53 protein-coding genes and 5 pseudogenes (2 of these 58 only partly in view) are annotated in these 55778 nt (G+C 69.8%); 29 read left to right on the top strand and 29 right to left on the bottom strand.

What is annotated here, in order from left to right; translation table 11 throughout:
- A protein-coding gene (locus ACQEXA_RS14690; RefSeq protein ID WP_433130270.1) for a hypothetical protein crosses the window boundary here: on the bottom strand, nt 1-122 show its start. The gene continues 571 nt to the left of window position 1, outside the view; only the first 122 of its 693 coding nucleotides appear in the window; the start codon lies at nt 120-122; the stop codon falls past the left edge of the window.
- A gap of 413 nt (nt 123-535) precedes the next feature.
- Nucleotides 536-808 carry a DUF6480 family protein gene (locus ACQEXA_RS14685; protein WP_359398203.1) on the bottom strand — a complete coding sequence of 91 codons (273 nt, stop codon included), beginning with the start codon at nt 806-808 and terminating at the stop codon, nt 536-538.
- A 128-nt stretch (nt 809-936) separates the two neighbouring features.
- Between ACQEXA_RS14685 and ACQEXA_RS14680 the strand changes: the two genes are divergently transcribed.
- From ACQEXA_RS14680 to ACQEXA_RS14655, 6 genes are all read left to right on the top strand, one after another.
- Complete coding sequence (locus ACQEXA_RS14680) at nt 937-2763, top strand: gamma-glutamyltransferase family protein (RefSeq protein ID WP_433130268.1); 1827 nt, start codon at nt 937-939, stop codon at nt 2761-2763.
- Nucleotides 2764-2951: 188 nt separating this feature from the next.
- The gene (locus tag ACQEXA_RS14675) at nt 2952-3797 is read left to right on the top strand and encodes an inositol monophosphatase family protein (RefSeq protein ID WP_433130266.1); all 846 of its coding nucleotides are present in this window, start codon (nt 2952-2954) and stop codon (nt 3795-3797) included.
- Nucleotides 3798-3951: 154 nt separating this feature from the next.
- Complete coding sequence (locus tag ACQEXA_RS14670; RefSeq protein ID WP_433134561.1) at nt 3952-5361, top strand: phytoene desaturase family protein; 1410 nt, start codon at nt 3952-3954, stop codon at nt 5359-5361.
- Nucleotides 5358-5867, top strand: a complete 510-nt coding sequence (locus ACQEXA_RS14665) for an O-acetyl-ADP-ribose deacetylase (RefSeq protein ID WP_432934392.1) — start codon at nt 5358-5360, stop codon at nt 5865-5867. The genes ACQEXA_RS14670 and ACQEXA_RS14665 overlap by 4 nt, the downstream gene beginning before the upstream one ends.
- 144 nt (nt 5868-6011) lie before the next feature.
- Nucleotides 6012-7478 (top strand): AlkA N-terminal domain-containing protein, encoded by a 1467-nt coding sequence (locus ACQEXA_RS14660; protein ID WP_361824478.1) that lies wholly within the window; start codon nt 6012-6014, stop codon nt 7476-7478.
- Between the two features lie 9 nt (nt 7479-7487).
- Nucleotides 7488-7970 (top strand): methylated-DNA--[protein]-cysteine S-methyltransferase, encoded by a 483-nt coding sequence (locus ACQEXA_RS14655; RefSeq protein ID WP_432934394.1) that lies wholly within the window; start codon nt 7488-7490, stop codon nt 7968-7970.
- Between the two features lie 66 nt (nt 7971-8036).
- Here the strand turns inward: ACQEXA_RS14655 and ACQEXA_RS14650 are convergent, their stop codons facing one another.
- Nucleotides 8037-8999, bottom strand: coding sequence for an SDR family NAD(P)-dependent oxidoreductase (locus tag ACQEXA_RS14650; protein ID WP_433130264.1), 963 nt, complete (start codon nt 8997-8999; stop codon nt 8037-8039).
- Between the two features lie 116 nt (nt 9000-9115).
- Here ACQEXA_RS14650 and ACQEXA_RS14645 point away from each other — a divergent pair, with 116 nt between their 5' ends.
- A complete protein-coding gene (locus ACQEXA_RS14645) occupies nt 9116-10069 on the top strand; it encodes an AraC family transcriptional regulator (RefSeq protein WP_433130262.1) in 954 nt (317 codons plus the stop codon).
- A gap of 170 nt (nt 10070-10239) precedes the next feature.
- On the opposite strand, the gene ACQEXA_RS14640 is transcribed toward ACQEXA_RS14645, so the two are convergent.
- Nucleotides 10240-10941 (bottom strand): SIR2 family NAD-dependent protein deacylase, encoded by a 702-nt coding sequence (locus tag ACQEXA_RS14640; protein WP_433130260.1) that lies wholly within the window; start codon nt 10939-10941, stop codon nt 10240-10242.
- Nucleotides 10942-11538: 597 nt separating this feature from the next.
- Here ACQEXA_RS14640 and ACQEXA_RS14635 point away from each other — a divergent pair.
- On the top strand, nt 11539-12369 hold the full coding sequence (locus ACQEXA_RS14635; RefSeq protein ID WP_433130258.1) for an IS1380 family transposase: 831 nt from the start codon (nt 11539-11541) through the stop codon (nt 12367-12369).
- Between the two features lie 150 nt (nt 12370-12519).
- On the opposite strand, the pseudogene ACQEXA_RS14630 reads toward ACQEXA_RS14635, so the two are convergent.
- Nucleotides 12520-12731: pseudogene (locus ACQEXA_RS14630) on the bottom strand (transposase); the annotation flags it as partial.
- Nucleotides 12732-12784: 53 nt separating this feature from the next.
- Nucleotides 12785-12886 (bottom strand): annotated as a pseudogene (locus tag ACQEXA_RS14625) (IS481 family transposase); the annotation flags it as partial.
- Between the two features lie 583 nt (nt 12887-13469).
- Here ACQEXA_RS14625 and ACQEXA_RS14620 point away from each other — a divergent pair.
- The 5 genes from ACQEXA_RS14620 (at nt 13470) to ACQEXA_RS14600 (ending at nt 19924) form a co-directional block, all read left to right on the top strand.
- Nucleotides 13470-14699: a glycosyltransferase gene (locus ACQEXA_RS14620; protein ID WP_433130256.1), complete on the top strand. Its 1230-nt coding sequence runs from the start codon at nt 13470-13472 to the stop codon at nt 14697-14699.
- Nucleotides 14696-16504: a right-handed parallel beta-helix repeat-containing protein gene (locus tag ACQEXA_RS14615; protein WP_433130254.1), complete on the top strand. Its 1809-nt coding sequence runs from the start codon at nt 14696-14698 to the stop codon at nt 16502-16504. Before ACQEXA_RS14620 ends, ACQEXA_RS14615 begins: the two co-directional genes overlap by 4 nt.
- A 264-nt stretch (nt 16505-16768) precedes the next feature.
- Nucleotides 16769-18883: a right-handed parallel beta-helix repeat-containing protein gene (locus tag ACQEXA_RS14610; RefSeq protein WP_433130252.1), complete on the top strand. Its 2115-nt coding sequence runs from the start codon at nt 16769-16771 to the stop codon at nt 18881-18883.
- On the top strand, nt 18876-19748 hold the full coding sequence (locus tag ACQEXA_RS14605) for a polysaccharide lyase (RefSeq protein ID WP_433130250.1): 873 nt from the start codon (nt 18876-18878) through the stop codon (nt 19746-19748). Before ACQEXA_RS14610 ends, ACQEXA_RS14605 begins: the two co-directional genes overlap by 8 nt.
- A gap of 26 nt (nt 19749-19774) precedes the next feature.
- On the top strand, nt 19775-19924 hold the full coding sequence (locus tag ACQEXA_RS14600; RefSeq protein ID WP_433130248.1) for a hypothetical protein: 150 nt from the start codon (nt 19775-19777) through the stop codon (nt 19922-19924).
- 111 nt (nt 19925-20035) lie between these two features.
- Here the strand turns inward: ACQEXA_RS14600 and ACQEXA_RS14595 are convergent, their stop codons facing one another.
- From ACQEXA_RS14595 to ACQEXA_RS14580, 4 genes are all read right to left on the bottom strand, one after another.
- The gene (locus ACQEXA_RS14595) at nt 20036-21433 is read right to left on the bottom strand and encodes an IS1380 family transposase (protein ID WP_433130246.1); all 1398 of its coding nucleotides are present in this window, start codon (nt 21431-21433) and stop codon (nt 20036-20038) included.
- Between the two features lie 122 nt (nt 21434-21555).
- Complete coding sequence (locus tag ACQEXA_RS14590) at nt 21556-22290, bottom strand: SIR2 family NAD-dependent protein deacylase (protein WP_433130244.1); 735 nt, start codon at nt 22288-22290, stop codon at nt 21556-21558.
- Nucleotides 22291-22360: 70 nt separating this feature from the next.
- Complete coding sequence (locus tag ACQEXA_RS14585) at nt 22361-22852, bottom strand: NUDIX domain-containing protein (RefSeq protein WP_432934446.1); 492 nt, start codon at nt 22850-22852, stop codon at nt 22361-22363.
- Nucleotides 22853-22910: 58 nt separating this feature from the next.
- Entirely contained in the window at nt 22911-23981 is a 1071-nt protein-coding gene (locus tag ACQEXA_RS14580; protein ID WP_432934448.1) for an ADP-ribosylglycohydrolase family protein, read from the bottom strand.
- 140 nt (nt 23982-24121) lie between these two features.
- Here ACQEXA_RS14580 and ACQEXA_RS14575 point away from each other — a divergent pair, with 140 nt between their 5' ends.
- On the top strand, nt 24122-25288 hold the full coding sequence (locus ACQEXA_RS14575) for a glycerate kinase (protein ID WP_432934450.1): 1167 nt from the start codon (nt 24122-24124) through the stop codon (nt 25286-25288).
- Nucleotides 25289-25405: 117 nt separating this feature from the next.
- Here ACQEXA_RS14575 and pssA read toward each other — a convergent pair whose 3' ends face one another.
- The 9 genes from pssA to ACQEXA_RS14530 form a co-directional block, all read right to left on the bottom strand.
- Nucleotides 25406-26227 (bottom strand): CDP-diacylglycerol--serine O-phosphatidyltransferase, encoded by an 822-nt coding sequence (gene pssA, locus ACQEXA_RS14570; protein WP_433134559.1) that lies wholly within the window; start codon nt 26225-26227, stop codon nt 25406-25408.
- Nucleotides 26228-26249: 22 nt separating this feature from the next.
- On the bottom strand, nt 26250-26906 hold the full coding sequence (locus ACQEXA_RS14565) for a phosphatidylserine decarboxylase (RefSeq protein WP_432939673.1): 657 nt from the start codon (nt 26904-26906) through the stop codon (nt 26250-26252).
- A 170-nt stretch (nt 26907-27076) separates the two neighbouring features.
- Nucleotides 27077-28282, bottom strand: a complete 1206-nt coding sequence (locus ACQEXA_RS14560) for an acyl-CoA dehydrogenase family protein (RefSeq protein WP_359398179.1) — start codon at nt 28280-28282, stop codon at nt 27077-27079.
- Nucleotides 28282-28794: a MaoC family dehydratase gene (locus ACQEXA_RS14555; protein WP_359398178.1), complete on the bottom strand. Its 513-nt coding sequence runs from the start codon at nt 28792-28794 to the stop codon at nt 28282-28284. The genes ACQEXA_RS14560 and ACQEXA_RS14555 overlap by 1 nt, the downstream gene beginning before the upstream one ends.
- 5 nt (nt 28795-28799) lie before the next feature.
- Nucleotides 28800-29765: an HpcH/HpaI aldolase/citrate lyase family protein gene (locus tag ACQEXA_RS14550; RefSeq protein ID WP_359398176.1), complete on the bottom strand. Its 966-nt coding sequence runs from the start codon at nt 29763-29765 to the stop codon at nt 28800-28802.
- The gene (locus tag ACQEXA_RS14545; RefSeq protein ID WP_433130242.1) at nt 29762-31846 is read right to left on the bottom strand and encodes a protein meaA; all 2085 of its coding nucleotides are present in this window, start codon (nt 31844-31846) and stop codon (nt 29762-29764) included. Before ACQEXA_RS14545 ends, ACQEXA_RS14550 begins: the two co-directional genes overlap by 4 nt.
- An 18-nt stretch (nt 31847-31864) precedes the next feature.
- On the bottom strand, nt 31865-33202 hold the full coding sequence (ccrA, locus tag ACQEXA_RS14540; protein ID WP_433130240.1) for a crotonyl-CoA carboxylase/reductase: 1338 nt from the start codon (nt 33200-33202) through the stop codon (nt 31865-31867).
- Nucleotides 33203-33635: 433 nt separating this feature from the next.
- On the bottom strand, nt 33636-34466 hold the full coding sequence (locus ACQEXA_RS14535; protein ID WP_432934455.1) for a TetR family transcriptional regulator: 831 nt from the start codon (nt 34464-34466) through the stop codon (nt 33636-33638).
- 118 nt (nt 34467-34584) lie between these two features.
- Nucleotides 34585-36390 (bottom strand): 3-hydroxyacyl-CoA dehydrogenase family protein, encoded by a 1806-nt coding sequence (locus ACQEXA_RS14530; RefSeq protein WP_433130238.1) that lies wholly within the window; start codon nt 36388-36390, stop codon nt 34585-34587.
- A gap of 356 nt (nt 36391-36746) precedes the next feature.
- Here ACQEXA_RS14530 and ACQEXA_RS14525 point away from each other — a divergent pair, with 356 nt between their 5' ends.
- Entirely contained in the window at nt 36747-37322 is a 576-nt protein-coding gene (locus tag ACQEXA_RS14525; protein WP_433130235.1) for an adenylosuccinate lyase, read from the top strand.
- A 4-nt stretch (nt 37323-37326) separates the two neighbouring features.
- On the opposite strand, the gene ACQEXA_RS14520 is transcribed toward ACQEXA_RS14525, so the two are convergent.
- The 5 genes and pseudogenes from ACQEXA_RS14520 to ACQEXA_RS14500 form a co-directional block, all read right to left on the bottom strand.
- Nucleotides 37327-37857, bottom strand: a complete 531-nt coding sequence (locus tag ACQEXA_RS14520; protein ID WP_433130233.1) for an N-acetyltransferase family protein — start codon at nt 37855-37857, stop codon at nt 37327-37329.
- A 46-nt stretch (nt 37858-37903) separates the two neighbouring features.
- Nucleotides 37904-38299 carry a RidA family protein gene (locus tag ACQEXA_RS14515; RefSeq protein ID WP_433130231.1) on the bottom strand — a complete coding sequence of 132 codons (396 nt, stop codon included), beginning with the start codon at nt 38297-38299 and terminating at the stop codon, nt 37904-37906.
- A gap of 55 nt (nt 38300-38354) precedes the next feature.
- A complete protein-coding gene (locus ACQEXA_RS14510; protein WP_433130229.1) occupies nt 38355-39932 on the bottom strand; it encodes an alpha/beta hydrolase in 1578 nt (525 codons plus the stop codon).
- A gap of 404 nt (nt 39933-40336) precedes the next feature.
- Entirely contained in the window at nt 40337-41167 is an 831-nt protein-coding gene (locus ACQEXA_RS14505; RefSeq protein ID WP_433130227.1) for a tetratricopeptide repeat protein, read from the bottom strand.
- Between the two features lie 159 nt (nt 41168-41326).
- A pseudogene (locus tag ACQEXA_RS14500) lies at nt 41327-42045 on the bottom strand (Rv2578c family radical SAM protein); the annotation flags it as partial.
- Between the two features lie 41 nt (nt 42046-42086).
- Here ACQEXA_RS14500 and ACQEXA_RS14495 point away from each other — a divergent pair.
- The 8 genes from ACQEXA_RS14495 to ACQEXA_RS14460 all read left to right on the top strand — a co-directional run bounded on the left by ACQEXA_RS14495 (nt 42087) and on the right by ACQEXA_RS14460 (nt 47573).
- Nucleotides 42087-42389 (top strand): group I intron-associated PD-(D/E)XK endonuclease, encoded by a 303-nt coding sequence (locus ACQEXA_RS14495; RefSeq protein ID WP_433130225.1) that lies wholly within the window; start codon nt 42087-42089, stop codon nt 42387-42389.
- Nucleotides 42390-42567: 178 nt separating this feature from the next.
- Nucleotides 42568-42945, top strand: coding sequence for an HTH domain-containing protein (locus ACQEXA_RS14490; RefSeq protein ID WP_433130223.1), 378 nt, complete (start codon nt 42568-42570; stop codon nt 42943-42945).
- Nucleotides 42946-43137: 192 nt separating this feature from the next.
- The gene (locus ACQEXA_RS14485) at nt 43138-45111 is read left to right on the top strand and encodes a pentapeptide repeat-containing protein (protein WP_433130221.1); all 1974 of its coding nucleotides are present in this window, start codon (nt 43138-43140) and stop codon (nt 45109-45111) included.
- A gap of 320 nt (nt 45112-45431) precedes the next feature.
- Nucleotides 45432-45650: a hypothetical protein gene (locus tag ACQEXA_RS14480; protein ID WP_433130219.1), complete on the top strand. Its 219-nt coding sequence runs from the start codon at nt 45432-45434 to the stop codon at nt 45648-45650.
- A complete protein-coding gene (locus ACQEXA_RS14475) occupies nt 45643-46023 on the top strand; it encodes a DUF6221 family protein (protein WP_433130217.1) in 381 nt (126 codons plus the stop codon). The genes ACQEXA_RS14480 and ACQEXA_RS14475 overlap by 8 nt, the downstream gene beginning before the upstream one ends.
- Complete coding sequence (locus ACQEXA_RS14470; RefSeq protein ID WP_433130215.1) at nt 46020-46232, top strand: hypothetical protein; 213 nt, start codon at nt 46020-46022, stop codon at nt 46230-46232. The genes ACQEXA_RS14475 and ACQEXA_RS14470 overlap by 4 nt, the downstream gene beginning before the upstream one ends.
- Nucleotides 46229-46837: a DUF6221 family protein gene (locus ACQEXA_RS14465; protein ID WP_433130213.1), complete on the top strand. Its 609-nt coding sequence runs from the start codon at nt 46229-46231 to the stop codon at nt 46835-46837. The genes ACQEXA_RS14470 and ACQEXA_RS14465 overlap by 4 nt, the downstream gene beginning before the upstream one ends.
- Before the next feature lie 241 nt (nt 46838-47078).
- Nucleotides 47079-47573, top strand: a complete 495-nt coding sequence (locus ACQEXA_RS14460) for an N-acetyltransferase family protein (RefSeq protein WP_432921384.1) — start codon at nt 47079-47081, stop codon at nt 47571-47573.
- 33 nt (nt 47574-47606) lie between these two features.
- Here the strand turns inward: ACQEXA_RS14460 and ACQEXA_RS14455 are convergent, their stop codons facing one another.
- Together ACQEXA_RS14455 and ACQEXA_RS14450 are read right to left on the bottom strand one after the other, a co-directional pair.
- On the bottom strand, nt 47607-48740 hold the full coding sequence (locus tag ACQEXA_RS14455) for an IS630 family transposase (RefSeq protein ID WP_433130211.1): 1134 nt from the start codon (nt 48738-48740) through the stop codon (nt 47607-47609).
- 88 nt (nt 48741-48828) lie between these two features.
- A pseudogene (locus ACQEXA_RS14450) lies at nt 48829-50267 on the bottom strand (IS701 family transposase).
- 169 nt (nt 50268-50436) lie between these two features.
- On the opposite strand from ACQEXA_RS14450, the gene ACQEXA_RS14445 reads away from it, so the two are divergent.
- Nucleotides 50437-50907 carry a helix-turn-helix domain-containing protein gene (locus tag ACQEXA_RS14445; RefSeq protein ID WP_433128436.1) on the top strand — a complete coding sequence of 157 codons (471 nt, stop codon included), beginning with the start codon at nt 50437-50439 and terminating at the stop codon, nt 50905-50907.
- The gene (locus tag ACQEXA_RS14440; RefSeq protein ID WP_433129699.1) at nt 50796-51578 is read left to right on the top strand and encodes an IS630 family transposase; all 783 of its coding nucleotides are present in this window, start codon (nt 50796-50798) and stop codon (nt 51576-51578) included. The genes ACQEXA_RS14445 and ACQEXA_RS14440 overlap by 112 nt, the downstream gene beginning before the upstream one ends.
- 13 nt (nt 51579-51591) lie before the next feature.
- On the opposite strand, the gene ACQEXA_RS14435 is transcribed toward ACQEXA_RS14440, so the two are convergent.
- Together ACQEXA_RS14435 and ACQEXA_RS14430 are read right to left on the bottom strand one after the other, a co-directional pair.
- Nucleotides 51592-52239, bottom strand: coding sequence for a hypothetical protein (locus ACQEXA_RS14435; protein WP_433130209.1), 648 nt, complete (start codon nt 52237-52239; stop codon nt 51592-51594).
- 281 nt (nt 52240-52520) lie between these two features.
- On the bottom strand, nt 52521-52838 hold the full coding sequence (locus ACQEXA_RS14430; protein WP_433130207.1) for a PadR family transcriptional regulator: 318 nt from the start codon (nt 52836-52838) through the stop codon (nt 52521-52523).
- On the opposite strand from ACQEXA_RS14430, the gene ACQEXA_RS14425 reads away from it, so the two are divergent.
- Complete coding sequence (locus ACQEXA_RS14425; protein WP_433130205.1) at nt 52837-52992, top strand: hypothetical protein; 156 nt, start codon at nt 52837-52839, stop codon at nt 52990-52992. The two genes, ACQEXA_RS14430 and ACQEXA_RS14425, sit on opposite strands and share 2 nt — an antisense overlap.
- A gap of 408 nt (nt 52993-53400) precedes the next feature.
- On the opposite strand, the gene ACQEXA_RS14420 is transcribed toward ACQEXA_RS14425, so the two are convergent.
- The gene (locus tag ACQEXA_RS14420; RefSeq protein ID WP_433130203.1) at nt 53401-53664 is read right to left on the bottom strand and encodes a hypothetical protein; all 264 of its coding nucleotides are present in this window, start codon (nt 53662-53664) and stop codon (nt 53401-53403) included.
- Between the two features lie 99 nt (nt 53665-53763).
- On the opposite strand from ACQEXA_RS14420, the gene ACQEXA_RS14415 reads away from it, so the two are divergent.
- The 3 genes and pseudogenes from ACQEXA_RS14415 to ACQEXA_RS14405 all read left to right on the top strand — a co-directional run.
- Nucleotides 53764-53982 carry a hypothetical protein gene (locus ACQEXA_RS14415; RefSeq protein WP_433130201.1) on the top strand — a complete coding sequence of 73 codons (219 nt, stop codon included), beginning with the start codon at nt 53764-53766 and terminating at the stop codon, nt 53980-53982.
- Entirely contained in the window at nt 53951-54391 is a 441-nt protein-coding gene (locus ACQEXA_RS14410) for a hypothetical protein (protein WP_433130199.1), read from the top strand. The genes ACQEXA_RS14415 and ACQEXA_RS14410 overlap by 32 nt, the downstream gene beginning before the upstream one ends.
- A 207-nt stretch (nt 54392-54598) precedes the next feature.
- Nucleotides 54599-55778 (top strand): annotated as a pseudogene (locus ACQEXA_RS14405) (IS3 family transposase) (it continues 292 nt past the right edge of the window).

Raw genomic sequence — 55778 nt, 5'->3', positions numbered from 1 at the left:
TTCTGGTCGGTGGCCGGGGCGGCGGCGAGCGGCCCGGACGACAGGGACCAGCCCGCCGCGGCGAGGACGGCGACCGGCAGCAGGCGTGCGGTCAGGGCGAGCGGCAGAGGAAGAGACTGCACGGGCGCTCTCGTGGGGGACGGTGCGGAGTGGGGGTCCACACTGCGGACGGGACGCCAGTCTCACATGACTGCCCGTGAGGCGGAAGTGCGAACTCGCTCCGTGCCTGCTCGGTGACAGCGGACGGCTGTTGACGGGCCGTGAGGTCTGTACGTCCTTGCTGTGGTGTGCCGTTTTTGTCCTCGCCGTCAGGACCTGGACGGGCTCTGTGTGCCGCGCAGTCGCGGAGAGGGTTCGGGGTCCGCGGGGCATGGCTCCGGTCCGTCGTACGTGTCTTAAGCCTGGCCTCGTACGCGGATCATCGCCTCGGCCGTCGTGCGGGGGCATCGCCTCGCCGTCGGGCGCACGTCATCGCCCCGGCTCGTCGTCCCCTTCTGCGAGTCGGGTTCGTCGGCGGCGCAGGGGGCGGTGCCGCTCACACCATCAGCGAGATGGCGTACGCCAGGAAGAACCCGGCCACCAGCACGGTCACGATCATGATCGCGATCAGTGGCCCCATGGCCCAGCCTCGTTGCCGCTGGTACTCCAGTTGTGGAACGGCCTCTTCGATGCTGCTCTCGCCCGGTGGGGTCTCGCCCGGCGGAACCCCGCCCTGCTCCACCCTCGGCCTCCATGACGATGCGGCGGGGGCTCCGTAGCGGTCGTCCCAGGCGCCGCTCATTCCGCTGTTCCGATGCATCTGGTTCATGTCTTCCGAATACCCCGGCCACCTGCGGTCAAGCAGGCATATCGGGATGAAAAGGATAGGTGCTGCCTTGGCTGCACCGGGGGTGCGTACGATCGCCGCACCGGACGGCGAGCAGTGAGGAGTTTCCGATGTTCACCACCCGCCCCACGCTCCAGGGCACCTTCGGCATGGTCTCCTCCACCCACTGGCTGGCCTCGCAGTCGGCCATGGCGGTGCTGGAGGACGGCGGCAACGCCTTCGACGCCGCAGTGGCCGGAGCGTTCGTGCTGCACGTGGTGGAGCCGCATCTGAACGGACCCGCCGGGGAGGTCCCGATCCTGCTCGCCCCCGCAGGCGGTGAGGTACGGGTGCTGTGCGGTCAGGGCGTCGCACCCGCGGGGGCCACGATCGCCCATTACCGGGGACTCGGTCTGGATCTCGTGCCCGGCACCGGACCCCTCGCCGCGGCCGTCCCCGGCGCTTTCGACGCCTGGATGCTTCTGCTGCGCGACCACGGTACGAAGCCCCTCGCCGACGTCCTGAAGTACGCCATCGGCTATGCCGAGCACGGGCACGCACCAGTGGAACGCGTCGGCGAGACCGTCGAAAGCGTCCGCGAGCTGTTCGAGACGGAGTGGACCTCCTCGGCCGAGGTGTACCTCCCGAACGGGAAGGCACCCGTCCCCGGTGAGCTGCTGCGCAATCCCGCGCTGGCCGCCACCTGGAAGCGGCTGCTTGCCGAGGTCTCCGGGGCGGGGGACCGGGAGGCGCAGATCGAGGCCGCCCGGCGAGTGTGGCGGTCGGGCTTCATCGCGGAGGCGCTCGTGCGGCAGGCGCGGCGGCCCACCAAGGACACCAGCGGCGAGCGCCACAGCGGCACCCTGGCCGCCGATGACCTGGCCTCCTGGTCCGCCTCCTACGAGAGGCCCGCCACCTACGACTGGAACGGCTGGACCGTGTGCAAGGCAGGCCCCTGGAGCCAGGGCCCGGCCCTGCTCCAGCAGCTCGCCCTGCTCCCGCCCGAGCTGCCCCGCTACGGCTCCGCGGACTATGTCCACCTGCTGATCGAGGGCTGCAAGCTCGCCATGGCCGACCGCGAGGCCTGGTACGGCGACGCGGCCGAGGTGCCGCTGGACGACCTGCTCTCGGACGCCTACAACGCCGGGCGGCGCGACCTCGTCGGCGACAAGGCCTCCTACGAGCTGCGCCCCGGCGCACCCGGGGGCCGCGCTCCCCGCCTGAGCGAGTACGCGTGCGTGGTGGCCGCCGACGACCCCGGCTTCGACCCCATGGGGGCTGGCGAACCGACGGTCGCCAAGAGCCCGGCCTCCCCGGTGCCCGGCGAACCGGACGTCGCCGCCGACGGGACCACCCGCGGCGACACCTGCCACCTGGACGTCGTCGACCGCTGGGGCAACATGGTCGCGGCCATGCCCAGCGGTGGCTGGCTGCAGTCCAACCCGGTCGTGCCCGAGCTGGGCTTCCCGCTGGGCACCCGCCTCCAGATGAGCTGGCTGGACGAGGGTCTGCCCAACTCCCTCACCCCGGGCCGACGCCCCCGGACCACCCTCACCCCCACGATGGCGCTGCGCGACGGTGTGCCGGTGCTCGCGTTCGGCACGCCCGGCGGCGACCAGCAGGACCAGTGGCAGATGCACTTCTTCCTGGCGGCCGCCCTGCTCCCGGCGGTCCGCGGCGGGCTGGACCTGCAGGGCGCCATCGACGCCCCGAACTGGCACAACGACAGCTTCCCCGGCTCCTTCTACCCGCGCGGTATGCGCCCCGGCAGCGTCACCGTGGAGTCCCGCATGGACTCCGCGGTGGTCGAGGAGCTGCGCCGGCGCGGCCATGACGTGACCGTCGGCGGCGCCTGGTCCGAGGGGCGGTTGTGCGCGGTGGCCCGGGATCCGCGGACGGGGGTGCTGTCCGCCGCGGCGAATCCGCGCGGGATGCAGGGGTACGCGGTCGGCCGCTAGGCGGGAGCGGCGGGCCGCCGAGGTCGCGTTGCCGGGCCGGGGTGGCGCGGCCGGGCCGGTTACCTCGGTGGCGACAAGCGATCGAGCGTGCCCGCGTCCCGATCAACGAAGTCCCCAATTCATCCGGATTCCACCGGTGGTACACCGGGCCGGGGGGGATTGTCAGCGTCGCGTGCTCTCATGGACGCATGATCGAAGGCTTTGAAACCATCGACGAGTTTCTCGCTCATCGCACGTCAGACGTGGAGGAGGCCGTCCGCACGGCGGCCGCCACCGAGATCATGCCGCGCTTCCGCCGGCTCGCCGCAGACGAGATCGACGAGAAGAGCGGCCCGTACGACCTGGTCACCGACGCCGACCGCAAGGCCGAGGCCTACCTCGCCGAGGCGCTCGTCAAGCTGCTGCCCGGCTCGGTCGTGGTGGGCGAGGAGGCGGTCCACGCCAATCCGGCGACGTACGAGGCGGTGCGGGGCAGCGAGCCCGTCTGGATCGTCGATCCGGTCGACGGCACCCGTCAGTTCGTCCACGGCGACCTCGGATTCTGCACGCTGGTCGCCCTCGCGCAGGACGGCGTCCTGCTGGCCTCGTGGACGTACGCACCGGCCCAGGACAAGCTCGCCACGGCCGTACGGGGACAGGGCGCCTTCCTCGACGGCGTACGCCTGCGCTCCGGCTCACCCGCCCCGGGCCGTGACCTGGAGGTGGCCACCTCGCACCCGTACTACACGACGGACGAGCAGAAGCGCGCGCTCCTCGGCCTGCAGACCGAGGGAATACGCCCGCGCTCGTGCGGGTCCGCGGGCCTCGAGTACCTGAAGATCGCCCAGGGCCTGCTGGACGCTACTGCCTTCTCCTGGGAAGCGGCATGGGACCACGCGGCGGGCATCCTCCTGGTCGAGGAGGCGGGCGGCGCACACCTCACGCTCACGGGTGAGCCGTTCCGTATCACCGGCGGCAACACCTTGCCGTTCACCGCCGCCAGGGACGAGGCCACGGCCCGGCGGGTGGTGGGACTGCTGTCGGGCGGCGTCTGAACCCGGTAGCGCCCGCAACGCCCTTGCGTCCGGGCCGACATCGCCGTCACCGCCGGATCCGGCGGCCGCCACCCGCACCTCCGCACTGTCAGTGGCCCGGCATATCCTGAATGCCTGTGGGCGTCGGCTGACGAAGGAGTCCGAGGTGCCGTCGATGCACGATGCGGTCGTGGTGGGAGCGGGGCCCAACGGACTGACGGCTGCCGTGGAGCTGGCTCGCCGGGGGTTCTCCGTGGCCATCTTCGAGGCCCGCGACACCGTCGGCGGAGGCGCGCGGACGGAGGAGCTGACGCTGCCCGGGTTCCGGCACGACCCGTGCTCGGCGGCCCACCCTCTCGGTATCAACTCGCCGGCCTTCCGGGCACTGCCCCTGGAGCGCTACGGCCTCGAATGGCTGCACGCCGAGCTGCCCATGGCGCACCCCTTCCCCGACGGCAGCGCCGCGGTGCTCTCCCGTTCCGTCGCCGAGACGGCCGCCTCGTTCGGGCCGCACGACGCGGGGGCCTACCGCAGGCTGGTCGAGCCCTTCCTCGGCCGCTGGGACACCCTGGCCCGTGACTTCATGTCCCTGCCGCTCACCGCGCTCCCTCGTGACCCGGTCACCCTGGCCCGGTTCGGCCTCGTGGGGCTGCCCCCGTCGACCTGGCTGATGCGCCGCTTCCGCGACGAGCGGGCGAAAGCCCTGTTCGCCGGTCTCGTCGCCCATGTGATCGCCCCGCTCGACGGCTTCGCCACCGGCGCGATCGGCCTGGTCTTCGCGCTGGCCGCGCACGCCCGCGGCTGGCCGGTGGCCCGCGGCGGCTCCCAGTCCGTCTCGGACGCCCTCGCCGCCTACCTCAAGGACCTCGGCGGCACCGTCCACACCGACTACGAGGTCAAGCGCCTCGATGACCTGCCCCCGGCGCGCGCCTATATCTTCGACACCTCGCCCACCGCCCTGGCCCGCATCGCAGGCCTCGGCCGGTACTACGACGGCTTCCGGTACGGCCCCGGCATCTTCAAGATCGACTACGCCCTGGACGGCCCCGTGCCCTGGACCGCGAAGGAACCGCGTGTCGCGACCACCGTCCAGATCGGCGCCGACAAGGCCGAGATCGGCCATGCCCTGCGCGCCGCGTCCCGGGAGGGCCGCGCCCCCGACAAACCCTTCCTGATCACCGTGCAGCCCAGCGTCGCCGACCCCACCCGGGCGCCGGAGGGCAAGCACGTCTTCTGGGCGTACGGCCATGTGCCGAACGGCTGGACGGGAGACCTCACCGATGCCATAGAACGCCAACTGGAGCGCTTCGCGCCGGGCTTCCGTGACCGCGTCCTCGCCCGCGCCACCGCGGGCCCGCCCGAACTGGCCGCCCGCAACGCCAACTACGTCGGCGGCGACATCGCCTCCGGCGCGGTGTCCGGTTTGCAGCTCCTGCTGCGCCCCAAACCGTCCCTGTTCCCGTACAACACCCCCCACCCGGCCGTCTTCATCTGCTCCTCGGCCACCCCGCCGGGCCCCGGAGTGCACGGCATGTCGGGGCACAACGCGGCGAAGGCCGTCTGGAGGAGGCTGAGAGCGACATGACCGGTCTCACCCTGGTGCTGGGCGACATCACCCGGCAGAGCGCCGACGCGATCGTCAACGCGGCCAACTCCTCGCTGCTCGGCGGTGGAGGCGTGGACGGCGCGATCCACCGGCGCGGCGGGCCCGCGATCCTCGAGGAGTGCCGCGCACTGCGTGCCTCCCACTACGGCAAGGGACTGCCCACCGGCCAGGCGGTCGCCACGACCGCGGGCGAACTGGACGCACAGTGGGTGATCCACACCGTCGGCCCGGTCTGGTCCGCCACCGAGGACCGCTCCGAGCTGCTGGCCTCCTGCTACCGGGAGTCCCTCAGGGTCGCCGACACACTGGGCGCCCGGACGGTCGCGTTCCCGGCCGTCTCCACGGGTGTCTACGGCTGGCCGCTGGACGACGGAGCCCGTATCGCGGTCGAGACCGTGCGGAGCGTGGCGACCGAGGTCGTGGAGGTACGGTTCGTCCTCTTCGACGAGCGGGCCTACGAGGCGTTCGCCGCCCACGTCGACTGACGCGGGCACCCTCGGCCGGGACGCACCGCGGCCCGTTCCGGCGCCGCTGGTGATCGGGACAGTGCCAGGTAGGCTCACCTACATGTCGGATTTCCGCCAGCCCGGCCGCCGGTCATGACCCATGCTGGACGCATGCGGAACGGGATGCACACCGACAGGGAGCGCTGCGTGCGCGCGGTGCAGTCGAAGGACGCACGCTTCGACGGCTGGTTCTTCACCGCCGTCCTGACCACGCGGATCTACTGCCGGCCCAGCTGCCCGGTCGTGCCGCCCAAGCCGGAGAACATGACGTTCTACCCGAGCGCGGCCGCCTGCCAGCAGGCCGGATTCCGGGCCTGCAAGCGGTGCCGCCCGGACACCAGCCCCGGCTCGCCCGCCTGGAACCAGCGGGCCGACCTGGTCGCCCGCGCCATGCGGCTGATCGCCGACGGCGTCGTCGACCGGGAGGGCGTGCCCGGGCTGGCCGCGCGCCTCGGCTACAGCACCCGCCAGATCGAGCGCCAGCTCCTCGCCGAGCTGGGTGCGGGACCCCTCGCGCTCGCCCGGGCGCAGCGCGCCCAGACGGCCCGGCTCCTCATCGAGACGACCGCGCTGCCGATGGCGGAGATCGCGTTCGCGGCCGGCTTCTCCTCGATCCGCTCCTTCAACGACACCGTCCGCGAGGTCTTCGCGCTGGCCCCGGGCGAACTGCGCGCCCGCCTGCCGAAGACGACGGCGATCGCACCGGGCGTCCTGACCCTGCGGCTGCCCTTCCGGGCCCCGCTCAACCCGGACAACCTCTTCGGCCACCTCGCCGCGACCGCCGTACCCGGCGTCGAGGAATGGCGCGACGGCGCCTACCGGCGCACCCTCCGGCTGCCGTACGGCCACGGGATCGTGGCGCTGACACCGCGGCCCGACCACATCGGCTGCCGTCTGACCCTGAGCGATCTGCGCGACCTGCCCGTGGCGATCAGCCGCTGCCGCCGGATGCTCGACCTGGACGCCGATCCCGTCGCGGTGGACGACCAGCTGCGCGCCGATCCGCTGCTGGCACCGCTGGTCGACAAGGCCCCGGGCCGCAGGGTCCCGCGCACCGTGGACGAGGACGAGTTCGCCGTACGGGCCGTCCTCGGCCAGCAGGTGTCCACGGCCGCCGCCCGCACCCACGCGGCCCGTCTGGTCACGGCGCACGGCGAGGCGGTCGAGGACCCAGAAGGCGGCCTCACCCACCTCTTCCCGGCACCCGACGCGCTCGCCGCGCTCGACCCCGAGTCGCTCGCGATGCCCCGCACCCGCCGCACCACGTTCACCACCCTCGTCCGCCGGCTCGCGGACAAGGAGATCCACTTGGGCGTGGAGAGCGACTGGGAGGAGACCCGGGCCCGCCTGCTCGCGCTACCCGGCTTCGGCCCCTGGACCGTCGATGTGATCGCGATGCGCGCCCTCGGCGACCCCGACGCCTTCCTGCCCACCGACCTCGGCATCCGGCGCGCGGCCCAGGGGCTGGGCCTGCCGTCCACCCCGGCCGCGCTCACGGCCCGGGCGGCGGCCTGGCGGCCCTGGCGGGCGTACGCGGTCCAGTACCTCTGGGCGACCGACGGCCACCCCATCAATTTCCTGCCTGTGTGAGGACGTTCCATGAAGCAGTACACGGTCATCGACAGCCCCTACGGTCCGCTCACCCTCGTCGCCGACGACGGCGTCCTGTGCGGCCTGTACATGGTCGGCCAGCGCCACCGCCCACCCGAGGAGAGCTTCGGCGAGCCGGACGACACCCCATTCGGGGAGGCGATCGATCAGCTGCGGGCCTACTTCGCGGGCGAGTTGAAGGAGTTCACCCTCGAACTGCGCCTGCACGGCACGCCGTTCCAGCGCAGCGTCTGGGAGCAGCTGTCCCGGATCCCCTACGGCGAGACCCGCTCGTACGGCCAACTGGCCGACGCCCTGGGCAATCCCGGCGCCTCACGCGCCGTCGGCCTCGCCAACGGCAAGAACCCCGTCGGCATCATCGTCCCCTGCCACCGTGTGATCGGCGCGGGCGGCGGCCTGACGGGCTACGGCGGCGGCCTCGACCGCAAGAGGCGCCTGCTGGACTTCGAACAGGGAGCGGGCCTGTTCTGAAGGCGGCGGTCCGGCGCACGCGTCCCGCACCGCCGCCTCACCGGCTCCGCTCCCCCCGGGCGGACGTCAGCGGCGTACGGCGTCGGCGGCCTGGTCCCACAGCCGGTCCGCCGCCTGCTGATCGAGGGCGTGAGCGGCCACCCGGCCGGCCCGGTTGTCGCCGTCCGATACGACCGGTGCCTCCTGGTTGTCCTCGAAGTAGCGGCCGGTCACACCCTTGACCAGCGGCGATGCGGCCAGCAGCACGGATGTCGCGGCGCCCTGGGCCGGGGTCTTGTAGTACGGCAGCGGAGTCAGGTTCCCCTCGTCGTCCATCACGCCGAACGAGCGCATGGTGTCGTCGTCCAGGTGGCGCTGGAGGTTGGTGAGGATGTAGCCGGGGGCGACCGCATTGGCCGTGATGCCGTCGTCCGCCCACCGGCGGGCACCCACGGCGAGGAGCACATCGGCCGTCTTGGACTGCCCGTAGGCCACCCAGGGGTCGTACGGACGCCGCTCGAAGTGCGGGTCGTCGAAGTCGAAGGGCGAGTTCAGGTGGGCCCCGGAGCTGACGACCACGACGCGAGCCGAGCCCGACGCGCGCAGCGCGGGGTGGAGGGCGTCGGCCAGGGCGAAGTGACCGAGGAAGTTGGTGGCGAGCTGCAGCTCCCAGCCCTCTGCGCTGAGCTGTCGCGTGGGAAGCGCCATGATCCCGGCGTTGGCCACGAGGATGTCCAGCGGGCCGCGCCACACCCGCGCGAAGGCCAGGGCGGAGTCGATGTCCGCCAGGTCGAGCGCCTCGGCCCGCACGGATCCGGCACCAGGGGCTGCGGCGAGTTCACGGACCAGCGGCTCGGCGGTCTCCGGACGACGGGTGGCCACGGTGACCTCCGCGCCGGCGAGGGCGAGGGCCCGGACCGTCTCGGTACCGATACCGGAGGCGCCGCCGGTGACCACGGCGCGGCGTCCGGTGAGGTCCACGCCGTCGATCACCTCGGCGGCCGTGGCGTGGGAGTGGAAGGGGGTGGTGAGTGGGGATTCGGCGTTCACGGGCAGTCTTTCCTGAGGTGCGACGTCACGTACGCCACTCACCGTAGGACCGCGCCGCTGGACGATGTATAACTTGTCGTCCGGACTTCTTCAGCCATCGTCCAGAGGAGGTGCTCGTGGATCCACTGGAGGACGTGCTGGCCCTACTGAAGACGCGCAGCCATCTGTCGACCGCCCTGGCGGCGGGAGGGCGCTGGGCCGTGCGGTTCGCCCCACCCTCCGGCGTCAAGTTCAACGCCGTCAGACGCGGACGGTGCCGGCTGGAGGTCGACGGGCTCCCGGAACCGATCGAGCTGGCGGCCGGCGACTGCTACCTGCTCACTCGCCCGCTGCGCTTCACCCTGAGCAGTGACCCCGAGGCCACCGCGGTGGACGCGGGCCCCGTCTTCGCGAGGGCGACGGGCGGCGTCGCGCGGGTCGGTACCGGTGACGATGTATACCTGATCGGCGGGCGCTTCTCCTTCGGCGAGCGGGCGCAGGAGCTGCTGCTGGACGGGCTGCCCCCGGTCGTCCACGTGCCCGCGGGGACCGAGCAGGCGGATGCCGTGGAGTGGGCGCTGACCGCCATCGAACAGGAACTGCACCACAGGCCGCCGGCCTCGACGCTGGTCGCCGAGCACCTCGCCGTCATCATGCTCATCCACGTTCTTCGGCTGCACCTCGCCCGTCAGCCGCACGCGGTGTCGGGGTGGCTGTCCGGCCTCGCCGACCCCGTGGTGGCCACGGCCCTGGCGTCGATGCACGAAGACCCCGCGCGTTCCTGGACCGTGGCCGAACTGGCGCAAGCGAGCGCCGTGTCGCGGTCCACGCTGGCGGCGCGCTTCAAGGAGACGGTCGGGCAGGGACCGCTGGAGTACCTGACCCGCTGGCGGATCGAACTCGCCTCCCGGCAGCTGCGAGCGAGCACCGACACGGTCGCCCTCATCGCGCACTCGGTCGGATACGGGTCGGAGAGCGCACTCAGCGTGGCCTTCAAGCGCGTCACGGGAATGTCGCCGGGCGCGTACCGCAAGCAGGCGGGCGCGTTCTCGGACCCCGGCGCCGTGCTGGTCGGCGCGGACGGCGCATGAGCGGACTGACACGGGGTGACCCGGCGCGCCCCAGAGCGAGCCACCCCATGCCGGCCTGCGACGTCTCCGGCCCACCCCGGGGCTCCGCACAGGAGAGACCCCGCCCCCTGGGCAGCGGCGACGGGGCACGGTCGACGCGCTCGGCGACCACGGACGGCTCGGGGCCGCGGTCAGCCCTGGCCGCTCGAGGCGGTCAGGCCGCGCAGTAGTTCGGGCAGCGCGGTGCCGATCGGCTCGCGGACGATCTCGTCGGCGCGGTCGTCGTACGGTGTCGGCTCGGCGTTGACGATGATCAGGCGGGCTCCGTGGTCGGTCGCCACGCCCGCGAGTCCGGCGGCGGGTTGCACCTGCAGGCTGCTGCCGACGGCGATGAACACCTGGCAGGCCTTGGTGATGGCGACGGCCTCGCCGAGCACGACCGGGTCGAGTCGTTCACCGAACATCACGGTGGCCGATTTGAGGATGCCGCCGCAGTTCAGGCAGGGCGGGTCCTCCTCGCCGGCTTCGACGCGGGCGATGGCGTCCTCCATGGGGCCGCGGGCATGACAGTTCGTGCACACGAAGCTGCGGGCGCTGCCATGCAGTTCCAGGACCTTGCGGGCGGGCATCCCGGCGAGCTGGTGGAGCCCGTCGACGTTCTGCGTGATCACCCGCACGGGCACCCCGGAGTGCTCCAGTTCGGCCACGGCACGGTGCGCGGCGTTGGGCTCGGCCTTGAGCGTGCGGTTCTTGCGCCGCATCTGCCAGGAGCGCCGCCGGATCTCGGGATCGCCCATGTAGTACTCGTACGTCACGAGCTTCTCGGCTTCGGGGTCCTTCCGCCACAGGCCGTTGGGCCCGCGGTAGTCGGGGATCCCGGAATCGCAAGGCATCAGCAGATGTAACACGACGCTAGAACGGGAGCGTCTGGAACAGCCGTGGAACGGGGCCATCTGGGGGCAGGTGGGCTCAGCGGTGGCAGGCTCAAGGCCCGTCACCCAGCGCACCGATGCGACCACTCCAAGCAATAGAGCTGGCCTATCGGCTTCGGCTACGCACCTTTTTCAAGTTCGTTCGCAACCCTCATGCTCATCACAAGATTGCGCTCATGCAGTCACATGCCTGTGCGCTGGTGGCCCGGGGTGTCGGCCTTGTGCCGACATCCAGCAGTTCGGTCGGGAGCAGCAGCAGGAGCACCAATAGGGTGAAGGCCGCCCTTGACGCACCGCCCTGGACCAACAGCGCCACAACCTAACCGGGCACTCTTAGCCTCGATCCACCGCGTGGTGATCGGCCTGTGGACGGAGAAATAGGAAGAGGTGCCTGCTGACCTGCGATGATGGGAGTTCCGACGCTTCCACCACGCACGATCGGCAAGGCACCTCTGAAGTGAAAGTCTCCCGCAGGCTCGCGGAGCTGTTCGCCGTGTTCGACGACGCCGACCTGATCGCACATGCCGGGCTCATCCCGACGATCCGGTTGGCCGAGCGGTGCCGAGGCTGGGCAAAGGCTCGGCAGGCTCCGGCAAGGGCGCCGCGAGTCTGCTGCGCGAGGCGCTGGCCACAGTGCGGGCGATGGGCATCACCGCGCAGATCATCGTCCGCGCCGACTCTGCGTACTTCTCCCACAAGGCCGTCGAGGTCTGCCGCAAAGCCGGCGCACGGTTCTCGCTCGCGGTCGCGGTCAAGAAGAAGATCCGCGAGGCCATCGCGGGCATCGCCGAGGGCGCCTGGACGCCGATCAAGTACGCCAGCGCCGTCTGGGATGCCGAGGAGGAACGCTGGATCTCCGACGCCGAGATCGCCGAGGTCCCCTTCACCGCGTTCACCAGCAAGAAGAAGGCGTTTCACACCACCGCCCGGCTGATTGTGCGCCGGGTGAAGCGGCTCAACCCGAAGAGCGTGCCCGAGGGGCAGGCCGAGCTGTTCGGCGTCTGGCGCCACCACGTCATCTTCACCGACAACCCGTTCGTCCTGACCCAGGCCGAACCCATGCACCGCGAACACGCCGTCGTGGAACAGGTCTTCGCCGACCTGGAAGACTCCGCACTCGCCCACCTGCCCTCGGGCAAGTTCACCGCGAACGCCGCCTGGCTCACCCTCGCCGCCACCGCCTACAACCTCACCCGCGCCGCAGGCCACCTCGCCTCCGCCTTCCACGCCAAGGCACGGACCGGCACCATCCGCCGCCACCTGATCAACATCCCCGCCCGGATCGCCACCGGAGCCCGCCGCCTCACACTCCACCTGCCCGAACACTGGCGCTGGGAAGCCGACTTCACCGACCTGTGGACAGCGACCGGACAACGCATGCTCACCTGAGCCACGCGACCGCCCTGCCTGCCCACGACTCGAAAGACCTTGGAGACTCCTCGCCGGACGGCCACCCGACGATCGCCGCTGCCCACACCCCGAAAGATCACCCTGAACCCGCCCGAAGGTGATGATCAGAATTCACGCGGTGGATCGAGGGTCAGCCGACCATCGTCGGTGCTGCCGTGCACCGTTTTCCACTTCCCGAACCGGGCCGGCAAATCCCGCCGCGGTATGCCGGTTCGCTGCCGGAAGAGAATGCCGTTGATCACTCTGAGGTGGTTCTGCCAACGGCTTCCTCTACCTGAATTCGTCGGCAAGTGCGGCTCAAGCCGTGCCCATTCCTCATTCGACAGATCGCCCCGCCCCACGTCGACCGAAACGAGCTGGGCGCAGGTCGGTCACATGACCCATCGGACAGAACCTAGGTGTATTGACGCGCAGGGTTGTTGACGCGGGTGATGGGTGGCCGCCCGCCGAGCGCGGTGTGGCAGCGATGGTAGGTGTAGGCGTGGAGGAAGGCGTCGGGGGCTGCCCTTCCCGGAGCCCTGGACCGAGATCGGCGTCCCCCGTCAAGTCCCAGTGAAACCGGAAGGTTTCCGCGATCCACTTCGCGCGCAGCGGATCTGCGGACAGCAGGACAGTCTGTGTTATCCGATCTATTGCGCCGATTTAGGTATTTAGGTAGCGCAACTTGGCAGTTGCTAGGATTTGGCCCGTAATCTTCGAGTGTCAGTCAGCGCACGGCGAAGGAAGTGTGTCCATGTCGTTCAGCCCGGGGGAGCAGGTCAACTTCGGCGGTGACGTCGCCGTCGTGCTGGCGGACCACGGTGACGGTGGCTACCTGATTTCCAGCGGCCCGACGCGGCTGCCGATCGTGGTCCCCGCCGACACCCTCGAGGACGCGCAGCGCAGGTCCGCCACCAAGCGGCTGTTCACCCCCACCGCACCGCACCTGCTCTCCATGGACAACTTCCTCGACGACCCGGACGAGGTGCCGGGGGCGGTGCCCATCGGGGCTGCCCGGCGCTCTCCTTCACCGCCGCGCCGCATGGCCAGCGCGGCGGCGGAGGCCGTCAGACACCTGTGGCATTCAACGGAACAGGCCCATGAGCGGATTCTTCGACACCACCTTGCTGGACTTTCGGTACTACCTCGTCTATCTGCCGCTGGGCATTCTCGGGCTGGTCCGCTGGACCTGCTGGCTCGTACGGCGCGCGCCTGCGGCTCTCTATCAGCCCGTGAAGAAGGACTACTCCCTTCCGCTCAGCATCGTCGTGCCGGTGTACCAGGAGGACCCGGAGATCTTCGCCCACGCGATCGAGTCGTGGCTGGCGAACGAGGTGGCGGAGGTCGTCCTGGTCATCGACGTCACCGACAAGGCCTGCCAGGACATCGCGGCGCGCTATCCCGTCACGGTCGTCGTCACCGACGTGCCCGGCAAGCGCGACGCCCTGCGCAGGGGGTGGGAGGCGTGCTCCACCGACCTGGTGGCGCTGGTCGACTCGGACACCATCTGGGCGCACGACGTGGCCAGGGAGGTCTGCAAGCCCTTCGCCGACCCCCGGGTCGGTGGGGTGGGGACCCGTCAGAACGTCTACAACCCCAAGGGCTTCCTGCAGCGGGTCAACGACATGTACCTGGACTACCGGTACTTCGACGAGAACGCCGCGCAGACCGTCATGGGCCGCGCCGTCTCGTGCCTGTCCGGGCGCACCGCCGTCTACCGGCGCGAACTGCTGCTGGAGATCTCCGACGACTTCATGGAGGAGACGTTCTGGGGCGTCCCCTGTATGTCGGGCGACGACAAGCGGCTGACCGCGTTGATCCTGGAGCGCGGTCACCTCACCTACATGCAGCGCTCCGCCCGCGTGTGGTCGACCTTCCCCGGCACGCTGCGGATCTTCATCAAGCAGCGGCTGCGCTGGGCCCGCAACACCTGGCGCTCCGACCTGAGGGCGCTGTCGCGTCGCTGGGTCTGGCGGCACCCCTTCCTCGCCTACACCATGATCGACAAGGGGGTCAGCAGCTTCACCCTGCTGCTCTCGCCGTTCTTCATGACCTGGGCGATCATCCGCCAGGACTGGTTCTTCGTCGCCTGTCTGGCCGGTTGGTGGTGGGCGAGCCGGTCGATGAAGATCCTGCCGCACCTGGTGCGCAAGCCGTCCTCGTTCTTCCTGGTGCCCGGCTTCGTCCTGATCTCCTTCGTGATGGCGGTGGTCAAGCTCTGCGCCCTCGCCACCATCCGCAAGCAGCGCTGGCTGACGCGGCAGGTGTCGGTGGAGAACGGCGTCGTCGTCCGGACGGCGCAGCCCGTCGGGGCGGAAGCCGCCGCATGAGGACCGTCCACCGTTTCGCGCGCGCCGCTCTCGCCGCGGCCGCCCTGCTGGTCGCCGTCGCGCCCGTCGCCCACGCCGCGGGCGCAGCCGCGCCCGACCCGGACGTCGCTGCCTGGCAGCGCAGCGGTCGCCCGGACCGGCTCATGGTGGTCAGGCCCGGTACGGTCACGCTGGTCAGCCACGGTTCCGGCGTGAAACGGCTGAACTCGCAGTACGGACCGCTCGCGCTCAGCTGGCTGGCGGCCAACGCCGGCCGCGACTGGATCGGTTACGCACCGGTGAAGGCGGGTGAGCCGAAGACCGTGAGGATCAACACGGCCGTCCTGCTCACTCCCGGCACCACCCTGCAGATGGGCCGCCTCACGCCCACCGTACTGATGACCGCTGGGAAGACCGCCGCGTCCGGCACCTGGATCAGCGGCAGCCGGGCCAACCTCGACATCGACGGCGTCACCCTGGCCTCCGCGGCCGCGGACGGGACCAGCCTGGCCCCCGCGGACACGGCCGGACGTCCGTACCTCGCCATGGGTGCGGAGGGCCGCATGACGATCACCGACACCAAAGTGATCGGCTTCGGCCGGGCGGGCAACGTCCCGGCCCGGGAGTCCGGGGTCACCTGGGGCCGGGTCGGCACCGGCTCCGCCACCGGCTCGACGTTCGAGGGCGACCGCACCGGCCTGCGGCTGACCGGGTCGACCGGCGTGACCCTCGACAGGGTCACCGTCAAGAACGCCGCCCAGGACGGCGTCGTACTGGACGGCGACCGGGGCACCACCGTACGGGGCCTGACCGTCGAGGGCAGCGGCGGCAACGGTGTGACTGTCGGCGGCACCGACCGCCGCAGCCTGTCCGGCGTCACCACCAAGGGCAGCCACGGCACCGGTATCAAGGCCACCGCCCAGCACGGCCTGACCCTCACCGCGACCGCCTCGCACCACGACGCCCACGACGGTGTCCGGTTGATCTCCTGCGTCTCCTGCACCCTCGACAGGACCGTGGTGGACGGCGGGGCTTCCGCGATCAGCGTCTCGGGTCCGGGCGCCCGGGTGGCCGTACGCGGGGCCCGGCTGGCCGGCGGCAACGGCGGCGCGGGGGTGTCGCTCGCCGCGGACATCGCCAGTGCCACCGTCACCGGCGGCACCGTCACCGGCTTCGAACGGGGCCTTGCGATCGGTGGCTCCGGTGTCCGGGTGACCGGCACCACGGTCACCGGCGCGGGCACCGGCGTCGCGGTCTACGGGCACGCCCGGCAGGTCGCGCTGGACGGCGTCGTCGTCCGCGGCGGTCGCGTCGGGTTCACCGCCTCCGGGACCACCAGGGACGTCATCCTGACCGACGTCCGGGTGAGCGGTGCCTCCCGCAAGGGCCTCGCCTCCGCCTCCCCGGGCCTCACGGTCACCGGGGGTTCCGTCTCCGGCGCCACCACGGCCATCGACCTCGGCGCCTCCGCCCGGCTGCAGACGCTGGACGTCAGCGGTGCCCGGCGCGGAGTGCACCTGGCCGCGGGGGTGCACGCCCGCGGCCAGGGCCTGGACATCCTCGCCGAGCGCAAGGGCATCGAGGCGGACTCGGGTGCGTGGATCAGCATCACGGACTCGTGGGTGCGCGCTCCCATCGCCCTCTCGGGGGAGGGCACGATCAAGCGGCTCGGGCGCACGGAGGTGACGCTGCCGCCGTTCCCCTGGCTCGGGTTCGCGGCGCTGGTCGCGCTCACTCTGGCCGTCGTGCTGCAGACCGTCCACCAGGTCCGCCACCGCAGGACACCGCGGCCCCAGGCGGCGGTCCACGTGCGGAACACCGCATGACCCGCGAGAGCAGGGCGGGCCGGTGACCGGGACGGACCGGATACCGGCCCGCGCACCCGACTCCGACCCGCCAAAGGACCTGGCGTGGCCGCCGCCATACGACCGGCTGCGGACGGCCGGCTGCGGACGGACAAACGCACCACCCAGTCGGATACGGCGCGTACCACCGGACGGCCGGGGACTTCCCGCGCGCCCCGCCCGTCCGCACCGCAACAAGCACCTCCGCCGTTCAGTGCCAAGCGGCGGATACGTCAGGAGCCTCGCATGAACGACCAGCCACTCAAACCGGGCGCGACCGCCCCGAGCGGCCGGCCTCGGGCGGGTCACCCGCCGGTCCTTTTCGCCCGGCGGGCCGGGAGCGGTACTCCCGCGGGCCGCCGCGCCAGCCGCCTCGGCGTCGCCATCACGGTCCTCGCACTGCTGACCGGCCCCCTGGTGCTGTCCGGCGGCACGGCCCGGGCCGTCTCGTGCTCCGGCCAGGTCCGCTACGCCAGCAGCACCAACACCATCTACCTGACCTCCGGCACCGCGAGCCTGTCCGACATCGACGCCCTCTGCCCGTCCGCGCCCCTCGCCGAGACGGACCCCAGGACCAACACCTGGGAACTGAGCGCGGACCTGGTGGTCCAGAACGGCGCCACCCTCGAACTGCACGGCACGTCGGGCGGCGGCGACGTCGGCACCCTTCGGCTGCGCAGCCTGTCGGACAATGTCGCCACGCATGTCAGCGCCATCACCGCGCAGTACGGCGACATCGACATCGACGATGTGCACATCACCTCGTGGGACGACGCGGCCGGCGCCCCCGACACCAACCCGTACCTGCCCGCCGGCGCCCCGTCCGGCTCACGGGCGCGCGCGTTCATCCGGGCCATCTCGTTCCTCGACGCCGACGGGACGCCCCGCGAGTCGCGGATGGACATCAAGGACAGCGGCATCGGCTACCTGGGCTCCCACGACGCCGAGAGCTACGGCGTGTCCTACAAGGGCCGCGGCTGCGACTCCACCCACCTGGACGTGTGCGCCGCGCTGAACGTCTACGGCTCGCAGACCGACAGCCGGTTCCACCACAACTTCATGGGGACGTACACGTTCAACGCGTACGGCATGACCTTCACCGGCAACGAGTACGACCACAACGTCATGTACGGGCTCGACCCGCACGACGACTCCGACCACCTGACGATCACGCACAACCATGCGCACGACAACGGCGACCACGGGATCATCTGCTCGCAGCGGTGCGACCACTTGGAGATCGCCTACAACGAGGTCGACCACAACGGCATTCCGCCGTACACGCCGGTCGGCGACGACGACCCGTCGGACAACCAGATCCACGGAATCATGATCCATCGCGGTGTCACGGACGCCGTCATCGAGAACAACTACGTCCACGACCAGCCCAACGGAGCCGGCATCGCGGTCTTCGACAGCAGTGGCGACACGATCCGGAACAACACCGTCACGGGCGCGAAGTACGGCCTGCGCTACAGCGTCGGCTCCACGGGCATCAGCACCACCGGCAACACGGTGACCAACAGCAGCCAGTACGCGGTCTTCACCTACCAGGGCTCGGACGTCCCGGCGTACACCAACAGCACCGGGCGGCCGACCGGCCTGACCTTCACCGGCAACACCTTCGACACCACTTCCAGCAACGCGGTCAAGCTGAACCAGACCGACGGGACGGTGTTCTCCGGCAATACCTTCAGCGACCCGTTCTCCTCCGGTGTGCTGACGCAGTGGAGCACGGGCACGGTGTTCTCCGGCAACACCCTGCCCGCCTCGCTGACGTACTCGGTGACGGGGGACTCCACCACCCCGGGCAGCATGACGTTCAAGGACATCGAGCAGTCCACGAAGGTGGCCGTGGACTCCGTCAGTTCGGCGTCGTTCACCGGCTCCACCTGCACCGTCTACAGGGCGAGCGGCTACCCGGCCCTCACCACCACGCTCGCCCCCTCCGCAACGGGCAGCACGGCGAGGCTGACCGCGGCCACCGTGGGCACCTCCCCGGTGACCGTCACCCCGCAGTCGGTCGCGGTGGTGCCCGCGAGCGGTACCGCCACCGGCCGCGTGCCCAGCGGCGCCGGAGCCTACGAGGTCCTGGTGGCGCCCGGCACCTCCGGCGCAGACCTAGCCTTCACCGCCACCGGGCTGACCGCCGGCGCCCCGTACGCGCTGACCGCGGACGGCACCACGCTCGCCACCGGCACGGCCTCCGCCGACGGCACCCTCACCCTGCACACGGTGCCGAGTACGACGCAAGAGGCGGACTACCGGGTGGTGAGCGCGAGCGAGCGGACCTTGAGTGCGCTTGAGCCACAGATCGACAGTGACACAAACCGGGAGACGGGGAGCGGCGGCAGTGCGTAGACGGCAGTTCATCACGGCCTCGGGGGCCGCCATGATCGGTACGGGGCTTGCCGCGTGCTCCGGCCCGGGGACCGGCACGTCCGGCTCCCCGGGCCGCTCCACCGCCTCGGCCACCCCGTTGAGCCAAGACCCGGCAGCCGTGGCCCGCTTCTTCGGCCCCCGGCTCACGGCACGCCCCAACGGCTCGTTCGGTCTCTCCCGCGCCGAGCTGCTGCCGGGAAGCCACCCGGCGCTGGGCAGTCTGCTGCGGGTGCACTACCCGGCACGCTCCGCCAGCCCCACCGTGGCGCGGCAGTACGGCCGGCCCGAGGGAGGGACACAGCTCTACCTGCCGCTGCTGTCCGGCCCCGTCGACTCCCTCCACCTTCGCTACTACGTGCGGTTCCCGGACGACTTCGACTTCGTCAAAGGCGGCAAGCTGCCCGGCCTGTACGGCGGGACGGTGACCGGCGGCCGCCACATCCCCGACGGCGAGGACGGGCTGTCCACCCGCTACATGTGGCGCCCGCACGGTGTCGCCGAGGTCTACGCCTACCTGCCGACGTCGGTCGCCCACGGCACCTCGCTCGGCCGTGGCTCCTGGGACTGGCCGCTCGGCCGCTGGGCGTGCGTCGAACAGGCCGTACGCCTCAACCGGCCCGGCCGCTTCGACGGAACCGTGACCGTCTTCGTCGACGGCCGACAAGTGATGAGCCGAGGCGGTCTGGAATTCCGTACCACCGGTCGGCTGGGCATCGACGGGGTGTTCTTCTCGACCTTCTTCGGCGGCAGCGACCCGAGCTGGGCGACGCCGCGTTCGCAATACGCCGACTTCGCGGCGTTCGCCGTGTCCGACCGGCCGATCGACCCGCTTCCCGACGTCTGAACCTTTCGTCCTAGGAGGGACCCACCATGACCACCGCGCATGACACGGCTCTCGCCATCACCGGCTGGGGCGGATCGCACGTCCGGCAGGCCGTCATCCTCGCCGGAGGGCAGGCCAGCAGGCTTAGCCTTGATCCACCGACGTGGCCTGGAATGGATCTTCTGACCGGTTTTTGAGCGGTTTTCGGGTCGGTGTCTGTGTCTGGGCAGGTGGTATCCGCTGGTCTGCTCAGCTTTTCCACGGTTCGGTTCCGGTCGGGCCCTGGCGGGCGGGGTGGGCAGGGACTGTCAGCCGGGTTCGGGCGGGGCGTGGATGGTGTCGAAGAGGTGTGTCCAGGCGTGCTGCCAGCGCCAGTTGTGCGGGAGGTGCAGGGTGATGCGCCGGGCGGAGCGGGCGAGGCGGGCCGGGACGTGGATCAGGTGGGCGCGGAGGGTGGCGGTGGTGGCCTTGGCGTGGAAGGCGGAGGTCAGTGCGCCGGTGGCCCGCAGGAGGTTGTAGGCCATGGCCCACAGGGTCAGCCAGGCGGCGTTGGCGTGGAAGTGCGCGGACGGCAGGTGGGCCATGGCAGAGGCTTTGCTGTCGGCGATGACCTGCTCGATGACGGCGTGGTGGCGGTGTTCCCGCTCCGCCTGGAGCGTCGGAGCGGGGTTGTCGGTGAAGAACGGGTGGTAGCGCCAGGCGGGGAAGAGTTCGCCCTGCTCGGCGATGGTGGCGGGTTTGGCCAGGTCGCGGACCCGGCGCACGATCAGCCGGGCGGTGACCCGCTCCGTCTTCTTGCGGCTGGCGAACGCGGTGTAGGCGGGTATCTCGGCGACTTCGGCGTCCGAGATGAGTTCCCCCGTCTCGGGGTCGGGCACCGCGGTCGGGTAGGTGATCTGCCGCCATGCCTGGTCGGGGATGGCGAGGATGGCCCGCTTGATGGAGGGGTTCATGCCGGCGGTGATCGAGAAGTGGGCGCCGGCCCGGCGGCAGGCGGCGATCACCCCGGCGTTGTAGAACTGGGAGTCCGCCCGCAGGACGCGGGTGCCGGTGCACCCGGCCTCCGCGGCGGTAGCCAGGGCCTCACTGACGAACTTCGGGGCGCCGCGGGAGTCGGCTGCCTTGCCGCGGCGCATCCGCACCCCGGCGATCACCGGCCGGGACTGTGGAGTGCAGATCGTGGCCAGCAGTGGGTGCAGGGTGCGGATGCCTTTGAACCGGCCGTACTCGGCGCCTTGCTTGGTGCGGCCGTATACGCGTTTGTGGGTGGAGTCGACATCGATGAACGCCATCTGGTCGGCCCCGGGCAGCAGTGGGGTATGCGCGGCCAGCGCACCCAGGAACCTCCTGTGTACGGCGTGGAGTTGGAGGGCATGGCCGTGGGTGAACGCGCGCAGGAACGTGCCGAGCGTGGAGGGGGCACGAATGCCGCCGAACATGGTCGGCATCGCACCGTGCCGCAGGACGTCGAGGTCGTCGATGCTGTCCGCACCCGCGACCATCCCGGCCACAATGCTGGTGACCTTCGCGTCCGCCGCCGCACCCGCGCCGTTCGTCACCCCGGTCAACTTGACCTTCTCCGTCACCAGTCGCGGCAGACCACACCGCTCGGCCAGCCGCATCACCGGGACCAGCCCGGCATACGCGATCAGATTCGGATCATCGAACGCAGCGGAGACCGCCGCTGGCGTATGGGAAACTTGCATCTCGGAAGTGCCTTGCTGATTGTGCGTGCTGGAAGCGTGAAGAACTCCCATCATCGCAGGTCACAAGGCACTTCTTCATTTTCCCAAGCGTCATCCACAGGCATCGGTCGGTGGATCGAGGCTTAGTCACCCTCGGTGCTCAGTTGCCGTAGAAGCTCGGGCAGCGCGGTCCCGATCGGCTCGCGGACGATCTCGTCGGCGCGGTCGTCGTACGGTGTCGGCTCGGCGTTGACGATGATCAGGCGGGCTCCGTGGTCGGTCGCCACGCCCGCGAGTCCGGCGGCGGGTTGCACCTGCAGGCTGCTGCCGACGGCGATGAACACCTGGCAGGCCTTGGTGATGGCGACGGCCTCGCCGAGCACGACCGGGTCGAGTCGTTCACCGAACATCACGGTGGCCGATTTGAGGATGCCGCCGCAGTTCAGGCAGGGCGGGTCCTCCTCGCCGGCTTCGACGCGGGCGATGGCGTCCTCCATGGGGCCGCGGGCATGACAGTTCGTGCACACGAAGCTGCGGGCGCTGCCGTGCAGTTCCAGGACCTTGCGGGCGGGCATGCCGGCGAGCTGGTGGAGTCCGTCCACGTTCTGCGTGATGACCCGCACGGGGACCCCGGAGTGCTCCAGCTCGGCCACGGCCCGGTGCGCGGCATTGGGCTCGGCCTTGAGTGTGCGGTTCTTGCGCCGCATCTGCCAGGAGCGCCGCCGGATCTCGGGATCGCCCATGTAGTACTCGTACGTCACGAGCTTCTCCGCCCCGGGATCCTTCCGCCACAGCCCGTTGGGCCCGCGATAATCGGGGATCCCGGAATCCGTCGAGATACCGGCACCACTGAGGATCGCGACGAGGGGCTTGGCCATGGGAACGAGCGTAGGGCGGACCGCCGCGGGGCGGCGAACGGATATCGGCGCTCCGTGGAGGAAGGGCGGGTCAGCCGACCCGGTGGCCGTTCTCCAGTTCCGCTGTGCCCGAGCCGGCGGCGAGGACGTCCAGTGCGACCAGCACACGGCGGCCCAGGGTGCCGGACAGATACTCGGTCAGTTCCTCGCGCGGCACGAGACGCCAGGACAGCAGCTCCTCTTCCTGCAGGCGGATCGCCTTGAGAGCCTCCTCGTCGAGGACTCCGCCGTCGTAGAGGTACGCCACCAGCGGCGGGTGTCCCGTGAAGTGCACCCAGTCCACAGCGAGCAGCCGGCCGAGCTCGACGTCGAGACCGATCTCCTCCAGCGTCTCGCGGTGCGCGCCCTGGCGCGGGGTCTCGCCGTCGTCCGACTCGACAGTGCCGCCCGGCAGCGCCCAGCCCTCGCGGTAGTTGGGCTCGACGAGCAGCACCCGCCCCGCGCCGTCCTGGAACAGTGCGGCGGCCCCGGCGAGGACGCGGGGGAGGCCCGCGATGTATGTGGCGAAGTCTGGAGTGCTCATTCATGAAGCGTATCGAGTCGTTGCGGGCGTCCCACCCGGTCCCCCGACGGCCCGCGGCTCACCGCGATTCCGCGTGCGCGAGGCGCAGCGTCCGGTCCGCCAGTTCGCTGATACTCACGCAGTCGAAGCCGAAGACCGCACTGCGCACCGTGTCCTCCAGGGGGTCCTTCCATTGCGCGGGGATCGCCTGCGCCCCGGTGAGGACTCCGGCGACCGAGCCGGCGGTGGCGCCGTTGGAGTCGGTGTCCAGGCCGCCCCGGACGGTCAGCGCGATCGTGCGGGTGAAGTCGCCGTCGCCGTACAGAAGCCCGGCCGTGAGCACGGCGGCGTTCGGGACGGTGTGGATCCAGCCGAGCCCGGCCGTCTCCTCGGCGACCGTGTCGAGCGTCTCCTCCCAGCTCAGCCGGGTCTCGTGGAGCGAGACGACCCGGCGCACGGTGCGGGCGAGTCGGCTGCCGGCCGGGATCACGGTCAGCGCGGAGTCCAGCGCGTGCCGGACCGTGGGCGCGGTGAACGCCGCCGAGATCAGCGCGGCCGCCCACATCGCGCCGTACACGCCGTTGCCGGTGTGGGACAGGACGGCGTCCCGGCGCGCCAGCGAGGCGGCCTGGTACGGGACGCCGGGGCGGGTCCAGCCGTAGACGTCGGCGCGGATCAGGGCGCCGATCCACTCCTGGTAGGGGTTGTCGTACGTGGCCGTGAGCGGGGGTTTCAGCCCGTTGGCGAGGTTGCGGTAGGCGGCCCGCTCGGCCGTGAACGTCTGCAGATACGGCAGCCGCAGCAGCCACAGGTCGCCCACCTGCTCGGTGCTGAAGCCGAAGCCGTGCGTCTCGAGCAGGTCGAGGCCGAGGATCGCGTAGTCGACGTCGTCGTCGCGGCAGCTCCCGTGGATGCGGCCGCGTACACACTGCCGCCACTCCGGCCGCAACTCGAAGCCGTCGCTCTCGGTGGCGGGCTCCGGCAGGTAGTCGGTGAGCGGCAGGGCGGAGGCCTGCCGCAGATAGCGGTCGATGCGCTCCCGCGTCCACAGGTCGCCCTGCTCGACCGGTTTGCCGAGCATGTTGCCCGCGATCCGGCCGAGCCAGCCTCCGAGGATGCGGTCGTCGAGCTCGATGCCCTCAGGGGTCATGGCTGAAGGTCTACCCATTTCCACAGGTCCTTGCGCGGGGTCCCGAGGGCCGGACGGGGCGTGGCGGCCGGCGCGTCCGTTGGTTAGGGTCGCAGCGGCGCGACTGCCTTGACATGCGCAAGGCTCGAAGAGTAAGGGGAATGCGGGTGGCGGACGCTGCTGTGAAGGGCACTCGAGCGGCACATCGGGTGCTCATCGCCGCTGACAAGTTCAAGGGCTCGCTGACGGCCGTACAGGTCGCGGAGCGGGTCGCGACGGGGCTGCGCAGAGTGGTGCCGGGGCTGGAGATCGAGGCGCTGCCCGTGGCCGACGGGGGCGACGGCACCGTGGACGCGGCCGTCGCGGCCGGGTTCGAGCGGCGTGAGGTACGGGTCGCGGGCCCGCTCGGCCATGAGGTGACGGCCGCGTTCGCGCTGCGCGGCGACACCGCGGTCGTGGAGATGGCCGAGGCCAGCGGGCTGCAGCGGCTGCCGACCGGGGTCTACGCGCCGCTGACCGCGTCCACGTACGGCTCCGGGGAACTGCTGCGCGCCGCGCTCGACGCCGGCGCGCGCACGGTCGTGTTCGGGGTCGGCGGCAGCGCGACGACGGACGGGGGCGCGGGGATGCTGTCCGCGCTCGGGGCGCGGTTCCTGGACGCGGACGGGGAGCCGGTGACGCCGGGCGGCGGCGGACTGGCCGCCCTCGCCCGTGCCGATCTGTCCGGGCTTGACCCGCGGCTGTCCTCGGTGGACCTGGTGCTGGCGAGCGACGTCGACAATCCGCTGACCGGGCGGAAGGGTGCGGCGGCGGTCTACGGGCCACAGAAGGGTGCTTCGCCGGACGACGTGGCGGTGCTGGACGCGGCGCTCGCGCACTACGCCAAGGTGCTGGGCGAGGCGACGGGTCCCGGGACGGCGGAGTACGCCGCCTCGCCGGGGGCCGGGGCCGCGGGCGGTATCGGGTACGGGGCGCTGGTGCTGGGCGCGCGTTTCCGGCCCGGTATCGAGGTCATGCTGGACGTCCTGGGCTTCGCTCCGGCGCTCGAGCGGGCCTCGCTGGTGATCACGGGCGAGGGATCGCTGGACCGGCAGACGCTGCACGGCAAGGCGCCGGCGGGGGTCGCGGCGGCTGCCCGGGCGGCCGGCAAGGAGGTGGTCGCGGTGTGCGGCCGGCTGGCCCTGCCCAGGGAGGCGCTGGCGGGGGCCGGGATCCGGCGCGCGTACCCGCTGACCGAGGTGGAACCGGATGTCGCGAGGTGCATCGCGGATGCGGGACCGATCCTGGAGCGGGTGGCGGAGCGGATCGCGCGCGACTTCCTGAGCTGAGCCGAGCCCGGAGGGGCCCCGGCCCTCGCTGGGGGCGACCGCTTCCGGGCGCGGCCGCAAAGCGAAGGGCCCCGAACCCATCCGGGTCCGGGGCCCTCGCACACGACGAGCGCAGTGTTACGGGAGCTGCGCCGCACGCGCCTCTCGGCGGTTGTCGCGGAAGTTGTTCACGCGGCGAGCGGTCGCGAAGAGCGGGATGACAGCCCCCATGACCAGCTGCAGCGCGCAGCCCGTCTGGAGCAGGAGCTGGCCGCTCGGCGCATCGAAGGCCCAGGCCACCAGAAGGCCCATCGACAGCACGATCCAGGTCAGCATGGCCACCGCGAGACGGCCGCGCGGCTTCGGGTACTCCACCCGGCTCACCATCAGCCACGCCGTGCCCAGGATCGCCAGGAGCGTGGCGAAGAAGGGCAGCTCCAGTAGGACGATGGAGACCACCGTGAGCGCACCGAACGGTGAGGGCATGCCCTGGAACATGCCGTTCGTCGGAGTCACGCACGAGAAGCGCGCGAGCCGAAGCACGACCGCGAGCAGCACCACGATCGCCCCGACCGCGGCCACTCTCTGGTGCGCGTCGTCGGCGACCATGCCGTAGACCAGGACGAAGTAGGCCGGAGCCAGACCGAAGCTGATCAGATCGGAGAGGTTGTCGAGTTCGGCGCCCATGGGGGAGGAGCGCAGCTTCCTTGCCACCAGGCCGTCGAACAGGTCGAAGACCGCGGCGCAGAGCATGAGGATCACGGCCGTGGCAGCGCTGTGCCGGGCCATGCCCGCCGACTGGTCGTCACCCGTCAGATGCGGGATCAGGATGCCCGTGGTGGTGAAGTACACCGCCATGAACCCACAGGTGGCGTTGCCCAGGGTGAGGGTGTCCGCTATCGAGAGGCGGAGTGAGAGCGGCATCTCCTCCTCGTCGGACACCTCGTCGGCCTCCGGCACCCAGTCGGACTTGGTATCGGGATCAATCACGGTCAAGACGAGTCACCCCAGCCACGGTCTTCTGCCCGACCTCGACCGCGACCTCCACGCCCTCGGGCAAGTAGAGGTCGACGCGCGAGCCGAAGCGGATCAGACCGATGCGGTCGCCCTGCTCGACCTTCGTGCCCTGCGGGATGTAGGGGACGATACGGCGGGCCACCGCGCCGGCGATCTGGATCATCTCGATGTCGCCGAGTTCGGTGTCAAAGTGCCAGACTACGCGCTCGTTGTTCTCGCTCTCCTTGTTGAAAGCGGGAACAAAGCCGCCGGGGACATGCTCGACCGACGTGACGGTGCCGGCCAGCGGCGCGCGGTTCACGTGGACGTTGAGCGGGCTCATGAAGATCGCGACGCGGGTTCGTCCGTCCTTCCACGGCATGATGCTCTGCACCACACCGTCGGCGGGCGAGATGACCCGGCCCTGAGCGATCTCGCGCTCGGGGTCGCGGAAGAACCACAGCATGCCCGCCGCGAGGGCGGTGGCGGGCACGGCCACGGCCCTGGCAGCGCCGGAGCGGCGTGCACGGGCCAGGCTGAGCGCTGCGGTGGCAACGGTCGGGAGAAGCCACGGCGATGCTCCGCGCGCGAGGCGTACGCTGACAAGGCTGTCGCGTGGTGCAGAGGTTTGGCTGTGGGGCATGGATGACCTTCGTAGCGGATGATGCCGCGCTTCAACGGGGGACGGCGGCTTTCCGGCGATCGTACCGGTCGCGGACCGTAACTCGGCAAGCCAGGAAGCCGAGTCGGCGGCCGAAGGAGGTTGACGGGGTGTGATCTTCTTCGCGAAGAAAACACCCCGTATCGGGATATCTAGCCCTGGAGTCGATACTCTTCGAGCAGTCGGCGGCCGATGATCATTTTCTGGATCTCGGCGGTACCCTCGCCGATCAGCAGCATCGGGGCCTCGCGGTAGAGCCTCTCGATCTCGTACTCCTTCGAGAAGCCGTAGCCGCCGTGGATCCGGAAGGCGTCCTCCACGACCTCCTTGCAGTACTCGGAGGCCAGGTACTTCGCCATGCCCGCCTCGAGGTCGTTTCGCTCCCCGGAGTCCTTTTTGCGTGCCGCGTTCACCATCATGGCATGCGCGGCCTCGACCTTGGTGGCCATTTCCGCCAGTTTGAACTGAATGGCCTGGTGCTGGGCGATCGGCTTGCCGAAGGTGTGCCGCTGCTGGGCGTACGCGACGCCGAGCTCGAAGGCACGCTGGGCGACGCCGCAACCACGGGCCGCGACGTTCACCCGGCCGACCTCGACGCCGTCCATCATTTGGTAAAACCCGCGGCCGGTGACCCCGCCGAGCACCCGGTCGGCCGGAATGCGCAGTCCGTCCATGATCAGTTCCGTGGTGTCGACACCCTTGTAACCCATCTTGTCGATCTTGCCGGGGATGGTGAGGCCGGGGCGGACCTCGCCGAAGCCGGGCTCCTTCTCGACCAGGAAGGTCGTCATCGACTTGTGGGGCGCGGTGCCCTCGGGGTGTCCTTCGTCACTCCGGACGAGCACGGCGACGAGCGTGGACGTGCCGCCGTTCGTCAGCCACATCTTCTGGCCGTTCAGGACGTACTCGTCGCCGTCCTTCACCGCCTTGGACGTGATCGCCGACACATCGGAACCGAGGCCCGGCTCGGACATCGAGAAGGCGCCGCGGATCTCGCCGAGGGCCATCTTCGGCAGGAAGTGGGCCTTCTGCTCCTCGGTGCCGTGCTGCTTGAGCATGTACGCCACGATGAAGTGCGTGTTGATGATGCCGGAGACCGACATCCAGCCGCGGGCGATCTCCTCCACGCACAGTGCGTAGGTCAGCAGCGACTCGCCCAGGCCCCCGTACTCCTCGGGGATCATCAGACCGAACAGGCCCAGCTCCTTGAGGCCGTCGACGATCTGCTGCGGGTACTCGTCGCGGTGCTCCAGCTCGGTCGCGACCGGGATGATCTCCTTGTCCACGAAGTCGCGGACGGTGGAGAGGATCTCCTGCTGGACGTCTGTCAGACCGTGGGTCTGGGCGAGGCGGCTCATCACTTCTCCTGGGACTTGAGCTCCGGGCGGCCGGGCTGCTCGCCGCCGCGCTCCTTGATGTACGTCTCGGTGGGGACCATCACCTTGCGGCGGAACACGCACACCAGCGTGCCGTCCTGCTTGTAGCCCTTGGTCTCGACGTGGACGATGCCGCGGTCGTTCTTCGACTTCGACGGCCACTTGTCCAGCACGGTGGTCTCGCCGTAGATCGTGTCGCCGTGGAACGTCGGCGCCACGTGCTTGAGCGACTCGATCTCCAGGTTGGCGATCGCCTTGCCGGAGATGTCCGGGACCGACATGCCGAGCAGCAGCGAGTAGATGTAGTTGCCGACGACGACGTTCTGACCGAAGTCCGTCGTCTTCTCCGCATAGTTCGTGTCCATGTGGAGCGGGTGGTGGTTCATGGTGAGGAGACAGAACAGGTGGTCGTCGTACTCCGTGACCGTCTTGCCCGGCCAGTGCTTGTACGTCGCCCCGACCTCGAACTCCTCGTAGGTGCGTCCGAACTGCATGGCGCTCAGGCCTCCGGGATCTCGAACGTGCTGGTGCGCCGCATGCCGGCGGCGCGTCCCTTGCCCGCGATGACCAGGGCCATCTTGCGGCTGGCCTCGTCGATCATCTCGTCGCCGAGCATCGCCGAACCCTTCTTGCCGCCCGCCTCGGACGTGTAGTAGTCGTACGCGTCCAGGATCAGCTCGGCGTGGTCGTAGTCCTCCTGGGCCGGCGAGAACACCTCGTTGGCGGCGTCCACCTGACCCGGGTGGAGCACCCACTTGCCGTCGAAGCCCAGCGCGGCGGCACGACCCGCCACCTCGCGGAAGCCGTCGACGTTGCGGATCTGCAGGTAGGGGCCGTCGATCGCCTGGAGGTTGTTGGCGCGGGCGGCCATCAGGATCTTCATCAGGATGTAGTGGTAGGCGTCCGCCGGGTAGCCGGGCGGCTGCTCGCCCACGACCAGCGACTTCATGTTGATCGACGCCATGAAGTCGGCCGGGCCGAAGATGATCGTCTCGATACGCGAGGAGGCCTGGGCGATCTCATTGACGTTGTTGAGGCCCTGAGCGTTCTCGATCTGCGCCTCGATGCCGATCCGGCCGACCTCGAAGCCCATGGTCTTCTCGATCTGGGTCAGCAGCAGGTCGAGCGCCACGATCTGCTGGGCGTCCTGCACCTTCGGCAGCATGATGCAGTCCAGGTTCGGACCCGCGCCCTCGACCACCGTCACGACGTCGCGGTACGTCCACTCGGTCGTCCAGTCGTTGACCCGCACGACCCGCGTCTTGCCCGTCCAGTCGCCCTCGTTGAGGAACTTGACGATGGTGTGCCGCGCCTCGGGCTTGGCCAGCGGCGCGCACGCGTCCTCCAGGTCGAGGAAGACCTGGTCGGCGGGGAGGCCCTGCGCCTTCTCCAGGAAGCGGGGGTTCGAGCCCGGTACCGCCAGGCAGGAGCGCCGCGGACGAAGGCGGTTGACAGGGGTGGTCATGCGGGGACCTCCAGGGGGTCGAGCTTGTTCGCTTTCCGGATCTCGTCGACGATACGGCCGATGATTCCGGTGATGTCGAAGTCCTTCGGGGTGAAGACCGCGGCCACTCCAGCGGCCCTGAGCTGCTCGGCGTCGGCGCTGGGAATGATTCCGCCCGCGATCACCGGAATGTCGGTGGCGCCGGCCTCGCGCAGCCGGTCCAGCACGTCCGGCACCAACTGCGCGTGGGAGCCGGAGAGGATGGACAGGCCCACCGCGTGCACGTCCTCCGCGAGGGCGGCGTCCACTATCTGTTCGGGCGTCAGCCTGATGCCCTGGTAGACCACCTCGAACCCGGCGTCGCGGGCCCGTACGGCGATCTGCTCGGCGCCGTTGGAGTGCCCGTCCAGGCCCGGCTTGCCCACCAGGAAGCGGAGCTTGCCGACGCCGAGGTCCTGGGCCGTCAGATCCACCTTGCGGCGCACCTGGGCCAGCGCCGTGCCCTCCTCGGCGGCCACCGCGACCGGGGCGGACGACACGCCGGTCGGTGCGCGGAACTCGCCGAACACCTCGCGCAGGGCGCCGGCCCACTCCCCGGTCGTGACCCCGGCGCGGGCACACTCCAGGGTGGCCTCCATCAGGTTCTCGCTGCCCTTGGCCGCCTCCTTCAGCCGCTCCAGCGCCTTGCAGGGGCGGGGGTGGTTGAACGGCGGCTGGTAGCGGGTGTCGCGCCAGTGCTGGAGGGAGGCGATGACGCGTGCCTCGACCGCCGGGTCGACCGTCTGGATCGCGGTGTCCAGGTCGGCCGTCAGCGGGTTGGGCTCGGTCGTCTCGAAGATGTTGACGCCGATGATCTTCTCCTGGCCGCCCTCGATACGAGCCCTGCGCTCGGCGTGCGAGGCGACGAGCTGCGACTTGAGGTAGCCCGACTCGACGGCGGCCATCGCGCCGCCCATCTCCTGGATCCGCTCGATCTCGGCGAACGACTGCTCGACCAGTTCGCCGACCTTGGCCTCGATGACCTTCGAGCCCTCGAAGATGTCCTCGTACTCCAGCAGGTCGCTCTCGTGCGCGAGTACCTGCTGGATGCGCAGCGACCACTGCTGGTCCCAGGGCCGGGGCAGGCCCAGCGCCTCGTTCCAGGCCGGCAGCTGCACGGCACGCGCGCGTGCGTCCTTGGAGAGGGTCACCGCCAGCATCTCCAGCACGATCCGCTGGACGTTGTTCTCCGGCTGCGCCTCCGTCAGGCCCAGGGAGTTGACCTGGACGCCGTAGCGGAAGCGGCGGTGCTTGGGGTCCTGGATGCCGTACCGCTCACGCGTGATCCGGTCCCAGATGCGGCCGAACGCCCGCATCTTGCACATCTCCTCGATGAAGCGGACGCCCGCGTTCACGAAGAAGGAGATACGGCCGACGACATCGCCCATGCGCTCCTGCGGCACCTGGCCGCTGTCGCGCACCGCGTCGAGGACGGCGATCGCGGTGGACATCGCGTACGCGATCTCCTGCACCGGCGTGGCGCCCGCCTCCTGCAGGTGGTAGCTGCAGATGTTGATCGGGTTCCACTTCGGGATGTGGGAGACCGTGTACGCGATCATGTCCGTCGTCAGCCGGAGCGAGGGCCCAGGCGGGAAGACATGCGTCCCGCGTGAGAGGTACTCCTTGACGATGTCGTTCTGGGTCGTGCCCTGGAGCTTGGTGATGTCCGCGCCCTGCTCCTCCGCGACGACCTGGTAGAGCGCCAGCAGCCACATGGCCGTGGCGTTGATGGTCATCGAGGTGTTCATCTGCTCCAGGGGTATGTCCTGGAACAGCCGGCGCATGTCACCGAGGTGCGCGATCGGCACGCCGACCCGGCCGACCTCGCCGCGGGCGAGGATGTGGTCGGAGTCGTAGCCGGTCTGCGTCGGCAGGTCGAACGCCACCGACAGGCCGGTCTGGCCCTTGGCGAGGTTGCGCCGGTACAGCTCGTTGGACGCCTCGGCCGTGGAGTGACCGGCGTACGTGCGCATCAGCCACGGGCGGTCCTTGCTCTTCTGGGCCTGCGGCTCTTTCGACGCCGGCGCGCCCTCGGCCGCAGGCGCTTTCTGACGCTCAGTCATCTATGACCTCCGGTGTCCTCAGATGTTCCGGAAGCGGTTGATGGCGTCGAGGTGCTTGGCGCGCATCTCCCCGTCGCGCACGCCCAGGCCCTCCTCGGGGGCGAGGCACAGCACGCCGACCTTGCCCTGGTGGAGGTTGCGGTGCACGTCGAACGCGGCCTGACCGGTCTCGTCCAGCGAGTACACCTTCGACAGCGTCGGGTGGATCTTGCCCTTCGCGATGAGCCGGTTGGCCTCCCAGGCCTCGCGGTAGTTGGCGAAGTGCGAGCCGATGATCCGCTTCAGGGACATCCACAGGTAGCGGTTGTCGTACTCGTGGTTGTAGCCCGAGGTCGAGGCGCAGGTGACGATCGTGCCGCCCTTGCGGGTGACGTAGACCGAGGCGCCGAAGGTCTCGCGGCCGGGGTGCTCGAAGACGATGTCGACGTCCTCGCCGCCGGTCAGCTCGCGGATGCGCTTGCCGAAGCGCTTCCACTCCTTCGGGTCCTGGGCGTGCTCGTCCTTCCAGAACTTGTAGTCCTCGGCCGTGCGGTCGATGATCGCCTCGGCGCCCATCGAGCGGCAGATCTCCGCCTTGGCCGGCGAGGAGACGACACAGATGGGGTTGGCGCCGCCCGCGAGCGCGAACTGGGTCGCGTACGAGCCGAGGCCGCCGCTCGCGCCCCAGATCAGCACGTTGTCGCCCTGCTTCATCTGGGCGCCGTTGCGGGAGACGAGCTGCCGGTAGGCGGTGGAGTTGACCAGGCCCGGGGCGGCGGCCTCCTCCCAGCTGAGGTGGCCGGGCTTCGGCATCAGCTGGTTGGACTTGACGAGCGCGATCTCGGCGAGGCCGCCGAAGTTGGTCTCGAAGCCCCAGATCCGCTGCTCGGGGTCGAGCATCGTGTCGTTGTGGCCGTCGGAGGACTCCAGTTCCACCGAGAGGCAGTGCGCGACGACCTCGTCGCCCGGCTGCCAGGCGTTGACGCCCGGGCCGGTGCGCAGGACCACGCCGGCGAGGTCGGAGCCGATGATGTGGTACGGCAGGTCGTGGCGCTTGGTGAGCTCGGAGAGCTTGCCGTAGCGCTCCAGGAAGCCGAAAGTCGGCAGCGGCTCGAAGATCGAGGTCCACACCGAGTTGTAGTTGACCGAGGAGGCCATGACGGCCACCAGGGCCTCGCCCGGGCCGAGCTCGGGCAGCGGGACATCGTCCACGTGTATGGACTTGCGGGGGTCCTTGTCACGGGTGGTGAGCCCGGCGAACATCTCCGTCTCGTCCTTGTGCACGGTCACCGCGCGGTACGACTCGGGGAGCGGGAGTGCGGCGAAGTCGGCGGACGTGGCCGTCCCCGACTGAATCGCGTCCAGGATGTCCTTCACGTTGTTGCCTCCGGCGAATGGCGTCTTGAGGGGAGACGCTGAGGGATACGTCGGTGCTGCTGCTGCTGGTGTGAGCGGTGTGCCGTCGGTTCGGCTCAGTGATGCTGTGGCAGCGCTTTGTGGCGCGAGAAGTTGCCTGTGACGCAGGCGTCCGGGCGCGCTCGCCGAGGGAGGCTTGCGGGGACAGCCGGCGTACGAAAGGTCTCTGCACGCCGGCCGCCCGGACAAGACCAACGTATGGCACGGCGTGTCACCCCGCAAGGCACTGGGTGCCAGATATTGCTCTCAGATGAAATCTTTACGTGACAAATGAGCGATGATCGATCAAAGTTACTGACGAGTAGGAGCAAAAGGAACGGACCGGCGGTGGCATGAGATGCCGCCGCCGGTCCGTGGTGGGCGCCGAAGGGCCTTTGTGAGAGCCCGGGTACTGCTAGGAGTGTTCCTTGAGTGCCTGTTCGATGGTCCGCATGACCTCGTCGAGCGGCGCGTCGGTCCTGGCCACCGTCACCAGCACGTCGCCCTGTGTCGCCACGGCGGCCGGCGCGGTGCGCGGCGCACTCCCGCGCCCGGCCCCGATCCCGGTGCCGAAGGTCCTGCGCACAATGGCGAAGGCGTGGTCGAGCTGGGTCTCCACGTCCCCCTGGCCGCCGGCCCGCAGCCAGCGCCGCAGGACGTGGTTGTGCGCGGTGACCACCGCCGACGCGGCGACCTCCGCCAGCAGCGGATCGTCGTTCGCGTCGTCGTCGTGCGCGTGCTCGTCGAAGTGGCCGAGCAGATAGCGGGTGAAGAGCCGCTCGTAGCGGGCGACCGAGGCGATCTCCGCCTCGCGCAGCGTCGGCACCTCCCGTGTCAGCTTGTAGCGCTGCACGGAGACCTCCGGCCGGGCCGCGTACATCTTCATGACTTCCTTGATGCCGCGGCACACGGTGTCCAGCGGGTGCTCGTGCGCCGGAGCGGCATTGAGTACCGCCTCGGCCCGCACCAGGGTGTCGTCGTGGTCCGGGAAGATCGCCTCTTCCTTGGAGCGGAAGTGGCGGAAGAAGGTGCGCCGGGCGACCCCGGCGGCCGCCGCGATCTCGTCGACGGTGGTCGCTTCGTACCCTTTCGTGGCGAACAGTTCCATCGCCGCGGCCGCCAGCTCCCGGCGCATCTTGAGCCGCTGGGCGGCGGCGCGACTGCCTGCGGCACTCTCCGGCACGTCGGGAGCAGCTGGTGTACGTGAGGACTTGGCGGGCTGGGACATGACCCGAACGTACTGCATGTGTGCAGGATGATGCGCACGTCCGGGGTCACCCCCGCCCTGTGCGGGCGGGGGGTCGCCGTTCGGATCGAGCAGTCCGCCCCAGTCGGCGCCGCCTCGGAACCAGTCGCCGGGCCGGTCAGCGCTTGGCATATTCGCGGAAGCCACGGCCGGTCTTGCGGCCGAGGCAGCCCGCGGCCACCAGGTGTTCCAGGAGCGGAGCCGGGGCGAGGCCCGGGTCCCGGAACTCCCGGTGCAGCACCTTCTCGATGGCCAGCGAGACATCGAGGCCGACGACGTCGAGCAGTTCGAACGGGCCCATCGGGTAGCCGCCGCCCAGCTTCATCGCCGCGTCGATGTCGTCGAGGGACGCGTAGTGCTCCTGCACCATCTTGATCGCGTTGTTGAGGTACGGGAACAGCAGGGCGTTCACGATGAACCCGGCGCGGTCGCCGCAGTCGACCGGGTGCTTCTTGATCGAGGTGCACAGCTCGCGCACCGTCGCCTGCACATCGCCCGCGGTCAGCACGGTGCTGACCACCTCGACCAGCTTCATGGCCGGGGCCGGGTTGAAGAAGTGCATGCCGATCACGTCCTGCGGGCGCGAGGTGGCCCGGGCGCAGGCGACGACCGGCAGCGAGGAGGTGGTGGTGGCGAGGATCGCGCCGGGCTTGCAGACCTTGTCGAACGTGGCGAACAGCTGCCTCTTGATCTCCAGGTCCTCGGCGACCGCCTCCAGGGCCAGGTCGACGTCCGCGAAGTCGTCGTAGGAGCCCGTCGGCCGGATCCGGCCGAGCGTCTGGGCGGCCGCCTCGGAGGTCATCCGGCCCTTGTCGACCGAGCGGGCCAGCGACTTGCCGATCCGGGCCCGCGCGGCCTGGGCCTTCTCCTCGGTCCGGGCGGCGAGGACGACCTCGTAACCGGCCTTGGCGAAGACCTCGGCGATGCCGGAGGCCATGGTGCCCGAACCGGCAACACCGACCGAGGCGACGGGACGGCCCTGCACCAGGGAGGCGCCGTCCAGCGGGGTCAGCGCGTCGCGGACGACGACCGGGCTGCCGGGAGCCTCGTACGTGTAGAAGCCGCGCCCCGACTTACGGCCCGTCAGACCCGCATCGCTGAGCTGCCGGAGGATCGGCGCGGGAGCGTGCAGACGGTCACGGGAGGCGGCGTACATGGCCTCCAGGACGGTGCGGGCCGTGTCGACGCCGATCAGGTCGAGCAGGGCGAGCGGGCCCATGGGAAGCCCGCAGCCCAGCTTCATCGCGGCGTCGATGTCCTCCCGCGAGGCGTACTTGGCCTCGTACATCGCGGCGGCCTGGTTGAGGTAGCCGAACAGCAGCCCGTCGGCGACGAATCCGGGCCGGTCGCCCACCGCCACGGGCTCCTTGCCCAGGTCGAGGGCGAGGTTGGTGACGGCGGTGACGGCGGCGGGCGCGGTGAGCACGGAGGAGACGACCTCGACCAGCCGCATCGCCGGCGCCGGGTTGAAGAAGTGGAGTCCGAGGACCCGCTCCGGATGGGCCGAGTCGGCCGCGAGACGGGTGACGGACAGGGCGTTGGTGCCGGTGGCGAGGACGGCGTCCGGGCGCACGATGCCGTCGAGGGCGCGCAGGACCTGCTGCTTGATCTCGTACGACTCGGGCACCACTTCGATGACCAGATCGGCGTCGGCCGCGGCCCGCAGGTCGGTGAACGTCCGGAACCGGGCGAGGGCGTCGTCGCGTTCCTGCTCGGTCAGGCGACCGCGGTCGACCGCGCGGGCGGTGGCGGCCTCCAGGGCGGCGACGGCCTTGCCGGCCGCGATCTCACTGATGTCGATGCCGACGACCTCGCGGCCGGCCCGGGCCAGCACCTCGGCGATGCCGGTGCCCATGGTGCCGAGGCCGACGACGGCAATGGTCTTGAACGGGGACAGAGGGGTGTCGGACAGGGGAGTGGCCATCGCGGACTCCAAAAGAAGGTGACGACTGAGGAGTGCGCCTGGATCTGTCTACGGGCGCACACAGTGCGGTGGTTGCGGGTGTCTGCCGGGCTGACGAGCGCACACGCCCGGTGCCGTACACGGGCGTGCACACGCCCGTAGAAGTGATCCGACCGGCCCTGTCCCGGAGCCGGGTCGTACGAAGTACACGAAGTACCGAACCGACCAGCCTCACAGCGGCTGCGTCACCAGGCCGCTGCGAGTCGCGCGAGTGGGTAACTCGCTCGATTGAGCTTAACCCGCGAGTAACGAGCGCGCCAGCCCCGAGTTTGTGATGCAGGTCCCCGGCTCCTACGAGGGCCCCTAGGCTCGGCGTCATGGACGAAGCGTCGCGATCCCTCACCGAGCGTGTCCGGACCGAGGCCGGCGGGTCCGCGGTGTACGAGCGGCTGATGGCGACCGACGACCCCGACGAGCTGGCCGCCGTGCTGACCGAGCCCGGCCGGCCGCTGTGGGCCCGGGAGGTGGCCGCCTTCCGGCTGGGCATGGCGGGGGACCGGCGGGCGTTCGAGGCGCTCGTCCTGTTGCTCAACCACCGCGATCCGGCGCGCTGCGCCTCGGCCGCCCATGCCCTGGCCCGCCTCGGCGATCCGCGCACCGCCCGTGCCGCGGCCGCCCTCGCCACGAACGAACTGCGCGTCGCCTACGCCTTGCACCCCGTACGGCTGCTGGTCGAACTGCGCGCCCCCGAGGCCGTGCCCGCGTTGATCACCACCCTGCGGCGCAGGCTGGGGCCGCACGATCCCTACCGGAGGGTGGCACTGGCCTGCGTGGAGGGACTCGGCGCGCTCGGCGACGACCGGGCCAGGCCGGTGCTGAACGAAGCCCTCGCGCACCCGGCGCTCGCGGAGGCCGTGGTGCACGCGTTGGCGCGCATTCCCCGGCCCGGATGACCCCTCAGCCGGTCAGTTCCTGCACATACCGCACCTCGGGCACGGCGATGCCGCCCGCCTCGTAGGGCTCCTCGGCGCCGTCGGCGTGGAACCCGGCCCGCTCGTAGAAACGCCGGGCGCGGGCGTTCTCCCTCAGGACCCACAGGAACATACGGGCATACGAGGGCGCGCACTGCCAGACCGACGTCTCCAGCAGTGCCCGCCCGATCCCGTTCCCGAGGTGGGCGGGGTCGACATAGATCGCGTACAGCTCGGCATCGGCGGTGCGTATGTCGCCGTCCCGGTACGGGCCGTGCACCGCCCAGCCGACGATCTCGCCGTCCCGCTCGGCGACCAGGTTCACCACACCGTCGTGACCGTCGTCGCGGAAGCGGGCGCGCCTCTTCTCGGCGTCCGCGGTCACGCTCAGCGCGTCGAGGTACGGCTGCGGCATGAGTCCCCGGTAGGCGAAGCGCCAGCCGTGGACGCGTATCTCGGAGACGCGATCGCAGTCGGCGAGGGTCATCGGTCGGATGCGTGGCGGCTGGTGGTGCATGGCCACACCCTATGGACAGGGGCGGCTGGGAAAGACGTCCGTACCGTCAGCCCACCACCGCGTACGCCTCGATCTCCATGAGGAACTCCGGTCGCACCAGCGCGGCCACCTGCACCGCCGACGCGGCGGGCAGCCGGTCGTCCGGTATGTACGCGGCGCGGGCCGCGCGGATCGCCGGCATATGGGCCATGTCCGTGACGAAGAAGGTCAGTTTGACCACGTCGTCGAAGGTGGCCCCGGCGGCGGCCAGGCAGCGCCGCAGGTTCTCGAAGACCTGCCGTGCCTGGGCCGCCGGGTCGCCCTCGCCGACGAGTTCGCCGTGCTCGTCGAGCGGAATCTGGCCGGAGATCGCGACGAATCGTCCGGTGCCGATCACGACGTGGGTGTACGCGGCGGCGGGGGCGACCCCGTCGGGGGCGGGAATCCTGGTCGGCTCACTCATGGGTCCATGGTGGACCAAGGGTCCGACAACGCCCCTGACGGGTCGGTCGGGCGGCTCAGCCGCGGAAACCGAGCAGGCCGTGCAGCGTCGAGCCGCGTTCGAGGGTGGAGGCCGCCTTCATGCTCGTCGGCTCCGGATCGGGCAGCTTCTGGCAGACCGCGTCGATGTCCCCGGAGCCGCGCGGCACCGTGCCGTCCGTGAGGTAGTCCGTCAGGTACTGGTCCAGGCACGCGTTCCCGCTCAGCGCGATGCCGTGGTTCCCGCCGCCCTGCTCGACCACCAGGCTGGAACCGCGCAGCAGATGATGAACCGTCATACCACCCTGGAAGGGCGTCGCCGCGTCGTTGGTCGCCTGGAACAGCAGCGTCGGCGGCAGCGCGTCGTTGGCCACGTCCACCGGCCGCAGCGAGGACGTCCTCCAGAAGGCGCACGGCGCGTTGTACCAGGCGTTGTTCCAGGCCATGAAGGGCGCCTTGGCGTACACCGCCCAGGTGTCCTTGCGCCACTGCGCCCAGTCACGCGGCCAGGAGGCGTCACGGCACTGCACGGAGGCGTAGATGCTGTAGCCGTTTTCGCCCGCGGCGTCGATGGCGCCGATGCTCTTGTAGATCTTCACCAGCGGATCGGGGTTCTCGTCGTTCATGTACGCCGCGAACGCCGTGGCCAGACGGGGCCAGTAGCCGTTGTAGTAGCCGCCGGGCATGAAGGTGTCCTCCAGCTCGGAGGCGCCCACCGTGTTCTTGGCGGGGTTCTTGGCCAGCGCCGCCCGCATCGCGTACCACTTGGCCTCGACCTGGGCCGGATCGGTGCCGAGCCGGTACCTCGCGTCGTGCTTGGCGACCCATGCAAGGAACGCCAGATGGCGGTCGTTGAACGCGTAGTCCTGCTGGATGTTGTCCTCGTACCAGACGCCCGTGGGGTCCACGATGGAGTCGAGCGCGAACCGGCGCACCCGCTGCGGGAACAGCTTCGCGTAGACGGCTCCCAGGTAGGTGCCGTACGAGTAGCCGAAGTAGTTGAGCTTCGGCGCGCCGAGCGCCTGCCGGATCGCGTCCATGTCGCGCACCGCGCTGACCGTGTCGAGGTACGGCAGCAGCCCCGCGTACTTGGTGGCGCACGCCTCGGCGAAGGAGGCGACCCGGGAGAGGTTGGCCCTCTCCAGGGACGGCAGGCGGGGCACCGAGTCCGGGCGGACCGGGTTGAAGTAGCCGGGCTTGCAGTTCAGCGCGGGCTTGCTGTTGCCCACGCCCCGGGGGTCGAAGCCGATCACGTCGTACTGCGCGGCCACCGCCTTGGGCAACGCGGACGCCACGTATCCGGCGAGCTTCAGACCGCTGCCGCCGGGGCCGCCGGGGTTGACCAGGAGCGGTCCCTGGTAGTTCTTCGCGGTGTGCGGGACCCGGGACAGGGCCAGGGTGATCTGCTGTTCCCTCGGGCGCGCGTAGTCGAGCGGGACCGTCACCGACGCGCACTGGAGCGCCGGATAGCTGGTGATGCCGCAGTTCTTCCAGGTGGGCTGCGCCGCTTGCGGGGCGTCCAGTGCGCGGGGTGCGCTCGCGTCGGCCGGGACGGCGGCGAGCGTCCCGGCCACCATGACGGCGGCGCCGCACAGCACGGCTGCGCGTGTTCTCATGTCAGGCCTCCCAGGGCGGAGGGGTTCGGACCACGAGTGTCTGGTCCTCGCCGCATGGTCCCGGGAGAGCCCGCCGGGAAAGGCGTGTTGGGGCCGTGGTTGACCCGATTGGGCAGCGGGAAGCGCTCGGATGCTCCTGAAGTGGCGTCAGGGATGCGCCGGGAGGGCGCCTGGAGGACGATCCCCCGGCCCGGTCGCCGCCCGAGTGCCGCGCCCTGCACTTCGCCCACCTGGCCAACGGGGCGCGTACCGCGCAACTCAACCGCGAAGTCACGGGGCCCAGTTGATGGACCATTGCTCATATAAGCGGTTGAGATTGTTGGTTCGAGCCCCGTCGGCGTCGCCCATCGCCGGGCGCGCTCAATCACAGCTGAGCGTCACGGCCGCCGGCGCGGTGCGCCCGGTCAAGCGCCGTCGATGCGGTCGAGCAGCGTCCGGGCCTCGACGGTGCGGCGGTGGTCCGGACCGAAGGCGGCCAGACAGGCATCATGGGCGGCCGCGGCCCGGGTGTGGGCCTCGGTACCGCGGCCCAGCCCCAGGAGGGCGGTGGCCACGGCCAGTTCGACGGCGCCGGTCTCAGGGCGGCACTCCTCGTCGGGCAGGCCGCGGCGAAGCTCGTCGGCGCGCTCCGCCTCGGCGAGAGCCTCGTCGTGGCGGGCCTGGCCGTTGAGGCTGCGGGCCAGGCCGAGCCGGAGGACCAGGGTGAGCCGGTCCGGTATGCGATGGGCGGCGAGGGCCTCGCGGGCGAGCGCCTCGCCCTCCGCGTGACGGCCTTGTGCGGTGAGGGCGTAGACCTGTCCGTTGCGGGCGGCTGCCGCTATGAGCGGCATCTCCGGCGCCGTGCCGCGGGTCGCGGCCCGGGCGACGGCAGCGCACTCCGCCTCGCATTCGGCGTGCCGGCTGAGCGCGCTCAGCGTCTGGGCGCGGTCCGAGCGCAGCTTCAGGGTCAGCGGGTGTTCGGCACCGTAGATCCTGCCGAAGGCCGGGAGCAGTGCGTCGTATCCGGCACAGGCCTCAGCGTGGCGTCCCTGCGCGCCCGTCGCGAGCGCGGCCATGCCCAGCGCCAGGGGCGCGAACACGTCGTCGCGCGGCCGGGACCGGGCCGCGGCCACGGCGCGGGCCTCGGCCTCCGCCTCGGCATAGCGCCCGGCCTTGTACAGGGCCGTGGCCTGGGCCAACGGGGATCTCGTGTTCTGCCCGGCGTCGTCTCGGCCGCGCGGCCGGAAGAGTCTCATGCCCGGAGCATACGGATGCTGCGCACGCCAGTTCGAGGAAGAGGTGAGAGCCGGTCGACGGGCCCACCCGGTCCGAGGGGGCAGGCGGGCAGCGTGAACTCTCACCGACACCGCGAGGGCGCTCCCTGGAGTGTCGTCAGAGGTGCGCCCGTAAGGCCTTCAGAGGAGCGACAGTTGGGTCGCACCGGCCGGCGCCGCCGCCGGTTCCGGTGTCAGGGGTTCGGGCTGGCGGATCCGGCGCGGCATCCCCGGGCGTGTGGGTCCGATGCCGTACTCCTCGGCCAGTTCGTGCACCTGACGGGTGATCCGTCGCTGGTACCACTTCGGTGCATGGGTCCCCTCCGCGTACAGCCGCTCGTAACGGCGCACGAGGTAGGGATGCCGTTGCTCCAGCCATGCCGTGAACCACTCGCGGGCGCCCGGTCGCAGATGCAGGACGAGCGGTGTCACGGAGGTGGCCCCGGCGGCCGCGATCGCCCTTACGGTGGCGCGCAGTTGGGCCGGGTGGTCGCCCAGGAACGGGATCACCGGCGCCATCAGCACACCGCAGCCGATGCCGTGCTCGCTCAGGGTGCGCACCACGTCCAGCCGGCGCTCCGGGGCGGGGGTGCCCGGTTCGACGGTGCGCCACAGCTCCTGGTCGACGAAACCGACGGAGACGGAGATGCCGACGTCGATGACCTGTGAGGCCTGCTTCAGCAGTTCGAGGTCCCGCAGGATCAGGGTGCCCTTGGTCAGGATCGAGAACGGGTTCGCGCGGTCGCGCAGGGCCGCGATGATGCCCGGCATGAGCCGGTAGCGGCCCTCGGCCCTCGGCCCTCGGCGCGCTGGTAGCAGTCGACGTTGGTGCCCATCGCGATGTGCTCGCCGTGCCAGCGATTCCGTCTCACTGCCGTTCGGCGATAACCAGCGGTATGACGTGATCGCGGACGACGGTGAGCGCCTGTATCGCCTCCAGATCAAGACGGCCCGGGACGGCCGCATGGCCGGAACGATCCAGTTCAACACCGCCAGCATCCATCCGATCTCGGGTAGGACCACCCGCTACCACGGTCAGATCGAGACGTTCGTCGCCTACCACCCCGGAACGCAGGACTTCTTCTGGGTGCCGGTCGACGAGTGCCAAGGCGACCGCTTCGCTCTGCGTATCGCGCCCGCGAAGAACAACCAGGTCCACGGCACGCGCCCGGCGGAGCCGTACCGCCTGCGCACCGTCACCTGACCCCCACTCGTCCGGCGGCCGGACATGCGACCCGCGCCCCCAGCGCACCGACTCGCTTCCCGCCGCCGGGCCCCACCCGCGACCGAGGAGACACCCCGATGAACACTTCTGCTGTCCCCGCCAGGCGCGTCGGCGAGACAGCGGCGCGCGCCACCGATGCGACACCGGGGGAGGGGCAGTGAGCCGGACCGTCTCACCCGCTGTCGCACACCGGCGCACCAGGGTGCGACAGATACTCGAGGAAGAGCCGCAGCTCAGCGCCCGGGCCATCGCCGACCGGCTCGGCGTCGGCAAGGACACCGTGCTCCGCGACATGCGCGCCATACGCCAGACTGCGCCAGACGCGGACCAACTCGTCATCGTCCTGGACGAGTCGCTGCGCCAGGCGCTCGCCGTATTGCGCGGCACCCGCGGCCGGCCGGACAACCACAGGGAGAACGAGGCCGCCACGCGCGCCGCGATCCGCGCTATGGCAGACATCGTCCTCGAGGGACGGCAGCGGACCCAGAACTGCCCCAACTCCGTAAGGACACGGCCCCAATTCGCCGATGGTTGACAACCCATGCCCACGCAACCGGATGATCGCTTTGGTCGTCCGTCTTGGGTGACCTGCCATGCGATGACGCCCTTGCCAGGAGCCGCCGGTATGACACCGCCCCCGCCGCCGAATCCCAGCCCGCCTTCCTGGCCGCACTGTGGGCACGGCGCCGATCCAGCCACCGATCCGGTTGGCTGCCATGGTATCCACGTGCCCGGCCACACCGTGTGCCTGGCACACCTAGCGGGCGCCGACCGTAATGTCTACCTGGCCAGCCTGACCCCTGGCGCCGACGTCGACCACCGCGGCACGCCCTTCACCGGGCTACTGCTCAACGAACTCCTCAATGCCCTCCGTGATCCCACCACCGGCAAAGCCCACCTTGGCGACGCCCGGTTCGATGGGGCGCATTTCTCCTGCAACGCCCGGTTCCACAGGGCGCAGTTCTCCGGCAATGCCCGGTTCAGCAGCGCGCAGTTCTCCGGCGATGCTGGGTTCGGTGCGACACAGTTCTCCGGCAACGCCAGATTCAACGGGACGCAGTTCACCGGCCACGCCCGGTTCTACGAAGCGCAGTTCTCCGGCAACGCCTGGTTTGCCAATGCACAATTCTCTGGCGACGCCCGGTTCAACGGGGCGCAGTTCACCGGTCACGCTCAGTTTTACAGGGCCGAGTTCTCCAGCGACGCCCAGTTCGATGGGGCGCAGTTCACCGGCGACGCCCGGTTTTTCGCGGTGCGGTTCTCCGGTGACTCCGACCTCGGCAAGACACAGTTCTTCGGCGACGCCCGATTCGACAAGGCCCAGTTCTCCAGCGAAGCCCAGTTCGATGGGGCGCAGTTCTCTGGCGACGCTCGTTTCTACAGGGCGCAGTTCTCCAGCGAAGCCCAGTTCGATGGGGCGCAGTTCTCTGGCGACGCTCGTTTCTACAGGGCGCAGTTCTCCGGCGACGCTTGTTTCAACGGGGCGCAGTTCTCTGGTAGCGCCCGTTTCGTTGGGGCACAGTTCTCCAGCGACGCCCGGTTCGACGAGGCGAAGTTTGAGGGTGTGTCGGTGATCGGGCCGCTAGTGTGCGCGGGGAGGGTGGTGCTTTCTCGGGCGGCGTTCGGGCTGCCCGTGACGCTGGAGATGGCAGCACGGGAGGTAGTGGCCGAGCGGACAAGGTGGGAGTCGACGGCGACCATACGCCTGCGATACGCGACTCTGGACCTCAGCCACGCGGTGCTGTACGCACCAGTTGCGGTCGTGGCTGCCGCTATCCCCTTCACACGCGCCGACGGGGTCGCTTTGGGCGAACATGAGCTCACTGGTTCCGCTAGCGTGCGGGTCTCCTCGGTACAGGGAGCAGACGCTGCGTATCTGGTCCTAGCCGACACGGACCTGACCGACTGCCTGTTCTCTGGGGCCTTCCATCTCGACCAGCTGCGTCTGGAAGGCCGCACCACATTCGCCCCCACCCCCACCGGGTGGCACCGCGACGGCTTCTGGCCGGTGCGCTGGACCCGCCGGCGTACCCTCGCCGAGGAACACCACTGGCGCGCCCAGACCACCGGCCAGTCCGCACCCTCCCCAGGCCATCCCCTCTCGCTCCGTCAGTGGCGCCCCGGCCTGCACCACCCCGACCCCGCCCGCACTCCCGACCCCGAGGACGTCGCCGCCCTGTACCGGCAACTACGCAAGGCATTCGAGGACGGCAAGAACGAGCCCGGCGCCGCCGACTTCTACTACGGCGAGTGCGAGATGCGCCGCCACGACCGCACCGGCACCGCGCCCGGCGAACGCGGACTGCTGTGGGGCTACTGGCTGCTGTCCGGCTACGGCCTGCGCTCCCTCCGAGCCATGGGCTGGCTCGCTGCCGCCATGCTCATCACCATCCTGCTGCTGATGGGCCTCGGTATCTCGAAGGACTCCCCGAAGCAGGAAGCGACCGGCACCGTGCCTCCCGGCGGAGGCAGGGTCACCTTCGAGATAGACAAGGACGACCCGAAGAACCCCACCGGGAACAGGTTCACCGGCGAGCGCTTCGACAAGGCCCTGAACGTCACCCTCAACTCGGTGGTGTTCCGCTCCAGCGGACAGGATCTGACCACCGCCGGCACCTACATCGAGATGACCTCGCGCCTGCTGGAGCCCACTCTCCTCGCCCTGGCCGCCCTGGCTGTACGAGGCCGCATCAAACGCTGATCGCCGCCGCGAACCACCGGACGAGAGGATGACCCCACGACCACCGAGCGGGTCACCGTCCATGTCCTGCTGCCGTTCGGCGACCAGGCCAGCGAACATGCGCTCGAACGCACCGCTGCAGGTCCGGCCGGCTGCCTTCCCGCCCGTCGGGTTCAGCGCTGCTCCGGCTGTGCGTGTCTGGGCGGCGTGGTGCGGCCTTTGCGGCAAGGAGGGCCCGCCTTGCTGGTAGGCCGGTCCTCGAGGCTCGACCGCGCCGGGTGGGAGATCTGCCTGGCGGCCGGGTTCGCGCACATGTCCGATCGCAAGAAGGGAGGCCGACTGTGATCCAGTCTGGCGACCGAATCGACGTCGTGCTCGACGTCGTTGTCGAGGACGACGCGTACAAGGTGGTCATGTCCGGCGTGCTCCGGCCCGGGCAACCCGTGCCGAGCCTCCCTGTGGGGGCGACCCGCAACATCGTTCAGACGTGGCTGGACGTGCGCCACAGCGTGAGCGCTTTCGCTATCCAGCGCACGGGAGAGGAAGAGGTCCATGGCTGACGAACTGGTGACGTTCCTACGCGATCGGCTCGACGAGGACGACGAGACCGCCCGCAAGGCCACCGTCCGCCGGACAGGTGGCGAGGCCTGGTCGTATGACCAAGTCTCCGTGCGCGCGCAAAGCGGCATTGTCATCGCCAAGCGCATCGTGCCGGTCCTCGCCGAGCACATCGCCCGCCACGACCCGGCCCGCGCTCTCGCCGAAGTGGAAGCCAAGCGGCGGATCATCCGGGCCCACGACAAGTGGTGCCAGGGCGAGTGCGAGGCCAAGTACCCGGACGGCGGTTTCGACGCCGCGTACTACTGGTCGATCAAGTCGCTCGCCGCCGCGTACGGCGACCACCCCGCCTACCGAGAGGAATGGAGACCATGACCGAGTGGATGAAGGCCCGTGTGGGGCTGCTGTTCGGCGACGAGGCGCTGATCAGGACGGAGCACACCGGCGACGGCGGCGAGCCGGAGCGCGTGCCAGTGGACCGCCTCGTCGCCGACACCGGCATTCCGCTGGAGCAGCTCCCCGGCGCGGAAGTGATTGCTGTGGTGGGTGATGACGGCCAGCTGGAGCGTTTCGAGCGGGCGTGAGCAAGTTGTGGGCCCGCCGCGAAGCCTGGCTGTCCTCCCGGAATGCGCGGAAACAGCAGACGTACGACGCGGCCGCCGTCGCCGCGTTCGTCCGTGATCACGTCGACCGCCCGGCCGTCGAGCGCCGACGCGCCTACCAGCGCAGAGTGGGAGTCATGGATGACTTGATTCAGTGGATGCGCGTTCAACTCGATGAGGACGAACGGTTTGCCCGCGCGGCCACCGAGGGCCCTTGGTTCCTCAGGGACGAGTCGATCATTGGAGCGGACGGTACGGAGGTCGTCGCGGGCGGCCGGTTGGGTGGCGAGGCGTCGGTGTTCGAGTCGACGGCGGATGCCCTGCATATCGTGGTGCATGATCCGGTGCGGGTGCTGCGCGAGGTCGACGCCAAGCGGCGGCTGCTGTACGAGTTCGACCGGCGCGCGAACCACGTCCGACGGACGGAATTGCCAGCCACAGGTGGCGTTTGGGACGACCTGCTGCGCATGCTCGCCCTGCCCTACGTGGACCGGCCCGGCTACCGCGACGAGTGGCGCCCGCGACCAGCCGGAGCGGGTGCCGGTGGAGAAACTACCCGTTGCGGAAGTGATCGCCGTGGTGGGTGATGACGGACAGCTGCAGCGTTTCGAGCGGGAGTGATGGGGATGGGGCGGCTGCTGGGGCCGTCCCGTTTTCCCGCGCCGTATGTGCCCGGGCTCCGTGCCCATCGAGAAGGGCCCGGGACGCTGCACTGCGGCTGGGCGTCCCGGACCCTCGTGTCTAGTGCCGCATCAGGCAACGTTTGCCCCGTCTTGAGTTGCCCCGTGTGCCTTGCGGTGGGGTGGGCGAGCTGGAAGGCTCCCACTCATGCCGATCTTGGTCAGGGCTGCAGAGCGGGAGGATGTGCCCGCGCTTGTTCGCCTGCGTCTCGCGAATGCTGAAAGGCATGTCCAACTCGATCCTGCCATCTACCGCGTACCCGATGTCGAGGCCGTGCGCAGGCATTTCGAGGAGGTGCTTGCGGCCGAGCCCAAAGTGCTGATCTTGGTCGCCGAGACGGTGGGCGAGGTGGTGGGCATGGTGGAGATAGTCCTGCTGGCGGATCCCCCGGACCATCAGATCCTGGCTCCCCGCCGCGCGGCCGAGATCCACACCGTCGTCCTGGACGGGCATCGTGGCGCGGGCGTTGGGGCGGCCTTGCTGATGGCGGCGGAGAAAGCCGCCGCGGAGCGCGGTGTCTTGATCATCTATGCCGGCATCTTCGCGTCGAACAAGGGAGCCGTTCGCTTCTACTCTTCGGCTGGCTTCGGGCCGCGCGGAACCTTGCTGAGCAAGGAGCAAGGCGCGCCCTCGGCAGGCTGATGCGTCTCCGGCCGGAGAGCGGGTGGCCAGCTGCTATGCGATGTTCGCCCGAGCCACGACCTTGCGGAGTCGTTCGTCAGCGGCGTGCTTGTTCCGCCAGATGATGTAGCGACGGATCATGCTGCCCTGCTCCTTGTGGCTGGCGTGGTCCGTCCCGTCCAGTGCGAAGTAGCGCAGGGCGGTGAACTGGGCCTCGATGCGGTTCAGCCAGGAGCTGTTGGTCGGGGTGTAGGCGATCTCGACGTTGTTCGCGGCTGCCCAGGTGCCGACGCGTTGGCATTTCTTCGTGGTCAGGTGCGGGGAGAAGTTGTCGCAGACGATCGCGATGCGGGTCTCGGGCGGGTAGAGGGTACGCAGGTAGCGGCAGAACTCCAGGAACTGTGTCCGCCTCTTTACCGGCTTGATGTGGCCGTAGAGCTTGTCTTTGGTCAGGTCCAGGGCTGCGAACAGATGCCGTACTCCGCCGTAGCGGTTGTAGGTGGCCCGGCGCCTGCGGCGGGGTTCGCGGTCGGGGTCCTTGTGCTTGCCGCCGCGCTCGGCCCACTGCCGGCCGGGGTGGGGCATCAGGTTGAGCGGGCCGAACTCGTCCACACAGAAGACCACTTCGGGCTCGTCGTCCTCGGGTATCACCTCTCCGTCGGCGATCGCATAGAGGTGCTCGACCCGGGCCTTCTTGGCGGCGTAGTGGGGGTCGCGGGAGGTTTTCCAGGTCTTTATGCGTTGAAAGGAGACGCCTTCCTCGCGGAGCAGGATGCGCAGGCCCTCGTGGCTGATGTCGTCGACCACCCCCTCGGCGACCAGGAAGTCCGCCAGCTTGGTCAGGCTCCAGGTGGAAAACGGTAGGTCGTGCTCGGTGGGCTTGGACTTGGCGATCTTCTTGATCTCGCGCCGCTCGGGCAGCGTGAAGGTCTTTGGCCGGCCGCCCTTGTACTTGGGATAGAGGGAGTCGAAGCCGTCGGTGTTGAAGTTGTGGATCACATCGCGGACCCGGTCATCACTCGTGAACGACACCTCGGCGATCTTCGCCACCGGCATGGCCTGCGCGGACAGCAAGACTATCTGGGCCCGCCGCCAGGTCACCACCGATCCGGTGCCCCTGCGGATGATCCGCAGAAGCCGCCTGCCTTCGTCATCGTCGATCTCACGGACACGTACTCGTTCTGCCACCCGCACAGCCTGACGGCAACACGCCGCACGGAACAGGACCCGAGCGGCGCGTCACATCACGACAGGGCAAACGTTGCCTGATACGGCACTAGCGGTGGTTTGTTAGTTCGGGGGGTAGAGGTTCAGGGTCTGTCCGGTGGTGACCGCGTCGATCAGGGCTTGGAGTTCGGGTGGAGGGGGCGCGTTGGACCAGGCCCGCCACCAGCGTTGCAGCACGATCGACGGGGTCAGCCAGCCGCGGACGGCGCGAATCGCCTTCGGCCAGCACGGTGGTGGGGGCGGGGTCGGCAGTGCCGGGCCCCTCTCTCCAGCGTCGGCTTCCGGCATCAGTGGTGACGTACTCTCAGGTCCCGCGCTGGTGCGTCCTGCTTCCCAGTAGAAGGCGAACGCGCAATTGACCAGGGTCTGGTGGCGGCGGATCGCGACATCGGTGCGCACCTGGAAGTCGGCCCACCCCAGCTCGTCCTTGACCTGCTTGTAGCCCTGCTCGATCCAGTTCCGAATCCCGTAGATCCGCACGACCTCGGCCAGGTCCGCGGGCGGATAGGGGGACTCGGCCGCGCGTGGGGAGCCGGGGCGGGGCAGGTCGGTGGCCAGGTACCAGGTGGCCTTCGCGGGCAGGGTGGACGGATCGGCGGTGGCCACCACCAGCCGCGTCAGGCCGTCCGGACCCCAAAAGCCCAAGGTGGCGTCGGCGGCCCACCAGGTGGCGGTGTGCCCGTCGCGGAAGGTGCGCACCACCGGCGTCCAGGCGCCGGGCTCCTCGGGGCCGTGCCAGGCCAGTTCGCGGGCGGCGTCCACCGGGGTGCGGGCCTGGTCGCCGTAGGCCCACACCCCGCGGCGGCGCTTGACGGCCATCACGAACGGCACCTTGGCGGCGTGCAGCTCGCACCGGAAGTCGTCCAGGTCCCCGTAGGCGCCGTCGGCCACCGCCGCCCGGAACGCGATCCCCAAGAACCTGGCCTGACAGGCAAGTTGGGCGGCAATCTTCCACTTGGTACGGAAGGCCGGGTCGCTCTTCCCCCGCGGGAAGTGGTGGGCCGGGGTGTAGGGCACGGCGTGCAGCGGGTAGTAGAGGCGCTCGTCGGCCCACAGCGTGGTCACCGTGACCACGGCGTTGTCGGTCTTGCCGTACCGGCCCAGCCACTGCCGGCCCACGTGCGCGGTGGCAGTGCCGTCCTTGCGGTCCCCGGAGTCGTCGATGACCAGCACCCCGCCGGCGTGCGGGGCGGTCGCCTCGCCCTGCAGCAGCAGCTCCAGCCGCCGGGCGTTGACCCGCTCAGGGTCCCAGGTCGACTCGGACAGGAAGAACTGCAGCCGCTGCACCGCCGGGTGCTGGGCCCCCACGACCGGCTCCGCCCCGGCCAGGCAGGTCAGCGTCTTGTTCCGGTCCCGCGGGGCCAGCAGCCCGGTCAGGTACTCCCTAAACCCGCGCCGCTGCGCCAGCGACGAGAACAGGTCGTCGAACCGGGCCGCGTAGCCCTCCAGCGGCCCCGGCGCCGGCGGGCACGGACGCCTCGCGGTCACCATCGCGACCACCTCCGAACAACATCGCCCCCGCCTACCGGCCTACCGCACGTTCCGCCCCAGGTCAACAAATCACCGCTAGTAGCGTGTCGCTGCTTAATGATGGCGTATCTGGTGGGAGGTTGGTGTCTGGCAGATTCCGTCTCTTCTGCCAGGCAGGACTGTTGTCATGGGTTCGCAGAAGAAGCGGCCGGTCACGTTGACCGCGCAGGATCGCGAGGAGCTGATCCGGGTGACCACGACTGGTGTTCGTGGCGCCTCAATGATCATGCGCGCGCGGGTGCTGCTTGCGCTGGACACCTCGGTGGGTGAGGTTGATTCCAAGGAGGTGATCGCGGCCAGGCTCGGCGTTTCCGGTGAGACGTTGCGGCTGGTCGCCAAGCGTTTCGCCGAGACCGGCAGCGATGTTCACGCCACAATCACACGGAAGAAACGCGACCTCCCGCCGGTGCCCTCGCCGGTGACCGGTGAGGTCGAAGCCCGGCTGATCGCGATGGCCTGCTCACAGCCGCCCCGGGGCTATGCCCGGTGGTCGCTGCGGCTGCTGGAGAAGTACGTCGCACTGGCCGAGGACATCCCCGATCTGGACCACTCCACCATCGGGAGGATCCTAAAAAAACGGAACTGCGTCCTCATCTGAGGAAGTGCTGGACCATCCCGCCACGAGCGAACGCGGAGTTCGCGGCCCGGATGGAAGACGTACTAGCCGTCTATGCCCGGCCCTACGACCCGGCACGTCCGGTGGTGTGCATGGACGAGAAGCCCTACCAGCTCCTCGATCACGCGCGCGACCCGCTCCCGGCCCGCCCCGGTCACGACGCCTGCCAGGACAGCGAGTACATCCGCTGCGGCACGTGCTCCATCTTCGTGTGGGCCGAGCCCCTGCGCGGCTGGCGCCGAGCCCGGGCACTGCCCCAACGGACCCGGATCGACTGGGCCAGCCAGGTCAAGCAGTTACTGAGCGTGGATTACCCCGACGCCGACGCCGTAGTGCTGGTGATGGACAACCTCAACACCCACAACATCGCCTCGCTGTACGAGGCATTCGAACCACAAGAGGCCTTCGCCCTGGCCCAGCGCCTCGAGATCCACCACACGCCCAAACACGGGTCATGGCTCAACATTGCCGAGATCGAACTCTCCGCGCTGACCCGACAATGCCTCGACCGCCGGATCGGCGACCTCGACATCCTCAACACCGAACTCACAGCGTGGCAGAACGCCACCAACACCGACCAACGCCAGGTGGACTGGCAGTTCACCACCCACGATGCACGCATCAAACTGCGCCACCTCTACCCCAAGCATTAGCCGCGACAGCCTACTAGTCCTCGCTGGAGTCACCGCCGGGCACGGCCAATTCGATGCCGCGGACCTTGCGGAGCCACCTGAAGAAGAGGTGGAGGGCCACAGCGCATCCCCCGCACCACCCCCACCCGTCGGTGAGGAGGCCGTGCATACCGTCCTCTCGAACGATGTAGATGACCTGAGCGCCGACCGCGAGTGTGCTCGTGGTGTGGGTCCGCGACTCCGACGAGAGCAGCCAGTCCACCGGCCGCCACAATGGCTCCGACATGACACAGCTGCGCATTCGGGCAGCCGCGAGTACGAAGCCCGCAGCGTGGCCCACCTGCTGCCACCGCCCCATGGTCAGTCCCTCTTCGGGTGCCCCGGCAAGGTCAGCCATCCACGTATCGCGCAGACGAGCGCCACGCTCTCCCCCGAGAGTGATCGCGAGGCCAGTGAGGCCGGTGACCAGGTTCCGACGCGTCCATGCCACGGCCCGCCGTGGCGCGAGTTGCTGATCCCAGAACTCCGCCTCAGCCAGGGCCTGCGCGATTCGCTCGTGGGCCGGGGTCAGCTTCTTCATGAGTTCCGTGAGCTCATTCACCAGCGCGAGGAGCCGCACGCGATAGGCCGCAGCCTCATCTGGGTCGGCGGTCGTCTCCAACTTCTGCTGCAAGTGCAGCATGCGCTCCCGCAAGTCGATGGACCGCGAAAACTCCCCCGAGCAGGCTCGATAGTCGGAATGAGCACGTTGGGACGCTCTGGAGTATGCAACCAGCGGTTTCCACGAGAACAGGACGGCGAGCCACCAAGCCGAACACAGGACCATTGTGGCGATCGTGACCGGGTTCAAGCTAAAGGCCATTACGGCTGCGGCCATCGTTAATGCTGTGCCGAACAGGGATCCCGAGAGGATTACCTCGGCCGGTACGGCAAACAGAAGTTGGCGCCGATCGACGCGAAGCTTCACGCTTGACCGCCCGTCCATCGAAGTACGTGCTGCCGCCGGGCGCGGCGGGCTTCGAGCGCGCTATTGGCGAGCGCACGCCCTGTGTTCGTGAGGGTGTAGTAGCGCCGCGGCGGTCGTCCGGGATGTGGTTCGGCCTCGGTCCGGCTGGAGACCCAGCCGCGCTCTTCGAGCCGATCGAGGATCGGGTAGACGGTGCCGGAGCCGAGGTCGGCGTCGCGACAGATGCTCAGCCCCCATGCAGGGGCATCTTCTGTCGCAGCCAACAGCACCTCCAGCACGGCGATGGTCGGCTTTGTCAGCCTGGGAGTTGACATGTCTCTAGTAAAGCATGTGTCGAGTACGAGTGTCGAGTACGACATAGTCCGCCGGCGTGCGGTAGCCGGCGTCCGCGCGCACCGCTGGTACGGCGCCACCGTCACGCAGGCCCTCGAGGACCGCCGTGGCTATCGGCGCCACGAGGAAGGCTGAGCCCAGACCGCGACCGTGCCTCGGCTCGGCCATCTGCGGTTGCAGCGCGCCCCCGTCGCCCGGGTGGAGCCGGTCCGGGAGGGGGAAGGGAGTCGTCCGACCGGCTCGCTGAGGCTGCTTCCCGGCTGATGCGCAGCACGAACAGCCGCTTCAGCTAGGCAGGCAGCCCCGCTAGGGCGATCGTCAGGGCTGGAATGAGCCGGGCCGTGCCGACCCGGCGCTTTGCTCCCGGTGACGAGCGAGGCCCCAGCGTTTCACCGCGCGGCCTTCGCCAGTGGGGCCGAACGAGTGATCAGTCCATCCCTGAGCGGCTCGACACGCCCGAAGTACCTCGCCCCCGCGCCTCCCGTGCAACGGTGAACTGGCGCCATCCAACACACGGCTCCCGTCAGGCCCGCTCCGTAACCCTCACCCGCGGGCGGACCCGTCAGGAGCCATCCAGCAGTCAGGCCCGCCACCCTGGCACGGCCACACCTCGGGACCACCGCCGTGCCACTCGATGAGGTCCGATTCGGCCACATCCAGCTCATCCCCGCCCACCAGCCCGGCGTGTTGCAGGAACACCATCAACTCGTGCAGCGAGGACGCCGTGCCCAGGAACGCGTCATCAACGCACACGCGGCGGCCGCCCGATCCGCAGGGCGCCGCCACGATCACGCAATACTCCACCATGACTCCACCTTCCACCCGCAAGGGCCTGACCGCATTCCGAGGTCAGATCTGCGAAAACCGTGCGAAAGGCTCACCCTGTTACTGAGAGGAATGACAGCCATGACCACCGACCGCGTTACTGTCCGCGTCCTGCTGCTGTCCGGCGACCAGGCAGAGCTCGTCGACCACACGTCGCCCGGAGCGGGCACCGAACCGAGGCGCTACCCGGCCACTGAGATCGCCTCCGCCATCGGCGTCGAGATCGATGATCTGCCGGGCGCGTGGCTGACCGCCGAGGTGGGCGACCATGGTCAGCTGTTCGGCTGGCAGTTCGCCTGATTCGCGAGCCCACGTAAGTGCAGGCGCACCGGACGGCCATGCCCAGACTGAAATGTGTGAACGTAGCGAGCCGGGGCAGGCGCGGCTTGTGCCATCGGTCCATCCAGAGTTCTTCGCGCAGGTGAAGAGCACCCTCATTCAAGCGGGCTTCCATCTCGTCGCCGACGACAACCGTCAGCCAGGCCTGCACGTGACCCGTGTCCCTACCGGGGCCCTCATTGAGTGGAAGGCCTCCGACGGCTTCAACGCTCTGGCTGCGGAACAGCCCGGAACCTCACACAACAGCATGCTGGCCATCGTGCAGACGGCCGTTTCCGAGCTGCTGGCCCAACACGGGCACACGGTGACGGAAGCCCTGCACGGTTCCCTGCTCGTCATGGCCAACAGTTCCCGGCCGTCCGACCAATGACGGTTCCCCCCGCCCCGCCGCGTTGAAGGTCTGGGCGCCCAGCCACGTGTGAGACGCGCAGGCCGGCTTGTCTCTTGCTTGCAGGGGCAGACCCGTCACGGAGGCTACCGGGTCCGCCCCTGCACGCTGCCCTCTCTGCCAAAGTAGACCGAGTCAGACATACTGGATGATTCATTGAGTCGAGGGCGGAGAAGGAGTAGTGCCCAGGTGGCCAGCACCAACGACCACGGGACCCCTGATCCGCAGGTAGCAGCCCGTTCCGCCGGCCCGCGCCGGTACACAGCGGAGTACAAGGCGAGGATCCTCGCGGAGTACGAGACGCTGGACAAGAAGGGCAAGGGTGCTCTGCTGCGGCGAGAAGGCCTGTACTCGTCGCTGATCACGACGTGGCGGCAGCAGCGGGACAAGGGTGCCCTGGACGCGCTCGCCGCCCCGGCCGGGAGGCCGAAGGCGGACCCGAGGGACAAGGAGATCGAGAAGCTCAAGGCGGAGAAGGCCCGGCTGGAGGCCGATCTGGCCAAGGCCCGCACCGTCATCGAGGTGCAGGGAAAACTCTCCGCGCTGCTCGACCAGTTCGCCACGGACAGCGCCCCGACCCGGCACGGCGAGAAGAACCAGTGAGCGAAGCCCAGGTCGCGGCCGTGGTGTTCGACACCGCCCGCGGCCAGGCCCTCGAAGAGCTCACTTTGCTGGTCGGACGGGTCCAGGCGTGCGCGGCGCTCGGCGTGAGCCGGGCCACTTACTACCGCCACCACCGCCAGAGCCCCGCGCCCCAGCGGCCGCGGCGCGAACGGCGGCGGCATCCCCGGGCGCTCTCGCCCGAGGAGGAGATATGGGTCCTCGACGTGCTGCACTCCCCGGAGTTCGCCGACATGGCCCCCGCCGAGATCTACGCCGTCCTCCTCGACCGTGGCGTCTACCTGTGTTCGGAATCGACGATGTACCGGCTCCTGCGCCGGCGCGGCGAGGTCCGTGAACGCCGCCGCCAGGCCGTCCACCCGCCCCGGACAGTCCCCGAGTTGGTCGCCGAGGCTCCGAACCGCGTCTGGTCGTGGGACATCACGAAGCTGAAGGGGCCGGTGACGGGCGTCTACTACTGCCTCTACACAATCATCGACATCTTCAGCCGCTACACCGTGGGCTGGATGATCGCCGCCCACGAGAACAAGGATCTCGCGGAGCGTTTCCTGTCCGAGACGATCGCCAAGTACGGTATCGGACCAGGTCAGTTGACGATCCACTCCGACCGCGGGTCCCCGATGGTCGCGCAGAACGTTGCCCAGATGATGGCGGGTCTCGGCGTCACCAAGTCACACTCCCGGCCAAAGACGTCCAACGACAACCCCTACAGCGAGAGCCAGTACAAGACCCTGAAATACCGGCACGA

The sequence above is a fragment of the Streptomyces sp. CA-106110 genome, from assembly GCF_050936285.1.
Classification (GTDB): Bacteria; Actinomycetota; Actinomycetes; order Streptomycetales; family Streptomycetaceae; genus Streptomyces.
This window is presented reverse-complemented; position numbering and strand designations above follow the sequence as displayed.

Coding starts and splice junctions, on each gene's coding strand:
- ACQEXA_RS14685 (WP_359398203.1), bottom strand. CDS start 808: ATGAACCAGATGCATCGGAACAGCGGAATGAGCGGCGCCTGGGACGAC.
- ACQEXA_RS14680 (WP_433130268.1), top strand. CDS start 937: ATGTTCACCACCCGCCCCACGCTCCAGGGCACCTTCGGCATGGTCTCC.
- ACQEXA_RS14675 (WP_433130266.1), top strand. CDS start 2,952: ATGATCGAAGGCTTTGAAACCATCGACGAGTTTCTCGCTCATCGCACG.
- ACQEXA_RS14670 (WP_433134561.1), top strand. CDS start 3,952: ATGCACGATGCGGTCGTGGTGGGAGCGGGGCCCAACGGACTGACGGCT.
- ACQEXA_RS14665 (WP_432934392.1), top strand. CDS start 5,358: ATGACCGGTCTCACCCTGGTGCTGGGCGACATCACCCGGCAGAGCGCC.
- ACQEXA_RS14660 (WP_361824478.1), top strand. CDS start 6,012: ATGCACACCGACAGGGAGCGCTGCGTGCGCGCGGTGCAGTCGAAGGAC.
- ACQEXA_RS14655 (WP_432934394.1), top strand. CDS start 7,488: ATGAAGCAGTACACGGTCATCGACAGCCCCTACGGTCCGCTCACCCTC.
- ACQEXA_RS14640 (WP_433130260.1), bottom strand. CDS start 10,941: ATGCCTTGCGATTCCGGGATCCCCGACTACCGCGGGCCCAACGGCCTG.
- ACQEXA_RS14620 (WP_433130256.1), top strand. CDS start 13,470: ATGAGCGGATTCTTCGACACCACCTTGCTGGACTTTCGGTACTACCTC.
- ACQEXA_RS14615 (WP_433130254.1), top strand. CDS start 14,696: ATGAGGACCGTCCACCGTTTCGCGCGCGCCGCTCTCGCCGCGGCCGCC.
- ACQEXA_RS14610 (WP_433130252.1), top strand. CDS start 16,769: ATGAACGACCAGCCACTCAAACCGGGCGCGACCGCCCCGAGCGGCCGG.
- ACQEXA_RS14600 (WP_433130248.1), top strand. CDS start 19,775: ATGACCACCGCGCATGACACGGCTCTCGCCATCACCGGCTGGGGCGGA.
- ACQEXA_RS14595 (WP_433130246.1), bottom strand. CDS start 21,433: ATGCAAGTTTCCCATACGCCAGCGGCGGTCTCCGCTGCGTTCGATGAT.
- ACQEXA_RS14590 (WP_433130244.1), bottom strand. CDS start 22,290: ATGGCCAAGCCCCTCGTCGCGATCCTCAGTGGTGCCGGTATCTCGACG.
- ACQEXA_RS14585 (WP_432934446.1), bottom strand. CDS start 22,852: ATGAGCACTCCAGACTTCGCCACATACATCGCGGGCCTCCCCCGCGTC.
- ACQEXA_RS14580 (WP_432934448.1), bottom strand. CDS start 23,981: ATGACCCCTGAGGGCATCGAGCTCGACGACCGCATCCTCGGAGGCTGG.
- ACQEXA_RS14575 (WP_432934450.1), top strand. CDS start 24,122: ATGCGGGTGGCGGACGCTGCTGTGAAGGGCACTCGAGCGGCACATCGG.
- ACQEXA_RS14565 (WP_432939673.1), bottom strand. CDS start 26,906: ATGCCCCACAGCCAAACCTCTGCACCACGCGACAGCCTTGTCAGCGTA.
- ACQEXA_RS14560 (WP_359398179.1), bottom strand. CDS start 28,282: ATGAGCCGCCTCGCCCAGACCCACGGTCTGACAGACGTCCAGCAGGAG.
- ACQEXA_RS14555 (WP_359398178.1), bottom strand. CDS start 28,794: ATGCAGTTCGGACGCACCTACGAGGAGTTCGAGGTCGGGGCGACGTAC.
- ACQEXA_RS14550 (WP_359398176.1), bottom strand. CDS start 29,765: ATGACCACCCCTGTCAACCGCCTTCGTCCGCGGCGCTCCTGCCTGGCG.
- ACQEXA_RS14545 (WP_433130242.1), bottom strand. CDS start 31,846: ATGACTGAGCGTCAGAAAGCGCCTGCGGCCGAGGGCGCGCCGGCGTCG.
- ACQEXA_RS14535 (WP_432934455.1), bottom strand. CDS start 34,466: ATGCAGTACGTTCGGGTCATGTCCCAGCCCGCCAAGTCCTCACGTACA.
- ACQEXA_RS14530 (WP_433130238.1), bottom strand. CDS start 36,390: ATGGCCACTCCCCTGTCCGACACCCCTCTGTCCCCGTTCAAGACCATT.
- ACQEXA_RS14525 (WP_433130235.1), top strand. CDS start 36,747: ATGGACGAAGCGTCGCGATCCCTCACCGAGCGTGTCCGGACCGAGGCC.
- ACQEXA_RS14520 (WP_433130233.1), bottom strand. CDS start 37,857: ATGCACCACCAGCCGCCACGCATCCGACCGATGACCCTCGCCGACTGC.
- ACQEXA_RS14515 (WP_433130231.1), bottom strand. CDS start 38,299: ATGAGTGAGCCGACCAGGATTCCCGCCCCCGACGGGGTCGCCCCCGCC.
- ACQEXA_RS14510 (WP_433130229.1), bottom strand. CDS start 39,932: ATGAGAACACGCGCAGCCGTGCTGTGCGGCGCCGCCGTCATGGTGGCC.
- ACQEXA_RS14505 (WP_433130227.1), bottom strand. CDS start 41,167: ATGAGACTCTTCCGGCCGCGCGGCCGAGACGACGCCGGGCAGAACACG.
- ACQEXA_RS14475 (WP_433130217.1), top strand. CDS start 45,643: ATGGCTGACGAACTGGTGACGTTCCTACGCGATCGGCTCGACGAGGAC.
- ACQEXA_RS14470 (WP_433130215.1), top strand. CDS start 46,020: ATGACCGAGTGGATGAAGGCCCGTGTGGGGCTGCTGTTCGGCGACGAG.
- ACQEXA_RS14460 (WP_432921384.1), top strand. CDS start 47,079: ATGCCGATCTTGGTCAGGGCTGCAGAGCGGGAGGATGTGCCCGCGCTT.
- ACQEXA_RS14445 (WP_433128436.1), top strand. CDS start 50,437: ATGGGTTCGCAGAAGAAGCGGCCGGTCACGTTGACCGCGCAGGATCGC.
- ACQEXA_RS14435 (WP_433130209.1), bottom strand. CDS start 52,239: ATGCTGCACTTGCAGCAGAAGTTGGAGACGACCGCCGACCCAGATGAG.
- ACQEXA_RS14425 (WP_433130205.1), top strand. CDS start 52,837: ATGTCTCTAGTAAAGCATGTGTCGAGTACGAGTGTCGAGTACGACATA.
- ACQEXA_RS14430 (WP_433130207.1), bottom strand. CDS start 52,838: ATGTCAACTCCCAGGCTGACAAAGCCGACCATCGCCGTGCTGGAGGTG.
- ACQEXA_RS14420 (WP_433130203.1), bottom strand. CDS start 53,664: ATGGTGGAGTATTGCGTGATCGTGGCGGCGCCCTGCGGATCGGGCGGC.
- ACQEXA_RS14415 (WP_433130201.1), top strand. CDS start 53,764: ATGACCACCGACCGCGTTACTGTCCGCGTCCTGCTGCTGTCCGGCGAC.
- ACQEXA_RS14410 (WP_433130199.1), top strand. CDS start 53,951: ATGGTCAGCTGTTCGGCTGGCAGTTCGCCTGATTCGCGAGCCCACGTA.